This window comes from Agrobacterium sp. 22117 (genome assembly GCF_052045735.1).
Lineage (GTDB): Bacteria > Pseudomonadota > Alphaproteobacteria > Rhizobiales > Rhizobiaceae > Agrobacterium > Agrobacterium cavarae.
This window is the reverse complement of sequence record NZ_JBQEPP010000004.1, coordinates 1-57341: the sequence shown is the minus strand read 5'-3', so window position 1 is coordinate 57341 and position 57341 is coordinate 1. Positions and strand designations below refer to the sequence as shown.

The following is a 57341-nucleotide window of genomic DNA, read 5'->3' as shown; positions in this document are numbered from 1 at the left end:
CGGGTGAGCAAAAGCTTCACAAATTATGTTGAATTCGAACTATCTCCATCCCTTAAGTGACGGAACAAGGCAAGATGCTTTAATCTGGTGCTTATACTTGCCGCGACCACGCAAGAATTCGTATACAATATGCATATATACTGATATAAACTCATGCCTTGTATTGATTAATTCAATCAATACTTTTACAGCATCATCTGAAAAGCGTTAAGCCGCTGCCGAAAGCCGCTCGCCTGCGATGCGGTACGAGATTGCTTCCGCCAGATGTAGCCGCCCTACAACGGGCTTATCGTCGAGATCGGCGAGCGTGCGCGCCACTTTCAGGATGCGGTGATAGCCTCTCGCGGAGAATTTCAGCTTCTCTGCGGCGTCGCGCAAAAGTTGGAGGCCTGCAGCGTCCGGTTCGGCGCATTTTTCGATGAGTGCCGTGGTGCAGCGTGCATTGGTGCGGATGCCTTGGAAGCCGGCGGCTGCGAAGCGTTCTTCCTGCATCTGGCGGGCACGCGCAACGCGGCGGGCGACGTCGGCGCTGGCTTCCGCTGCCATCGGGCGGATAAGGTCTGCGGCCGAGACTGCAGGGACTTCGATCCGGATATCGATGCGATCCATCAGCGGGCCGGAAATACGCGCCTGGTAATCGGAAACGCATCTTGGACCGCGTGCACAGGTGAAGCCCGGTTCACCGGCCATGCCGCATTTGCAGGGGTTCATGGCGGCCACCAGCTGGATTTCGGCGGGATAGCTGACGCGATGATTGGCGCGCGCGATGATGCATTCGCCGGTCTCGAGCGGCTGGCGGAGCGCATCCAGTACCTGCGGCGAGAATTCGGGAAACTCGTCAAGAAACAACACGCCATGGTGAGCAAGTGAGGCTTCACCCGGCTTGGCGCGTAAGCCGCCGCCGACAAGCGCTGCCATGGTTGCGGAGTGGTGCGGGGTTCTGAATGGGCGTCGATCTGAGAGCTTGCCGCCGGAAAGCTGTCCCGCGATCGAATGCACCATCGACACTTCAAGCAGTTCCGAGGCGGACAGTGGCGGCAGGATGGAAGGCAGGCGGGAGGCCAGCATGGACTTGCCGGAGCCGGGCGGGCCCACCATCAAGAGATTATGTCCACCGGCCGCTGCGACTTCCAGCGCCCGCTTCGCGCTCTCCTGTCCCTTGATGTCGGCGAGATCCGGAAGATTATCAGGATTGGCGCGAATGGCCGGAACCGGCCTCGACAGAAGTTGCGTGCCGCGAAATTGGTTGGCGATAGCAATCAAGCTGCGCGGGGCGAGGATATCGATCTCAGCACCTGCCCACGCCGCCTCTGGACCGCTATCGGCTGGGCAGATCAGACCCTTGTCTTGAGCGTTGGCGGCAATGGCTGCCGGAAGAGCACCGGCTACAGCGCCGATCGTGCCATCGAGATTGAGTTCGCCCAGCACGACGAAGCGGTTCAGCGCCTCCGCTGGAATGGCGCCGAGTGCCGCCATCAGGCCGAGCGCAATGGGGAGATCGAAGTGCGAGCCTTCCTTTGGAAGATCAGCGGGAGCAAGATTGACGGTGACCTTCTTGGCGGGCATGGCGAGACCTGATGCGTGAAGGGCTGCCTGTACACGCTCGCGGCTTTCGGCCACTGCCTTATCGGGCAGGCCCACGATCTGCATGCCGACCTTGCCGGGTGCCACCATGACCTGAACTTCGACAGGCACACCCTCGATGCCCTGAAACGCAATTGTATTGACGCGCGCTACCATGAAATGGCCCCCACAGCCGTAATCGCCGTCCGCACGGCTCTACCAGATCGCGCCCACAACTTGGCACAGGCATGAGAATAAAACAAGAACATGAGGGTGAGTTTCAGTGGGCCAGAATGACAGCGGCGTTTGAAATGGTGAATGCGGCAACCTGTGCGACAACCAGCTGGCGCGCGCGGCGCTCGGCGCACCGGCATCAATCCGTCATCGAAAAGACGCGAGACCTGTCCGCAAGGCGTTATGTTTGCGCTTGACAGAAAAGACAAACCTCCTAATAGCTTTCGCACGAAAAGGAGCGCACTGTTCATGCGGCATGTCCAGCACATGATTGTCATGCAAAGCCCGGCGGGTTCAGCCGGCGATCCTGCGCGCCTTTCTGGTTCCATCCGAATTACGGCCAAAACGACGATTAAAACCGTCTGACGTCTCTGGCCCGCCGCTCTCTCCCCGGTTTGGCCGGGGAAAGGAAGCCGCAGTTTCGCGGCTCCCCCTCACCAAAAAGAGGAGAGGCAGAAAGAGAGCTTGATCATGGGTTTCAAAGTTGCAATCGCAGGCGCCACCGGCAATGTCGGGCGCGAAATGCTGAACATCCTGGCGGAACGTGGTTTCCCGGCGGATGAAGTTGTTCCTCTGGCTTCCGCACGCAGCCAGGGCACGGAAGTGTCCTATGGCGACCGCACGCTGAAGGTTTCCAATCTCGAGAACTACGATTTTTCCGATACCGATATCTGCCTGATGTCGGCCGGTGGCGATGTATCGAAGAAGTGGTCTCCGAAGATCGGTGCGCAAGGTTGCGTCGTTATCGATAACTCGTCTGCCTGGCGCTACGATCAGGACGTTCCGCTGATCGTTCCGGAAGTCAACGCCGATGCGGTCGAAGGCTTCAGGAAGAAGAACATCATTGCCAACCCGAATTGCTCCACGGCGCAGCTCGTCGTCGCGCTGAAGCCGCTTCACGATGCCGCCAGGATCAAGCGCGTTGTCGTCTCCACCTACCAGTCCGTTTCCGGTGCAGGCAAGGAAGGCATGGACGAGTTGTTCCAGCAGACCCGCGCCGTCTTCGTGGCCGATCCGGTCGAAACCAAGAAGTTCACCAAGCGCATCGCCTTCAACGTCATTCCGCATATCGATGTCTTCATGGAAGACGGTTACACCAAGGAAGAGTGGAAGGTTCTGGCAGAAACCAAGAAGATGCTGGACCCGAAGATCAAGGTGACCTGCACCGCTGTGCGCGTTCCCGTCTTCATCGGCCACTCGGAATCGGTCAATATCGAGTTCGAAAACGAAATCACCGCCGATCAGGCGCGCGACATTCTGCGCGAAGCACCCGGTTGCCTCGTCATCGACAAGCACGAAAATGGCGGCTACATCACGCCGGTCGAGTGCGCTGGTGAAGATGCAACCTATATTTCGCGCATCCGCGAGGACGCAACCGTCGAAAATGGTCTCAATATCTGGGTCGTTTCCGACAACCTGCGCAAGGGTGCGGCACTGAACGCCGTTCAGATCGCCGAACTTCTGATCAACCGTGGTCTGATCAAGCCACGCAAAGCCGCTGCGTGATACGGTTTTTTAACAACTATTAACTATAACCCGTCCGTTACTTTCGAGAATGGGCGGGTTTTCAATCTTCGTGCCTATCACAGCCAGTTCATTTGCTGGTTATGAAGACGAACGGCAATTTGTGCCTCTCAATTCTCGCTAGTGGAATGAATTTGACGTTTGATACCCATCTGCGGTGATCTTGAGGATCAAATGTCACAGTCAGACCATTAGACAGGCGAACATGGCGAGGGGCTGTCCCTCACTCTATCAAAGGCAGATACGGATGCGGGCAATAAAGGCTTTTTCCCTTGGTGCGACGGCAGTTGCGATGCTGGCGGCAACGCCGCTGCAGGCGGCGCAATGCGGCAATACCTCGGCAGGTTTCGGCAACTGGGTGCAATCCTTCAAGCAGGAAGCGGCAAGCCGCGGCGTCAGCCCGGCAGTCCTTGATCGGGCTTTCTCCAACGTCACCTACAACCAGGCGACGATCCGTGCGGACCGTGGTCAGCACAGTTTCAAGCTCTCCTTCGATCAGTTCATGCAAAAGCGCGGTGGCCAGGCCATCATTTCGCGCGGCAAGGCGATGAAGAAGAACAATGCGGCGCTGTTTGCCAATATCGAGCGCGCTTACGGCGTTCCAGCCGGCCCGCTTCTGGCGATCTGGGGCATGGAAACCGGTTTCGGCGGATTCATGGGCAACCAGCACACACTGTCTGCCGTCGCGACGCTGTCTTATGATTGTCGCCGTTCCGACTATTTCACCGAGCAGCTTTACGCAGCCTTGAAGCTGGTGGGTAATGGTTCGCTCAACATCAACGCCAAGGGCGCAGCCCATGGCGAAATCGGCCAGACCCAGTTCCTGCCGCTGAACGTCGTGCGCTATGGCGTCGATTTCGATCGCGATGGTCGCATCGATCTCGTCGGCTCGCGCGCCGATGCCCTTGCCTCGACCGCAAACTTCCTTGCTGGACATGGCTGGCAGCGCGGCGCTGGCTATCAGCCGGGTCAGCCAAGCTTTGCCGCGATCCAGGGCTGGAACGCAGCGACTGTCTATCAGCAGGCGATTGCCTACATTGGCAAGGCGATCGACGGGCAATAATCGCGGTCAAAACCGTTTGTAGAACGGCTGGCGTGACATGATCCTCTACTTAAAGCGCCGTGCGTCCTATTNTTGGACGCACGGCGCTTTACTTTTCTGAATTGACGCACGGTGTTGTAGCCGGGGATCACACTTCCGGACGACGGAAATCGCCGGTCTTGCTGTCCATCACCCACAATTCGCCAGTCGAGATATCGAACCAGGCGCCGTGCAGTTTTACTTTGCCTGCTGTCTCCTGCGCCTTGACGAAGGGGAAGCCACGCAGATTGTGGATGGAATTGCGGATGGAGACGCGCTCAAGCGCCGTCTGCCTTTCGCCAGAGGTCATCACATCATTGCTCTGGATCTGCTCGGCGGCGGATTTGACGAGGTTCATCCATTTGCCGATGAAATCGCCAGGCGAGAGCGACTCGAAATTCGGGTCGAGTGCCGCCTGGATGCCGCCGCAGCGGCCGTGGCCCATGACCACGATGTCCTTCACCTTCAGAACCTGGACAGCATATTCGATGGCAGCCGAGGTTGCGTGATACTGGCCGTCCGGCTCGAAGGGCGGCACCATGTTTGCCACATTGCGCATGACGAACAGCTCACCCGGGCCGCAATCGAAAATCGTTTCGGGCGCCGAGCGGGAGTCGCAACAGGCAATGAACAAGGTCTGCGGTTTCTGACCGCTATCGGCAAGAGTGCGGTATCGGTCGCGTTCACCGGCATAACGGCCGCTCATGAAGTTCTTGTAGCCGTTCAGAAGATAATCTGGAAAATCCTTCATTCGATCTCGCAGTGCCGTTGGTCGCTACAGGGAACGCCTAGTCATGAGGCGCATGAAACTTGACCGCTATTTGCCCTTGCTTCGGGAAGGATGCAAGAGATGGCGCATCTGAACCATCGCCATGGGTGTGGAAAGGCTTGACGCATCTGTTTCGAGCGTGAGCTCGTTGGCGCCGCGCTTCATGGTGCGGGCCAGAATTTCAAAGACGCTGGCGGTTGCCAATTGCAGCGCCTTTTCGTCATCCACGCCTTGAAGCACGCGGGCGAGAAAGACTGCCGCAAGCAGGTCGCCAAGTCCGTTCGGCACGTTTTCGATGGCGCGGTGTTCGGCAAGCAGCGCATGGCGTCCGCTGAGGAACAGATTGCCAATACCGTTTGCCATCATCGGAACAGCGGAGGTAACGAGCATCTTCGGCGGACCGAGCGCAAGGGCCGCATCCATGATCTCGGCATTGGTGTTGAGCTCAGCACCGCTCATCCAGGCCAGTTCATAGCGATTGGGCGTGGAAACCGTCGCAAGTGATACAAGCTCGTCGCGGATCGCTTCGGCGGTTTCGATCGGGACATAAAGCCCGCCCTTGTCTCCCATAACAGGGTCGCAGACATAGATCAGATCGGGGTTGTTTTCTCTCAATGTACGGATCAAACGCGCGACCGAGCGCACCTGGTCGGCGCTGCCGAAATAGCCGGTGAGAACCGCTTTGACTTCTCCACGCCATTTCGATGCGGCCAGATCTCCCATGGCCGCATCGAAGGCCTCGCCATCGAAACGAAGACGGGTGGAGGGGCCTTGGCCGGGATGCCACGGCATCACGATCGTCGGCACAGCCCAGACAGGAAAGCCGAGCGTCTCCAGGCCGAAGACGGCAGCCCGATTGCCCACCGAGCCGCGCATGACATGGCTGGAAATGACGATAACGGAGCCGCTGATATTGTCTTGCACGAATGTCATTCCTTCATTGAAGGATTGGAGAGGCACACACTCTCTCACCCTAAGCAGAGGTATCGAAGTTTTTTAGGTTTTAGAGGGAGCGACATAGGGGCGCAAGGTCAGGACGTTTGGGATGGTTTCGAAGAAACGGATGACCCCAGGCTTTGCTGGTTTAGGCGCTGTCGAGGTCTCGCTTGCTAACCTGCTTGGCAGGAAAAAGCCCCGAACGATTGATCCGGGGCTTGTTGAAGAGACTATTGGTTGGCGGTGACGGTGACGCCCAGAACGCTCGGGATCGTGTTCGGCGCCCCCATTGCCGCGCCCATGATCATCGGGAAGGGAACGGGCTTTGCTGGCGCTGCCGAGATCGTGAAGTTCTTCGGGTCGTCGACATAGGTGTTCACAGCCGCAGATACGGCGTTCTGCAGTTCCGGAATGTTGAGTTGTGCGATCATCATGGGCGCCATGCCCTTGATCATCTGCGAGAGCTGCTCGCTCGTCGTGCCCTGCTCCTTGGCGGCGTAATCGATACCGCGCTTGGTAATGCCGGCATCATCAAAGCTGATCTTGGCATTGTTGAAGGTCAGCTGCTGCATGAGACCAAGCATGGCAAGGCCGAAGGCCTGATCTGCCTGTTCCTTGTTGGGGTTGGCTTCCTGCGCCTTGACGGCATCCTGCATCGACTTGATGAAAGCCATCGTATAGCCGGAGATGCTGAAGCTCATATCCAGGCGACCGACATTCTCGACGTCGATCGAGTATTCGTCGACATTTATCGTGCCGGGTGCAACTTCCCAAGAGCCGTTGACGTTGAGGTCGCCGCTCAGAGATTTAAGCTGAAGCGCGTCGATCGCCTCTTTCGACTTCGGATCGGTGACGCCGCTCAGATCGCCCTTGAAGCCCTCTGCCGTGAGATCGAAGCTGAGCGTGCCGCCATCTTCGCTCTTGGTCATCGTGGCATTGCTCTCGGCTATGGAGAACGCTTCCTTGCCATCGATCTTGACGGAGGCCGGGCCGGTATGGGCTTCATCGTAAAACAGCATGGCATCGACTGTATTTGCCGTCGCATCTGCTGGAACAACGACGCCGGTCATGTAGAGGTCGTCGATGGTGATCGCTACCTTTTCCTTGGCGTAGTTGACGTTCTCGAAGCTCATCTTCTCAATGGTGTAGCCGCCATTGTCTTCTTCGACGCCTTCGAGCGTGACGTTGCCAATCGGAAACTGCTGTGCCGGGTCCATGCCGCTGCCAATTACGACGCCGGACAGCGTGACATTGTCGCCGTTGGTGGCGACGGACTTGGCTGTGATTTCTGCGCCCTGCACGTGGTAGGCAGCATTCATTTTCTTCAGCACATCGGCGCCATCCAGGGCGAAAGCCGGAGACGCAAATGCCAGTACGGCTGCGCTGGCAAACAGGAAATTCCGTGTGGTTTCAAGTCTCATTCTGTCTCTTCCCTTAAGGCGCGAACATCCGCAACAAGAATAGGCACATCACGCGTCCACATATGCAGCACGAGCGCGATTGACCGAAGTGGTACTGTGCAACGAATGGCTGAATTGCGGCACAAAAACAAGATTGCATAAAAATATAGGCTTAACGCTTGTCATCCACAGCGCAGAAAGCCCGGATTTCTTGCCGTAACCGCCTATTTCCGATAGGCAGTCGCCATGGGAAAAAATCTTAATCCGCCATCGGGCGGAGACGACGATCATATTGTGCCGGTCGATTTGAAGGCGGCGCTCGAAGAGCGTTACCTCGCCTATGCGCTATCGACCATCATGCATCGCGCGCTTCCGGATGTTCGTGACGGATTGAAGCCGGTTCATCGACGCATCGTGCATGCCATGAGCGAGATGGGTATTCGTCCCAATTCCGCGTTCAAGAAATGCGCCCGTATCGTCGGCGATGTCATGGGTAAATTCCACCCGCATGGCGATGCGTCGATCTACGATGCGCTCGTGCGACTTTCGCAGGATTTTGCCATTCGCTACCCGCTGGTCGATGGCCAGGGTAACTTTGGCAACATCGACGGCGATGGCGCAGCTGCCATGCGTTACACCGAAGCGCGTATGACCGATGTCGCGGCTCTGCTTCTGGAAGGCATCGAGCAGGACGCAGTCGATTTTCGCCCCACCTACAACGAGGAAGACGAAGAGCCGGTGGTCATGCCCGGCGCGTTTCCAAACCTGCTGGCCAATGGCTCCTCCGGCATTGCAGTCGGCATGGCGACATCCATCCCGCCGCACAATGCCCATGAAATCTGCGACGCGGCTCTTCATCTGATCAAGCATCCGGATGCGAGCGTCGAGAAGCTTTTGGAATTCATTCCCGGTCCCGATCTGCCGACAGGCGGCATCATCATCGAAAGCCGCGAGAATATTCTCGAGGCCTACAAGACCGGTCGTGGCGGTTTCCGCGTCCGTGCCAAATGGGAAACGGAAGATCTCGGCCGTGGCGGTTACCAGATCGTCATTACCGAAATTCCGTTCCAGGTGCAGAAGTCGCGGCTGATAGAAAAGATCGCCGAACTGCTGCTGGCCCGCAGGCTGCCGCTTCTGGAAGACGTGCGCGACGAGTCCGCTGAAGACGTTCGTATCGTTCTGGTGCCGAAAAACCGCACGGTGGACGCGACGCTGCTGATGGAATCGCTTTTCCGCCTGTCGGATTTGGAAAGCCGTATTCCGCTGAACATGAACGTGCTGTCGCTTGGCCGCGTGCCAAAGGTGATGGCGCTGAACGAGGTGCTGACCGAGTGGCTGGCGCACCGCAAGGAAGTTCTGGTTCGCCGCTCGAAATTCCGCCTGGCGGCAATTGATCGCCGCCTGGAAATCCTCGGCGGCCTGCTCATTGCCTATCTCAACATCGATGAGATCATCCGCATCATCCGTGAAGAGGATGAGCCGAAGCCAGTGATGATGGCGCGGTTCGGGCTGACCGACAATCAGGCCGAAGCCATTCTTAACATGCGTCTTCGCTCTTTGCGCAAGCTGGAAGAATTCGAAATCCGTACGGAATTCGACGAACTCAGCAAGGAAAAGGGCGAGATCGAATCCCTCTTGGCATCCGACGAGAAACAGTGGCAGGCGGTTTCCTGGGAGATCGGTGAGGTCAAGAAGAAATACGCCAAGGCAACCGAGCTTGGCCGCCGCCGCACGCAGTTTGCCGATGCGCCGAATGCCGATGTCGAAGCCATCCAGCAGGCGATGATCGAGAAGGAACCGGTGACGATCGTCATCTCGCAGAAGGGCTGGATCAGGGCGTTGAAGGGCCATATGTCCGATACGTCGAGCCTGACCTTCAAGGAAGGCGACGGGCCGAAGCTGGCCTTCCCGGCGCAGACGACAGACAAGCTGCTTCTCGTAACCACCGGCGGCAAGGTCTATACGCTCGGCGCCGACAAGCTGCCTGGCGGCCGCGGGCACGGCGAGCCGGTACGCATCATGGTGGATATGGAGAATGATCAGGACATCCTGACCGCCTTTGTCCACGATGCATCCCGCAAGCTGCTGATCGTCTCGACCGGCGGCAATGGCTTTGTCATCCCGGAAACGGAAATGGTCGCCAACACCCGCAAGGGCAAGCAGATCATGAACGTCTCCATGCCGGATGAAACCAAGCTCGTGGTACCCGTCATCGGCGATCACGTCGCTGTCGTCGGCGAAAACCGCAAGATGCTGACCTTCCCATTGTCGCAAGTGCCGGAAATGTCGCGCGGAAAGGGTGTCCGCCTGCAGCGTTACAAGGATGGCGGCGTGTCGGATGTGAAGTGCTTCGCGATCGCGACCGGTCTGTCTTGGGAGGACAGCGCTGGGCGCTCCTTCTCCAAGGTCGGTGACGAGCTGCTTGAATGGATGGGCGATCGGGCTGGTGTCGGCCGCAGCGTTCCAAAGGGCTTCCCGCGCAGTGGTAAGTTCGGCGGCTAAAGTTGATAAATGACAGCTTCCGGGGACGGAAGCTGTCATCGATTAGCGGAATGCTAAGGTGTGATCCTTGAAGAAAGCGGTAATGCCCTCTTCGTCTATTTCACCCGCCGCCACGGCCAGAACGAATTCTATGACGGTGCTTTGATCGGCGACAATTTCGTAGCCATTGATCAGTAAGAACGTATAGGCAGCGAGAAAGCCGGTGCGCTTATTTCCATCAGAAAAAGGGTGGTTGCGAGCAATACCGAAGAGATATGCCGCAGCGAGCGCCATTAAATTCTCTTCGCCATACACCGCTTTGTTGACAGGGCGCGCCAGCGCCGCTTCAAGTGCGTTGTCATCCTTTAATCCAGGCAGACCACCATGTGCTTCGATCTGCTCCTGATGAATGATGGTTATGGCTGCTTTGGAGAGCCACTTGATTGTCACTTAGCAAGCTCCCGAAGGGCAACCTTGTACTTTTCCATGCCGCGACGAGCGGCTGCCAGTTGCTCTTGAAGATCAGATTGTTCTGGGACGAGCTCCAATTTCTGCCCGTCTTCACTCAACGTTAGGACATCACCAGCCCTGACGCCAAGGCGATCCAGAACTTCTTTGGGAATAATTATTCCTTCCGAATTGCCAATCTTGCGAACCGTCACATTCATCTTAAACACTCCGTTATAACGCTGTTATAACACAGTGTGACAGATGCGGCAATTGCAGGGTCAAACGGTTTCTGGCGTGTATAATTCCCAGCCGCGCGGCGTCAGATGCTCTTGGGGATGATACCGCGTCTTGTATCCCATCTTGTCCGAGCCATCGACCCAGTAGCCCAAATAGACATGAGGCAGACCAAGCGTGCGGGTGCGGGCAATGTGATCGAGGATCATGAAGGTGCCAAGCGAGCGCTTCTCAAGATCGGGATTGAAGAAGGAATAGACCATGGAGAGGCCGTCGCTCATCATGTCTGTGAGCGCAACAGCGATCAACTCTCCGCGTTTGCTGTCGTCGATACTCGCACCCGGCTCTCGCTTTCGATACTCGATGATGCGCGTGTTGACATGGGTGTCTTCCACCATCACCGCGTAATCGAGCGCCGACATATCCGACATGCCGCCTGATGTATGACGCCGATCGAGGTAGCGTCGAAAGAGCGAGAATTGTTCGGTGGACGGTTCGGCCCGGTGAACGGTCGCCACGAGATCGTCATTCGTCGCCATTATTCGCCGCATCGATTTCGTTGGCGTGAAGCCATCGGCCAGGATTCTGACGGAGACGCAGGCACGGCAATTCTCGCAGGCAGGACGATAGGCGATGTTTTGAGAACGACGAAACCCGCCCTGCGTCAGCAGGTCGTTCATCTCGGGCGCGCGAGGCCCCACCAGATGCGTAAAAACCTTCCGTTCCAACTGGTTCGGAAGGTAGGGGCAAGTGGCCGGTGCGGTGAGATAAAATTGCGGAGAAGGCGTCGTCTGCGTGTTCATCGAACCCAATCGCTCCCTTCGCAAGCCAACCTTCTATGTCAGAATGACAAAAAGGTGGAAAACGTCAACTCTCGAAGAGACCTGTCAATAAAATTGAAGCCGCTGGAGCGGCTTCAATACGTTTCGCTCTGAATTCCTAGCGGGTTCTGATCGTCACTGTTCCCAGAAGGAAGTCGTGGACCAGTCTCGATCGCTCGGTAAACAGGCCTGCCAGTAGGATAAGCGGCGTAAGGATCGAGTTGATGATCCAGAAGAGCGCGATGTGAGCTGTCGAGATCAGGAAGTCGATTCGACGGCCGTCAAGGCGCGCCATCTGAATGCCGGCAACACGCATGCCGGGGGTGGCCTGCGCGGTGCTGCCAAGCGTCATGCCGAAATAGAGAATGGCGACGATGAAGAACAGCGCAGGAAAGAGCATGAAGCCAAAGCCGAGCGTCAGGATGCCGAGAAAGAACACGATCACGGCTGCCGGAATGCACAGCAGAAGCACCATCACATAGTCGATGATGAACGCCACGACGCGACGGCTCAGCACACCCTCATAGGCGCGCCAGTCCTCGGTCGGAACGTAGGTCGGGTTCGGGTTGAAGCTCATCGGCGGTTTCTCCTTTTCAGCAAAGATATGGTGTGGACCGCCGCAAATGCAATGAGCCCGCTCCTCAGCCCTTTGCAAGCTTTGTTGCCACGTCGACGGCGAAGTAGGTGAGGATTCCATCGCAACCGGCCCGCTTGAAGCAGAGCAGAGTTTCCATCATCACCCGGTCGCCATCGATCCAGCCATTCATCGCCGCCGCCTTGATCTGCGCATACTCGCCCGAGACCTGATAGGCGAAGGTCGGAAGGCCGAAAGCATCCTTCAGCCGCCAACAGATGTCGAGATAGGGAAGGCCTGGCTTCACCATCAGCATGTCGGCGCCTTCTTCCACGTCGAGAGCGGCATCCCGCATCGCCTCGGTGCCGTTCGCCGGGCTGATGTAATAGCTGTTCTTGTCGCCCTTCAGCAGGCCACTGGTGGAAATCGCCTCGCGATAGGGTCCGTAGAAACCCGAGGAGAATTTCGTCGCATAGGCCATGATACCGACGCCCTGGTGGCCGGCCGCATCAAGCCCACGGCGGATCGCGCCGATCCGGCCGTCCATCATTTCGGAAGGCGCGATGATATCCGCACCCGCATCCGCCTGCATCACGGCGGCTCTCACCACCTGATCGACCGTTTCGTCATTGACGATATCGTCGCCGCGCAGGATCCCGTCATGCCCGTGGCTGGTGAAGGGATCGAGCGCTACATCGGTGATCACGCCGATATTGGGAACTGCCCTCTTGATCGCCGCCGTGGCCTGGTTGATCAGGTTGTTGGCTTCCAGCACCTGCGATCCTGTCTCGTCTCGCAGTTCCATTGCAATATTGGGGAATGTCGCAAGGGCAGGGATGCCGAGATCGGCCGCTTCCTTGGCTGCTTCGACCAGCTTGTCGACGCTCATGCGATTGACGCCGGGCATTGAGGGGATGGGATCGACGATGTTCGTACCGGGAACGACGAAGACCGGCCAGATCAGATCATCAACCGTCAGCTGGTTCTCGCGCACGAGCCGGCGTGTCCAGTCGGCCTTGCGGATGCGCCGCATGCGGCGGTGGCCAGTAATGTGATCTACCAAATGGGTCTTGTCGGTCATGTCTTTTCCTTAAAAGCCTGTCCGGTGGATCTGGTTCCTCGGTCATGCTCTCTTATGATGTTTCCGTCTGAATATTAGAAGCTGCGCGTAAATGTGGCTTCGATAGAACGCCAGAGTGTAATGATGGCATAACATAAGAGAAGTGGTATGCGAATGCGACGGTCTGACCCACGGCCAGCTCGAAAATCCTGAGCGCTTTTAGATGCGGGGGATGCGCCATGTCCTGACGTTTGAGCGCCGTAAAAGAAGTACTGCGGGGCGTGCGGCTCAAGTGGGCTGTGACCTCCCGCAATTATCCATTGGCAGGAGCCACGCCAGAAACGTATCTTCGCGCCATGGAACCTGATTCTCCACCGCACCCGAAGCTGCCTTTGACGGAAATCCTCTACTTTGTCTTTCTCAGACTGGTGGCGGCTTCCTGTTTCTGGTTCGGACTGCAGTACTGGGCCATGCTGACGGGTTATACGCTGAGCGGCCACGCGCGCTTCGATATGCTCAATCTTCCCTGGCGGGTTGCGGGTACCGGGTTGGCCGTCGTCTTTCCGGTGGCTGCCCTTGGACTGTGGCTTGGCGTATCGTGGGGCGCCGTCATCTGGGTTATCGGCGCGGGTGCGCAGATCGCCATGTACAAGGTGTGGCCCAATATCTTCGGCAGCAACACGCTGGTCCCGGTCATGCACTGCATCGTGGCAACTGTTTATATACTATTCCAGGTCGCTTTCTGGCTGGATGCGCGCCAAAATGACGAGCGCGCAAGGATTGATTCACCATAATGATAAAGCTCTTGCGGCCTGTTTTTCCGGAAATTTATTGGCTAAGCTATTGATTTAATTGGCGCTGATAATTCCGTGCCGCTGCCCGCCGCTCCTCAGCCCCTGGGCGCCAACATCCGGTAACCACTCGTTAATGATGCATTTTAAGTAGAATTTTATGCGCATTGCTTAGGTTTGCTCTCAAGGCGGGAAACAAAATCAACACCGCCAAACAAAACAGTGAGGCAGTCATGATCAATAGCAAAGCAAAGCCACAGGCAGTTGTAACCGACGTACAGGAAGAAGCCATCCGTTCGCTCTACATGGAGTCCCTCCATCTCGTCGAACGCCTGCACCGCCGCCTTCTCGATGTCATCAAGGACGAGTTCGACCGTCAGGGTCGCGACGACGTCAACGCCGTCCAGGCACTCCTGCTCTTCAACATCGGCACCTCGGAACTGACCGCTGGCGAACTTCGCTCGCGTGGTTACTATCTCGGCTCAAACGTTTCCTACAACGTCAAGAAGCTGGTCGACCTCGGCTTCATCAACCACCAGCGCTCGCGCATCGACCGCCGCTCGGTCCGCATTTCTCTGACCGATAAGGGTCAGGACATCGCCGAAACGGTCGCTCGCCTCTATGAGCGTCACATCGGCTCGATCGAAAAGGTCGGCGGCATCGGCACCGGTGAATTCGCCGAAATGAACAAGCTGCTGCAGCGCCTGGATCGCTTCTGGAACGACTCGATCGCTTATCGCCTCTAAGGGCAGCGCCATCCATTTTTGCAAAGCTGGATGCCAAAACGCGTCCGGCTTGTTGCATTTTTGTGCGGGTCACGCCGAAAAGGCCCGGCGACACAGCTTCGTGAGCAGTGTCAAGGTGACACGAATTGGCCATATTGGTATGGGACCGCCAGAGCGAGGGAGCCGGCGGTCTCTTCCATCATCGCATGATGCGTCAGTTTTGATTTCGCATGAAGTATTTCCTGCCGGCAGGCGTCCGAAAACGTTTGTTAATCATGTTGTTCTAGGCATCCATAAGGTTGCCTGACGAAATGGCTGGTAGGTAGAATGACTAAGAAATCCGTGCCCGAATTGCTCTCTCGCCGCGCCATGCTGCGCTCCGCCGTTTCGCTCGGTGCTGTCGCGGTGGCAGCACCTGCGCTGGCGCAGGATGCGTTCAACGATCTGATTGGATCCTCGCGTCGCGGCAATTGGGACGATCAGTTCGACGCGAACTCCTCGCGCTCGGCCGTTGGCGTCGTTTCCAACAACCCGGTTCTTGGCCCTGAAGCCCCCACCTATATGCAGCAGGCGATCATGCAGTATCAGCAGATCGTCTCCAATGGTGGCTGGCCGGAAGTGCCGCCAAGCCAGCAGCGTCTGCAGATCGGCGTCAGCGATCCGTCCGTTCAGGCACTTCGTCAGCGTCTAATGATTTCGGGCGATCTTCCGCGTGAAGCCGGCATTTCCAGCGCTTTCGATTCCTACGTCGATGGTGCGTTGAAGCGCTTCCAGGCACGCCATGGCCTTCCAGCAGATGGCGTGATCGGCGAATATACGCTGAAAGCGCTGAACGTTTCGGCGCAGCTGCGCATGGCACAGCTGCAGACCAACCTCATCCGCATCCAGACGATGGCGGGCGATCTCGGCCAGCGCCACGTGATGGTGAACATTCCGGCAGCCTCCATCGAGGCGGTGGAAAACAACCGCGTGGTTCTGCGCAACACGGCTGTTGTCGGCCGCGCCAGCCGACCGACGCACATCATCAACTCGAAGATCTACGAAATCATTCTCAACCCATACTGGACGGCTCCGCGCTCGATCGTCGAAAAGGACATCGTTCCGCTGATGCAGAAGGACCCGACCTATCTGGAGCGCAACAACATCCGCCTGTTGGATGGCCGTGGCCAGGAAGTGTCTCCGCAGACAGTGGACTGGTTCGCGCCCAAGGCACCGAACCTGATGTTCCGTCAGGACCCCGGCAAGAACAACGCCATGTCCTCGACCAAGATCAATTTCCACAACCCGAACAACGAATACATGCATGACACGCCCCAGCAGGGCCTGTTCAACAAGCTGATGCGCTTTGAATCCTCCGGCTGCGTGCGCGTTCAGAACGTGCGCGACCTGACGACCTGGATGCTGCGTGACACGCCCGGCTGGTCGCGTCAGGAAATCGAGCGCGTCATTGCAAGCCGCGTCAACACGCCGATCAAACTCTCGACCGAAATCCCGGTCTATTTTGTCTACATCACCGCATGGTCGGCAAAGGATGGCGTCGTGCAGTTCCGTGACGATATCTACGGCAATGACGGCAATGCCGAATTGGCGCTCAATACGACGAACACGCAGGAGCAGCCATCCGGCTCCATCGGCGAGGATCTGTTGCCGCGCAACTGATTGCTGTTCAGACAGACAAGAAAAGCCGCGCCCCACCGGACGCGGCTTTTTTCTTTGTTCGTGTCGCGCATTTTGCATTTTTTACGCGCGACGTCGCAGTTTGACGGTCAAATCTCGCTGCGCTTATTGCTCTTATACGGGTGGGGCGCTAAGACGCCATCGCATTACTGTTTCAGGAGCCTTCATCATGTCGAACACAGATGCCTTCTTCTCCAAGCCGCTTGCCGAAATCGATCCGGATATCTTTGGCGCGATCGAGAAGGAGCTGGGTCGCCAGCGTCACGAGATCGAGCTGATTGCCTCGGAAAACATCGTGTCCCGCGCCGTGCTCGAAGCCCAGGGCTCGATCATGACCAACAAGTATGCTGAAGGCTATCCGGGCAAGCGCTATTATGGCGGCTGCCAGTTCGTCGATATTGCCGAGGAGCTTGCCATCGACCGCGCCAAGAAGCTGTTCGGCGTCAACTTTGCCAACGTTCAGCCAAACTCTGGTTCGCAGATGAACCAGGCCGTTTTCCTCGCGCTCTTGCAGCCGGGCGATACGTTCATGGGTCTCGACCTGAATTCGGGAGGTCACTTGACCCACGGGTCTCCGGTCAACATGTCCGGTAAATGGTTCAACGTCGTCTCCTATGGCGTTCGTGAAGGCGACAACCTGCTCGACATGGACGAAGTGGAACGCAAGGCCAAGGAAACCAAGCCGAAGCTCATTCTGGCTGGCGGCACGGCCTATTCCCGCGTTTGGGACTGGAAGCGCTTCCGCGAGATCGCCGACGAAGTCGGTGCCTACCTGATGGTCGACATGGCACACATTGCAGGCCTCGTTGCCGGTGGCCAGCATCCGTCGCCATTCCCGCATGCGCATGTGGCAACCACCACCACCCACAAGTCTCTGCGCGGCCCGCGCGGCGGCATGATCCTGACGAATGACGAAGATTTGGCGAAGAAGTTCAACTCCGCCGTCTTCCCTGGTCTCCAGGGCGGTCCGCTGATGCACGTCATCGCTGCCAAGGCTGTCGCCTTCGGCGAAGCGCTGAAGCCGGAGTTCAAGGATTACGCAGCCCAGGTCGTCAAGAACGCCAAGGTTCTGTCGGAAACGCTGATCGAAGGCGGCGTCGACGTCGTGTCCGGCGGCACGGACAACCACCTGATGCTGGTCGACCTCCGCAAGAAGAACGCCACCGGCAAACGGGCGGAAGCGGCACTCGGTCGTGCCTACATCACCTGCAACAAGAACGGCATTCCTTTCGATCCGGAAAAGCCTTTCGTTACCTCCGGTATCCGCCTCGGCACGCCGGCTGGTACGACCCGCGGCTTCAAGGAAGCCGAGTTCCGCGAAATCGGCAAGCTGATCGTGGAAGTTCTCGATGGTCTGAAGGTTGCCAATTCCGATGAAGGCAATGCCTCCGTGGAATCAGCGGTACGCGAGAAGGTCGTCTCTCTGACTGATCGCTTCCCGATGTATCCCTACATGTAAGAAGGCGATAGGATGCGCTGCCCTTTCTGCGGTTCTGAAGACACTCAGGTCAAGGACTCACGTCCGGCGGAGGATAATACCTCCATCCGCCGGCGGCGCATCTGCCCGGATTGCGGCGGCCGCTTCACCACCTATGAGCGCGTGCAACTGCGCGAACTCATGGTGATCAAGAAAAGTGGCCGCAAGCTGGCATTCGATCGAGAGAAGCTGGTGCGATCCTTCGAGATCGCGCTACGCAAGCGCCCTGTCGATCGCGATCGTATTGAGCGCGCAGTGTCTGGCATCGTGCGCCGGCTGGAAAGCTCGGGCGAAACGGAAATTGCATCGGAAGAAATCGGCCTGCAGGTGCTGGAAGCGCTGAAGAGTCTCGATGACGTGGCATTCGTCCGCTACGCCTCGGTCTATCGCGATTTTTCCCATGCGGAAGACTTCGAAAACGTCATTGCGGAAATCAACGCCAAGATCGCCCGCGATACAGACTCCGGAACCTGAGACCGTGGCTTCCCAAGCCGAGGACGAGAGATTCATGGCGCGGGCCATCGAGGTTTCGCGGCAGAATACTGGCTTTACCGACACAAATCCTTCCGTTGGATGCGTTCTCGTCAAGGATGGCGTGATCGTCGCCGAAGCCGTAACATCCATTGGCGGCAGGCCGCATGCCGAGCGCAATGCGCTGGACCTTGCCGGTGAAGCGGCGCGTGGCGCAACCGCCTACGTCACGCTCGAGCCCTGCGCCCATTGGGGAAAGACGCCGCCCTGCGCCAACGCACTGGCGCATCATGGCGTCGCCCGCGTCGTCGTCGCCGTGGACGATCCGGACGAACGCGTCTCCGGCCGTGGCTACCAGGTCTTGCGCGATGCGGGGATCGAGGTCCAGACAGGTGTGCTACGAAGGGAAGGCGAGCGAGCGCTTTCAGCCTATCTCACGCGCAAGATCAAGAAGCGCCCCCACGTGATCCTGAAACTCGCGGTCTCTGCCGATGGCATGATTGGCCGAAAGGGCGCTGGCCAGATTGCGATCACGGGATCGGAAGCGCGCCGTGCCGTGCATGAATTGCGTGCCCGCTGCGACGGCATTCTCGTGGGCATCGGTACGGCTGTCGCCGACGATCCAGAGCTCAACGTCCGCATATCGGGAATGGAACAGTATTCGCCCATTCGCTTCGTGCTGGACAGACGACTGGAATTGCCGACCCATTCCAAGCTGGTGAAGACCGCGCGCGATGTTCCGCTTGTCGTCGTGGAGATGCCGAGTTCTGCAGAGGCACGCGATCTTGCGGAGAGGCGCGCTGTGCTGGCATCGGCAGGCGCCGAAGTCCTGAGTGCGAAGAACATTGAGGATCTGCTCCTCATACTCGGTGCACGCGGGCTTTCGGAGCTTCTCGTCGAAGGTGGTGCGGTTGCCGCCAAGGCCTTCCTCGAGGCGGGCTTGGTGGATCGCATCCTGCTGTTCGAAAGCCCGACCGTCATCGGTGCTGGCGGTATTGAAACGCCGATCAAGCGCGCCGATATCCCTGACACCTATTCCCTCGTCGGTGAGACCGTCTACGGTCCCGACCGCTGTTTCGATTATGAAAGGCCGCTTTGATGTTTACGGGTATCGTCACCGATGTTGGAACCGTTTCCGAGCTTCACCCGCTGGCCGAAGGCGTACGTCTGCGCGTCGCCACCAATTACGATCCGAAGACCATCGATATGGGCGCGTCTATTTCCCATGGCGGGGTCTGCCTGACGGTAACGAAACTGCCTGAAGAGGGCAGCAACGAGCGCTGGTATGAGGTCGAAGCCTGGGAAGAAGCGCTCCGCCTCACCACCATATCCGCTTGGGAGAAGGGAACGCGCGTTAATCTCGAGCGCGCCCTGAAAATCGGCGACGAGCTCGGCGGCCATATCGTTTCAGGTCACGTTGATGGCAAGGCCGAAATTCTTGCCGTCGAGCCGGAAGGGGAGGCGGTCCGTATTCGTTTGCGCGCTCCGGAGCATCTGGCGAAGTTCGTTGCGCCCAAAGGCTCGGTGGCGCTGGACGGTACGTCACTGACAGTGAATGCGGTCGACGGTCCGGATTTCGATGTGCTGCTGATCCGCCACACGCTTTCCGTCACCACCTGGGGTGATCGCAAGCCTGGCGATTTCGTCAATTTCGAAGTCGATACCATGGCCCGTTACGCAGCACGGCTTGCGGAATTTCCGTCGAAGTAGGATGCTCCGTCAAAATGATGAAGGCGCTGAGTGAGCGCCAAACTCTGCGGAGCTCACAATGGCGTCTTATGAACTACTTGCGGCATTCCTGGTTACGACGGCTCTGTTTGCCTATGTACCGGGACCTGCGATGCTTTACACGATAGCCCAGACCATGGCGCGGGGCCGCGCTGCCGGCTTGATGGCCGTGCTCGGCATTCACCTTGGCTGTTATGTCCATATCATTGCGGCGGCCGCTGGCCTTTCGGTCCTGTTTCAGGCAGTCCCATGGCTTTATCTCGCGGTGAAGTTCGGCGGTGCTTGCTATCTCATCTGGCTTGGCTTCTCCATGCTCAGAGCCCGGCTCAACGACGAAGCAACGGGCAGCGTCACGATTTCTCAGAAGTCTGCAAAGCGGGCCTTCATCGACAGCATTGTCGTTGAGGTGTTGAACCCGAAGACGGCGTTGTTCTTCCTGGCATTCCTGCCGCAATTCGTCGATCCGGCCGCGGTGTTTCCGATCTGGCTGCAGTTCCTGATCCTCGGCGTTGCCGTCAACATCATCTTCACCTCGGCGGATTTCGTCGTCGTGCTGGTGGCGGGGCTTGCCGCTGGACGGTTGAAGCGGTCGGCTTTGGCGCAAACGGTTGCCCGGCGTGGAGCCGGTGCGATTTTGATGGGGCTCGGTCTCCATCTGGCGTGGCAGAGAAGCTGATCGTAGCCACGAAAACCGGCTCGCGGCATCGCGCACGCGGCAGCATTGCATTAAAAATGCTTGCCAAGCGGGGCCAGCCATGGTTTGACCGCCCCAAAAGCCGGTATGATCCGGCGCAAATTTTCAGGAAACCCCCATGTCCCAGCCCCATCTTCTCATCGTGGAAGCACGCTTTTATGACGATATGGCCGATGCCCTGCTCGATGGCGCAAAGTTCGCGCTCGAAGAGGCTGGCGCCACCTATGACATCATCACTGTTCCAGGCGCGCTGGAGATTCCCTCCGCGATTGCCATGGCGCTTGATGGCGCAGACAATGGCGGCACGGAATATGACGGGTTCGTCGCGCTCGGCATGGTCATCCGCGGTGAAACCTATCACTTCGATATCGTCGCCAATGAATCCTCCCGCGCTATCATGGACCTTACCGTCAGCGAGTCGCTCGCCATCGGCAATGGCATCCTGACCGTCGAAAACGACGAGCAGGCCTGGGCGCGCGTTCGTCGTTCCGACAAGGACAAGGGCGGTTTTGCCGCACGTGCCGCGCTGACGATGATCGAGTTGAAAAAGAAGCTGGGTGGTTGATCGGATGACGAGTGTCGAAAACGGCGCAGAGCCGCGTCAGCCTTCCATCAAGCCCGTCAACCAGCGTGGCGCTGCCCGCCTTGCGGCGGTACAGGCGCTCTACCAGATGGATGTCGGCGGTACCGGCGTCATGGAAGTGGTTGCCGAATATGAGGCGCACCGCCTTGGCAAGGAAGTGGATGGCGAGACCTATCTGAAGGCCGACCCGTCCTGGTTCCGCTCGATCGTTTCAGGCGTCGTGCGCGACCAGACGAAGATCGACCCGCTGGTGCGTTCCGCACTTCAGGAAGACTGGCCGCTGTCGCGTCTCGACACCACCGTTCGCGCCATCCTGCGTGCCGGCGCCTTCGAAATCCTCGAGCGTAAGGACGTTCCTGTTGCGGTGATCGTCACCGAATATGTCGAGATCGCCCGCGCGTTCTTCGAAAATGACGAGCCAAAGCTCGTCAATGCGGTGCTTGATCGTATCGCAAAGCAGGTTCGCGGCGAGACCAAGCGGTAAGTTTCACGCCCTCACTTTTTGATTTCCCGCAAGGCAGGACAGCAAGTCCCGTTATAGTCTTTGCGGGACATACTCCGATTGGGAAGGTGGGGACGATATGAGCGCGGTATCGGTTGCGGGCCTGGAAGGCCAATTGTCTGAGGCCAGGCGCAACGTTTTCCTCCTCACCCTTGCACAGGCCATTCTCGGTTCCGCCGGACCGTTGAGCTTTTCAGTGGGTGCGCTTGCGGGTTATCAACTCCTCGGAGCCGACAAATCCCTGGCGACAGCGCCGCTTACCGGCTTCAACATCGGTGTTGCCCTTGGCGCGGTGGCAGTTGCGCTTGCCGCTCGTTTTCTCGGGCGCAAAGCAGGCTTCATTCTGGGAGCGCTTCTGTGTTCGACCGGCGGCGCGCTGGCTGCCGTCGCACTCTTTCGGATGGATTTCTGGCTCTTCGCGCTCGGCTTGATGCTGATCGGTCTTGCTGGCGGCTTCACTCAGAAAATCCGTTTCGCAGCGGCCGATGCCTCACCCTCCTTCTATAAGCCGAAGGCCATTTCCTGGATTCTGGCCGGCGGGGTTGTCTCTGCTATTGTCGGCCCCCAGCTTGCGATTTTCGGTAAGGATGTTCTTTCACCGGTTACCTTCGCAGGCACATTCATTGCGCTCGTGCCGCTTGGACTTCTGGCGGCTGGGATCTTGTGTTTTCTGAAGCTGCCGGAGGTGAAGCAGACAGTGTCCAGTGCTCCGGCACGGCCGCTCTTCGAGATCGTCGCCACCCGCCGTTTCGTCACCGGCATGATCTGCGGCATCGGCTCCTATGCTCTGATGACCTTCATGATGACAGGCGCGCCGCTTGCCATGGTCATCGGCTGCGGCTTTCCGAGCGAACTGGCAACGCTTGGAATACAGTGGCACGTGCTTGCCATGTTCGGGCCAAGCTTTTTTACCGGTGTCCTGATTACCCGCTTCGGCGCGGAGAAGGTGGTGGCCGCGGGTCTCGTCATACTCATGGCTTGCGCCATCGTCGCCCATGTGGGCGTCGAACTCTGGAACTTCTGGCTGGCACTGATCCTGCTCGGGGCAGGGTGGAACTTCGGATTCATCGGCGCAACCTCGATCGTATCCTCCAGCTACCGGCCGCATGAAGCGGACAAGGTGCAGGGCTTTCACGACATTATCCTCTTCGGCACGGTTGCGGTTTCGTCCTTCTCGTCAGGGCAGGTCTTCACCGCCTGGGGCTGGTCGGTGATGAACCTCGTCATCTGGCCAGTCGCCGGTTTTTGCCTCATCCTTGTGCTGACATTGATTTTCAGCCGGACGCAAAAAGTGGTCTGAATCAGAACCATACGCACCAGCCCGTGATCTTCGGGCTTGACGCGACGCGTCATCGCAACGCAATCTTGCCACCGCAAGCCATTCTTCCCGGGGAGGGGATGAAATGGCTCATCCTGGTGTAAGGCGTTTTGCGCCTCACGCCCCGCATGTGGTTTCGCCCGCCGGGGAAATGTGACGAACCGGCACAATGGGAGGTAAGTGCGAATGACCGTCATTGCATTGGTAATTTTATGCGGTGTCCTATCGATCGCTTATGCGATTTGGGCAACGAAGAGCGTTCTGGATGCCGATCAAGGCAATGAGCGCATGCGTGAAATAGCAGGCTATATTCGCGAGGGGGCTCAGGCCTATCTCGCACGTCAATATCTGACCATCGCAATCGTCGGTATCATCGTCACGATCGCTGCGTGGATTCTTCTCTCTCCGGAAGCCGCAGTCGGTTTCGTCATTGGCGCCGTTCTTTCCGGTGCTGCCGGCTTCATCGGCATGCATGTTTCGGTACGGGCCAATCTTCGCACGGCGCAAGCCGCATCCCATAGCCTCGCAGCCGGTCTCGATATCGCCTTCAAGTCCGGCGCCATCACCGGTATGCTCGTTGCTGGCCTGGCACTGCTCGGCGTCTCCATCTATTATTTCATCCTGACCTCGGTGCTCGGCCACCCAACCGGCTCGCGCGACGTGATCGATGCGCTGGTCTCGCTCGGCTTCGGCGCATCACTGATCTCGATCTTCGCCCGTCTTGGCGGCGGTATTTTCACCAAGGGTGCGGATGTCGGCGGCGACCTCGTCGGCAAGGTCGAGGCTGGTATCCCGGAGGACGATCCGCGCAACCCGGCCACCATTGCCGACAATGTCGGCGATAATGTCGGCGACTGCGCAGGCATGGCCGCCGACCTCTTCGAAACCTACGCGGTCTCGGTCGTGGCGACGATGGTTCTGGCGGCGATCTTCTTTGCCGGAGCGCCGGTGCTGGAAAACGCCATGCTCTATCCGCTCGCCATCTGCGGCTTCTGCATCCTGACGTCGATTGCCGGAACCTTCTTCGTCAAGCTCGGCACCAACAATTCGATCATGGGTGCGCTCTATAAGGGCCTGATTGCCACCGGTATCTTCTCGATTGCTGGACTTGCGGTCGCAACCTCGCTGACCATCGGCTGGGGTTCTATTGGAACCGTTGCCGGGATGGACATCACCGGCACCAACCTGTTCTTCTGCGGCCTTCTCGGTCTCCTGGTAACGGCACTGATTGTCGTCATCACCGAATACTACACCGGCACCAACAAGCGGCCGGTCAACTCCATCGCTCAGGCGTCGGTCACCGGCCACGGCACCAACGTCATCCAGGGACTTGCGGTCTCGCTTGAATCGACAGCACTCCCCGCCATCGTCATCGTTGGGGGCATCATCTCCACATACCAGTTGGCGGGCCTGTTCGGTACGGGCATTGCGGTTACCGCCATGCTTGGTCTTGCCGGCATGATCGTTGCGCTCGATGCCTTTGGCCCGGTGACGGACAATGCCGGCGGCATTGCCGAAATGGCGGGTCTCGACCCGGATGTGCGCAAGGCCACCGACGCGCTCGACGCAGTCGGTAACACCACCAAAGCCGTGACCAAGGGCTATGCCATCGGCTCGGCCGGTCTCGGCGCCCTCGTTCTGTTTGCGGCTTATTCCAACGACCTTGCCTACTTCGCTGCGAACGGCGCAACCTATCCCTACTTCCAGGATGTCGGCGAGATTTCCTTCAGCCTCTCCAACCCTTACGTGGTGGCGGGTCTAATCTTCGGCGGTCTGATCCCCTATCTCTTCGGCGGTATTGCCATGACCGCCGTCGGCAAGGCGGCCGGCTCCATCGTGGAGGAGGTTCGCCGTCAGTTCCGCGAGAAGCCGGGCATCATGCAGGGCACCGAAAAGCCAGATTATGGGAAGGCCGTGGACCTGCTGACCAAGGCAGCCATCCGCGAAATGGTCATCCCGTCACTTCTGCCGGTGCTGGCACCGATCGTCGTCTATTTCGGCGTGCTGCTGATTTCCGGCTCAAAGGCGTCTGCCTTCGCAGCCCTCGGCGCCTCGCTGCTCGGCGTCATCATCAACGGCCTCTTCGTTGCAATTTCCATGACCTCGGGCGGTGGTGCCTGGGATAATGCCAAGAAGAGCTTCGAAGACGGCTTTGTCGACAAGGATGGCGTGCGCCATATCAAAGGCTCGGACGCCCACAAGGCATCCGTCACCGGCGATACGGTGGGTGACCCCTACAAGGACACCGCCGGTCCTGCGGTCAATCCGGCTATCAAGATCACCAATATCGTGGCGCTGCTGCTGCTGGCGGTCTTGGCGGGTTGATATGAAAGAAGCGGGCCGCTCCTCAGCTTTGAGGGGCGGCCTCAGCCAACCAGGCGGTCATCGCCGCTTCCGCTTCGGCCCGCGTCGGCGTGCCTGTTCGCCCACCGAAAACCTGACACTTCAACGCTGCCGCCACGGACGACAGCTGGATGGCGGCACGGCTCTCGATCCCTTCCACTACAGCCAAGGCAAAGGTCCCATGAAACACGTCGCCAGCCGCGAGCGTGTCCACCGCTTCGATGGCCATGGTCGATTGAAAATGGATGGTCGGGTCGCCGGCTTCCGTCCAATAGCATCCTGAAGGCCCGGCGGTGACAGCAATGAATGTCTCCGGGTAGCGCCCATGTAAAACCGGCATCATGGCCGAAACATCGGATAGACCGGTCAGCCGTTCCGCTGCGGGCTCGGAAAAGATGATGTGGCTTGCAGCGGGTGCAAGCCGCTCCAACGTTTCCACCGGCGCAACATCCCCGTCCAGGATCGCGGGCTTGCCGAGTTGTCGCGCAACGGTCAGCACATCGAGCGCGAGTTCGGGCCAGCGCACGTCCACCAAAACGGCATCGAAGGCCGCTAGATCGGCTTTCGTGCAGGAGCGTTTATTCTCGTGCAGCCTGTGATCGTAGAAGGGGACGATCAGTCGCTCGCCCCGGTCATCGATCAGGATGGTGGAGAGCGCAGAGCGCGCACCCTTGGCGACCGTCATGCCGGACGTATCGATGCCGCTCTCCGACAGGTCGCGCAGAATGCGCGCGCCCGTCTCGTCATCGCCAACGGCGCCCCATAGGCTTGCCCGTCCACCCATGCGATGGACGGTGTAGGCGGCGCTCGATGCCATGCCCTCGGCGATTTGCAGCATTTCGTAAGGTAGAACCTTACCTTGGCCCGTCGGCATGTCATGTACGCGAAACAGCGTGTCCAGCACGGCCGCCCCGACGCAGAGTACGTGGCGGCCGTGGCCCTCTTCTTTATTCTCGCTTTGCATCGATGCTCAGATTCGCTTGCCGGTTTCCTTGTCGAACAGGTGCACCGAAGCGGGATCGATGGCAACACGAACCGTATCGCCAAAACGGATATCCAGCCGCTCGCGGAAGAGGCAGGCAATTTCCTCGCCATTGCAATTCAGTTTCGCATAGATTTCCGAGCCGGTGCCTTCCACCAGCTCCACCCGTCCCTCGATGCCGGTTTCGGCAGCGCGAATGTGCTCGGGGCGGATGCCGTAGACGAGGTCGCGCCCGCCAAGCGTCGCGGGATTGGCTGTTGGCGGCAGAGGCAGCGTCAGGCCCTTGGCGGTGCGGAAAACGCCTTCTTCGACACGGCCGCGAATGAAGTTCATGGCAGGCGAACCGATGAAGCCGGCGACGAAGAGATTGGCCGGGCGGTCGTAAAGTTCAAGTGGCGCACCGATCTGCTCGATGATGCCATCGTGAAGTACGACGATCTTGTCGGCCATGGTCATGGCTTCCACCTGGTCGTGCGTCACATAGATCGTGGTCGTGCCGATGCGCTGATGCATGGACTTGATCTCGCCCCGCATCTGCACGCGCAGCTTGGCATCCAGGTTGGAGAGCGGCTCGTCGAAGAGGAAGACCTGCGGATCGCGTACCAAAGCGCGGCCCATGGCAACGCGCTGGCGCTGACCGCCGGAGAGCTGGCGCGGGTAGCGATCCAGCAGCTTCTCCAGTCCAAGAATGCCAGCGGCCTTGTCTACCTTCGCCTTTGTCACGGCGGCATCGACCTTCTTGAGCTTCAGGGCAAAGCCCATATTCTCGGCGACTGTCATATGCGGATAAAGCGCGTAGTTCTGGAAAACCATGGCGATATCGCGGTCACGTGCCGGCAGGTGGCTCACCTCGCGTGCGCCGATATGGATTTCGCCGTCGCTCAGCTCCTCGAGACCGGCGATCATGCGAAGCAGGGTGGATTTTCCGCAGCCAGACGGGCCGACCAGGACGACGAATTCTCCGTCACGAATATCGATATCGATACCGTGGATGACATTGACCGCGCCGAAGCGCTTCTGGACATTCTGGATATTGACGGGTGCCATGATGATTATCCTGTAATAAAAGCCATTGCAGCGATCGGTCGGATCAGCCGCCCTTGACGGCGCCTGCGGTGAGGCCCGCAACGATCTGCTTTTGAGCAAACATGGTGAGCAACAGCACGGGCAACGTCACGATCAGCGCTGCTGCTGCGAGCGGACCCCAGCTGACCTGCTCGAAGGACAGCATGTTGTAGACCGCGACCGGCAGCGTTCGCGTTTCGCGACTGGCCAGCACAATGCCGAAGACGAAGTTGTTCCAAGAGAAGATGACGGCGAGGATGAAGGATACCACGATGCCGGGCTTGGCGATGGGCAGCGCCACGAGCCGAAACACCTGCCAGGACGAGGCACCGTCGATGCTCGCCGCCTCTTCCAGTTCCTTCGGCGTCGTCTCGAAATAGCCGATCATGATCCAGACGACGATCGGAACCGTCACCACCAGATGGATGATGATCTGCGGCCAGAGCGTGCCAAGCAGGTTCAGCCATTGGAACAGAAGGAACAGCGGAATGAGGAAGGAAAGGCCAGGCGTCATGCGCGCGATCATGATGACGATCGCTGCTTTTTCCGCCTTCAGCCGCGCAATGCCGTAGCCTGCCGGAACGCCGATCACCAGCGCGAGAATGGTGGCGGCACCCGTGACCAGCACGGAGTTCCAGAAATAGAGGAAGAAGTTGTTTTCCTCGAACACCTTCACATAGTTCGACCAGGCGAAGCGCTCAGGGATCAGGATCGGCGGATAGGCGCCGTTATCGATTTCGAATTTCAGCGACAGCGAAATCATCCAGAGGAAAAACAGGATGACGGGGGAGATCATCACCAGCGCAATGAAGAACAGGCCGATGCGGTCTAGGTTTCTGCGGGACATCAGCGATCCTCCATCTCGTTCCATTGGGTGCGCGCACGAACCATCAGAAGAACGAAGGAGAGCGCGATGATGACGATGAAGAAGACGACGGCCATGGCCGAGGCATAGCCGATGTCGTAATAGGCAAAGGCCGTATTGTAGAGGTAAATGTTGATCGTTTCCGATGCCGTGCCAGGGCCGCCTTGCGTCATCGCATAGATGATGTCGAAGCTCTTCACCGCATCGATGGAGCGGATGATGACGGCAATCATCAGGAACGGTGCGATCATCGGCATCGTCAGGTAGCGGAACTTTTGCCAGGCATTGGCGCCGTCGATTTCAGCACTTTCGTAAGGCTCGCGCGGCACGGCTGCCAGACCACCGAGAACGATGAGCATGACCAGCGGCGTCCATTGCCACGTTTCCACCAGAACCAGCGAGGGGATGACGGTGGACTGGTTGTAGATCCATTCCAGCGGGCCGATGCCGATAAAGGACAGAAGATAGTTCAGCACGCCGAGCTGCGGGTGGAACATCATCGTCCAGACCAGCGCGATGGCGACCGGGGTCGCCATCATCGGCATGACGAAAACGCCGCGCAGGAAACCGCGCAGCGGGAACTGCGCGTCGAACACAAGGGCAGCCAAGGTGCCGAGAAAGAGCGGCGCAACAACCGATAGGACCGTATAGACCAGCGTGTGCCAGAGCGATTCCCAGAACCGCGCATCACTTGCCAAGCGGATGTAATTGTCGAAACCGATGAAACTCTGCTCTTGCCCAAGCGTCCAGCGTTGCGCGCTCATCCACAGGGTAAAGACCCAAGGGAAGACGATCACCGCGCCAATGACGACGAGAGCGGGAATGACGAAAGGCCAGTAATTTGGAGCAAGCCGCGGCGGCTTGCTCCCCTGCGCGACCTTCGTCACCGCTGCATTATGTTCGATGCTGACAGACACCATTATCCCTCGCTGCGTGCCAGAACAGGTGCGAACTGTTCGGTCGCCTTCTTGAGTTCTGCGGCGGGATCTGCGCCACCGATCATGTTGGTGAGACCGACGCCGTAAATGTCGCGGAACTCGGTCACCGGAATGATGACCGGCAGCGCAAGCTTTGACACCTTGCCGGAACCGACCACCGCATCCAGCCATTCGGCTGGCATCTTCACGCCTTCACGCACCTTCGCGTCCTCAAGGATGGACTGGCGGAACGGAACGCCGGCACCGGCCTGCAGAAGACGCGCACCCATGTCGTGAGAGATTGCCCACTGGCAGAAGAGATAGGCCGCTTCCTTCTTGGTGCTGGCTTCGACGACGCCAAGGCCATCACCGAACGTACCAGCCGCTTGCGCTGCCGGACCCTTCGGCATCACGCCATAGCCGGTCTTGCCGACGACGCGGGACTTTTCCGGGTTTTCGATCGGCGGTGCGAAGCCAACGCCATCCAGCCACATGCCGATCTTGCCCTGAAGGAAGGCAGACTGCGCTTCGGCCCAGTTGAAGCCGGAAACGCCGGGAGGCGCGGCCTTGGTCATCAGACGCTGGTAGAGCTTGGCCGCTTCCACCGCTTCCTTGGACTCGGTGTTGATCTTGCCATCGGTAATCGGCTCGCCGCCGTAACCGAGCATCAGGGTGGTCCAGACCGGGGTGTTGGCGTTTTTCAGGCCGCGGGCAACGAAACCATAAGTGTTGGTGGACGGATCGGTGATCGCTTCTGCAGCGGCGACCAGTTCCTCGAAGGTCTGAGGATATTTGAGGCCCTTGGCTTCGAAGAGATCCTTGTTCCAGTAGAGAATCCAGTAATCCACCGAGAACGGCAGCGAGCGCAGGACGCCGTCGCTATCCTTGGCAAACTGCATGCCGGCTGTGGCAAAATCGCTTTCGACCAGCGACGGATCGGTGAGCGATGGGTCCTTCATGAAGCCACTGATATCGGCGAGCCACTTGCCCTTCTCGAACTGGCGCTTCTGAACGTGGTAGCTCAGGTGCACGACGTCGAAGCTCGGCTTGCCGGAGGACAGTTCGATGACGACTTTCTGGCGCTGCTGCTGTTCCGGCGTTGCCTCGGCATTGACCTTGATGCCGGTCAGCTCTTCGAATTCCTTGATGTATTTCAGAAGCGTTTCGCTGCGCGGGCTCTTGACCAGATTGACCTCGAGCGTTGTGCCGGCATGCTTCTTCCAGTCCACTGCGGCTGACGCGGAGCGCACACCGAACATGGCGGCGCCGCCAAGGGCCGCCGTGCCGGCCAGGAAGGCGCGGCGCGTTGGGCTGATAAATGAATGTGTCATGAAGTTCCTCCTCTTGACGCCGGGATCTCCTCATCCCGGCTTTATGGTGATCTCTCAAACCGCGAGTGCTCTGTCCCTCGCGCTACGAATATGGGCAACCAGCCTCTCGACCGCTTCGTCGACATCGCGTCGTTGAATGGCCTCGATGATGGCAAGGTGCTCAGCCATGACCGATTTGACATGGCCGGCGATGCGGAAGCGCTCCTGGTTGATCAGGCGCATCTTGATCGAATTGACGCGATAGGCGTTCGAGATGATCGAGTTGCCGAGCGCGTCGATAAAGGCGTCATGCATGCCCCAGTCCACGGCCTGGGCGCGTGCATCGAGTTCGGTCGAGCCGTTGCCGCTATTGGCAAGTTCGGCAATCTCCCGATGGTCTTTCAGCAGCGCCGCAATCGCGTCGTCGGAGGCGGTGCGGGTGAAATTCGCCACCGCTTCCTTTTCCAGCAGGATGCGAAACTGAAAGGCTTCGCGGATGAGGTTGATATCGATATGGGCGACCTGGAGGCCACGCTGTGGCACGGTCTTGATCAGCCCCTCAGCCTCAAGCCGCGGGATTGCCTCACGGATTGCGCCGAGAGGCAGCCCTGTCATCTCGACGAGCCGACGCTGGGAAATGAACTGACCGGGCCGGACGTCACGCGCGAGGAGATGGTGCGTAAAGCTTTCATACGCCTTCTCTCTCAACGTCGTCTGTTCGGCCACATCGTCCATTTATGATCCCTTTCAAGCCGCCTGTTTACTGAAGAGCGACCCGAATGCGGCTTCGATCTTTTTACGATCTTCTGCAGAAATGGAAACCAGCGGCGGACGCACAGTGTGCCAGATCGTCTCGCCGGTCACGTAGGACACAAGCACCTTCACCGCAGGCGTCACCGGGAACTTCAGCAGTTCGACGACGAGGTCCTGGACACGCTCGTCATCCTTACCCTCGACTGCCATGGCGCGGATTTCAGCGGGTAAGAAGTTGGCGCAGCCGGAGATCGCACCCTGACCGCCCATACGAACGCCCTGGGCCAAATGACGCTCGTCGCCGATGAGGATGATCAGATCGCCATTTTCCTTCAGAAGCCGTTCCGTATGCGGCCAGTTGCCGGAGGAGTCTTTGACGCCAACGACGATACCGGGAAAAGCCTGCTTCAGGCGGCCGACAAGCTCGACCGACAGCGTCACCATTGTCACCGACGGAATATTGTAGACGAGGATGTCGCGCGCGGTTGATCCGATCTGCGAGAACACCGAAGCGAACCAGTCGAACAGACCGTCATCGCTGACATTCTTGAAGTAGGAAGGAGGTGCAAGGAGGATGTTGCGCACGCCGGCGTCGAGGGCGGCAAAGGCCTGGTCGGCAGCATCCTGCACCGAATCGACCAGAACGCCGACGACGATATTTTTCGGAGAGATACCGGCACTCAGGCATGAGGCGAGGATATCGGCCCGCTCGCGGGTGCCGATCGAGCTTCCTTCGCCGGTGGTGCCGAAAAGGGTGATGCTGTCACAACCCGACGACAAGGCACGCTCGGCCTGCTTGATCATTGCATCGATGGCAATCGTTCCATCTTGCATAAAGGGTGTCGTCAACGCTGCCGAGAGGCCGAATTTACCAGTCACGTCCATGCTCCTCCAAAACTGATGGAGATGTGATAAGACATTAACATGTCAGTTGTAAAGTCACCAATGTTTAGTTTGTTGTTATGAAGCGCAATGAATTGGGGAGAGGGAGGCCGGAGGGCGCCCTTACTGAGGATGGCAGAAAAAACCGTTTCAGCTTTAAGATAAAGCGGTAAGCGGGAAAGTGCTGGAATTGCGTGGCACGGTCGCCACAGCCAGCTTTAACTCTGTTGAAATTCGCGAGTTCGGCCGCTTTAGCAATAGGCGGTTAACCTTTATTTTTTATCTCAGTTGCTGTGCCAATTGTCCGTTTATGATGAGTGTACAGGCTGTCATGCGTTTTCCCCGATCCAATTTTAATAATCCAGGCAATGCGATAGAGGGGGGAGAGGCTGAATCGGCAGACAACATGGTTCAGCATCCCCAAATCCCGGCCGCGCCGGCGCAAAGCTTGACGAAGGCTGAGCGCGCCGCCGTGGGTCGTAACGCCGATCAGATCGCTGCCAATGCGATTGAAGGCCGCCCGGATATGCCCGGCTGGCAGAACGCGTTCACGCTCGGCCCGAATGTCCGCTTTTCCCGCACGCCGCAGAGCATCTTCTCCAGGAAGAACGCTGCCGGTGAAGACATCGTCGCAGAGCAATCAGCAGAACAGGGCGAGGGGGAGTCTCCCGTGGTTGAAGATGCCGCCCAGGCGTCTGCGACTTCGACTGAGAAACAGTCGGCACCGGTGGAGCGCCGCATCGCAAAGCCTGCAGTGCTGCCGCAGCCGCCAGGTGCCACGGGTGCCAGGGCTCTCAGCTATCGTCTGCGTCGCGAACTGGCATTGCGCCAGCAGCAGGAACTAATGCAGCAGGCCGAAGCCGGTACATCGGTGGAAGCCCCGGTCCAGCCAGTCGCGATCGAAGCGAGGCGCGAGACCGGTGCCGCCGAACAGATCGATGTCGCCTGCTTCCCGGCAGAGCACCAGCACAAGCCCACGCTCGACGTGCCATCCTTCGCTGCCCACCTTTCCGACGACATGTTCTGGGAAGTCATGAACCTCGACGTCGAGGGCACGATTGCACCGGACCGTCAGCCCATGCGCCTGTCTGAACTGGCAAGGCTGAAGGCGCAGCGTCTCGCCGCGACAAAACTCACCGCAGTTGAGCAGCAGCCGGCCCCCATCCGTGTTCCGCTCTTGCGCCAGGCACGCGCGGTCGAGCCTGTCGTCATTCGCCAGCAGCCCCGGCCAAGCCTGCCTGCCACGCCGGCAGCGGCCGAGTTGAACGGATCGGCCGTCTCGCTTTATCGCGAAGTCGGTGTTCGTGGCTATCAGCCGGCCCAATCCGAGCCGGCAGAGATCGTTGAGGCGACGCCGGTCGATGAGGCCGTCCCTGTAGTCGATGTTGTTGAGCCGGTTGCGATTGAGGCGCCGTCGCCGCGCCGCGAAATCCGCACGGTTGCTCGCAACAATCAGCCAATGTTCCTCGATGCACCTGTCTTCGGGGAAGGCGAATATGAGTATCCGCCAATCGACCTTCTGCAGCCACCGCAGGTACAGCAGACGACGACAATGACGCCGGAAGCGTTGGAGCAGAGCGCAGGGCTTTTGGAAAGCGTGCTTGAGGATTTCGGCATCAAGGGCGAGATCATCGATGTGCGCCCTGGCCCCGTCGTGACACTTTATGAATTCGAGCCAGCCCCGGGCGTCAAGTCGTCGCGCGTCATCGGCCTGTCGGATGACATTGCCCGCTCCATGTCGGCGCTATCGGCCCGCGTGGCGGTTATTCCTGGCCGCAACGTCATCGGCATCGAATTGCCAAACCCGGTGCGCGAGACTGTCTACTTCCGCGAACTGATCGAATCCCACGACTACGCCGATACGCGGATGAACCTGGCGCTCTGCCTTGGCAAGACCATCGGTGGCGAGCCGGTGGTGGCTGAACTCGCCAAGATGCCCCACCTTCTGGTGGCTGGTACGACGGGCTCAGGTAAGTCCGTTGCCATCAACACCATGATCCTGTCGCTGCTCTACCGGTTGAAGCCGGAAGAATGCCGCCTGATCATGGTCGATCCCAAGATGCTCGAGCTTTCCGTCTATGACGGTATTCCGCATCTCCTAACTCCCGTCGTTACCGATCCGAAGAAGGCCGTCATGGCGCTGAAATGGGCGGTGCGCGAGATGGAGGATCGCTATCGCAAGATGTCGCGCCTCGGCGTTCGCAATATCGACGGCTACAATGCGCGCGCTGCCGCTGCTCGCGCCAAGGGCGAGACGGTGATGTGCAACGTCCAGACCGGTTTCGACCGCGCAACGGGCGAGGCAGTCTACGAGCAGGAGGAAATGGACCTTACGGCCATGCCGTACATCGTCGTCATCGTCGACGAGATGGCCGACCTGATGATGGTGGCTGGCAAGGAAATCGAAGGCGCGATCCAGCGCCTGGCACAAATGGCGCGTGCCGCCGGTATCCACCTGATCATGGCAACGCAGCGTCCCTCGGTCGACGTCATCACCGGCACGATCAAGGCGAATTTCCCGACGCGCATCTCCTTCCAGGTCACCTCGAAGATCGATAGCCGCACGATCCTGGGCGAACAGGGCGCCGAACATCTTCTCGGCCAGGGCGATATGCTACACATGATGGGCGGCGGACGCATCGCCCGTGTTCACGGACCCTTCGTCTCCGACGAGGAAGTCGAAAAGGTCGTCGCACATCTGAAGACGCAAGGCCGTCCGGAATATCTGGGCACGGTGACGGAAGATGCCGATGAGGCCGAGGACGGCGAGGATGAGGACAGCGCCGTCTTCGACAAGACCGCCATGGCCGAAGACGATACGGCCGACCTTTACGAGAAGGCCGTGAAGGTGGTCCTGCGCGACAAGAAGTGCTCGACCTCCTACATCCAGCGTCGACTGTCGATCGGTTACAACCGCGCGGCATCGCTGGTGGAGCGGATGGAGCAGGAGGGCATTGTCGGTCCCGCCAACCATGTCGGCAAGCGCGCCATCATCATTGGTGAGCGGGATGCTCACGAGGTACCCGGCGCTGGCGACTGAGAGTGGGTCGCTAGCCCGATTTTAAAGCGCTCGCCGCGAAGCAGTATGCTCTCGTGGCGGCGCGTACTGCTTGCTGAAAATGGTGATCGCGGAGCAGACGCCGATGATCTGCATCGCTGCTCCGATCGCTTCGGTGGGTGTGGGAAACCGACCTTCGAAAATGAAGCCATAGGCGAGACCAAAGATCGTTTCCGCTACGATAAGTTGGGCCGCGAGAGCCAGCGGCAATCGTTGAGATGCAACGACCCAGCACCAAGTAGCGAGCCACGATCCAGCCAATCCCATGACGAGCGCCCATGAGAAAAACCTGAAGGCTTCCGCCGAAGTTGCCGTATGAGCTAAATCGAAAGAGGCCAGTGGCAACAGCAGTATGCTTCCCATGGCCGCGCCAACGCCTTGCAACCCCGTCCACTTTAGGCCGTCTGGCGCGTCTGGAGACCGCATGACGGCCGCGTTCACCAGACCATAGACGATCCAGATGGCCAACGCTGCAGAGCTGGCAGTCACTCCGAGCAGGATTGATGTCACATCATCCAAGCTGGCGGCGTTGAGCGCTGCGACATTCACAAGCGCCACACCGAGTACGATCAGCGCAAGGGGCAATGCGACAATTCTCCACGGAGCGGAAGCGTCCTGAAAATTGGCGATGATGGCTAGGATGACCGGCATGGTGCCGATGATAACCGGTGGAACCGCCGCGCCAGCAAACTTCACGGCAAAGGCTGCGCTGATGAAGTAGCCGACATATCCCGCGCTACCCAGCAGAAGTCCTATCAGAAGGCGAAAGGGCGCGATGCCTTCAGGCCGGAAACGTCGATCGATCATTAGCAACAGGCAAGCGAGCCCGAAAATTCCATAACGCGCAATTGTCAAATCCCACGTCGTAAAAGGCTCAACCGCCCGAGGGGCGATGAAGGTGAGGCCCCATAAGGCGCAAGTGACGAGGCCTATTACGATCCCAAGCAGCATAGCTTTCTCCTAGTTGAGAAATCATCCTATGCGGCTTGACGGATTTATATGGAGTTTCTGAGCCTGGCGGCGTATTGTCACCGCCATGTCGAAGGCAAAAGCGGTTCCTAACCTTCAAACTGAAAAATCCTCGCTCGATGCGATTGACGTGCAAATCGTCTCGGCACTCGATTCCGACGCTCGCCTTTCGATGAGTAAACTTGCCGGCATCGTTGGAATGTCTGCGCCAAGCGTCGCGGAGCGGGTTCGGCGCTTGGAAACATCCGGCATCATTCGGGGGTTCAATCTTGATCTGGACCCGAGGGCGATCGGCTATCAGGTGCGGGCTATGGTGAGAATTCGGCCATTGCCCGGCAAGCTTCATCTTGTCGAGCGACTGATTCAGGAGACGCCTGAGTTTGTCGAGTGCGACAAAATCACTGGCGACGACCCTTTCCTAGCTCGTCTTGTGGTGCATTCTATTGAGCAGATGGATGATGTTCTCGAAGCCCTTTCGGAACACGCTGTCACAAGTACCGCCGTCATCAAGGGAACGTCTGTAAAACGGCGCTTGCCGCCGCTGTAGACGTAAGATTAGCACTGGTGCGGCGGTTGCGGATAGCCCTCGGCAAGCCCATTCGGAAGAGGTGCTAACGGGCACCCTTCACGCCATTCGCTCCCGACACCTCGAAGGCATCGGCAGGTACCGGGCGGCCGACGAAGTAGCCCTGTACGTGGTCGATCCGGAACTGGTGCATCAGGTCCAACTGCTCGACGGTCTCCACACCCTCGACCAGGATTTTTGGTCCGCGGTTGCGGATGAGGCCGATGATGTCCTTCAACATCATCCGGCCCCGAGGCGTCGCGCCATCGTGGAGGAAGGACTTGTCGACCTTGACGGTGTCGAAATCGATCAGTCTCAGCCAGGAGAGACCGGCAAAGCCAGTGCCGAAATCGTCCAGCCACATCTTGATTCCGAGCATCCTAAGATCGCTGATGCAGCGCAGGACATCAGAATCCATGTCCATCTCGAGACCTTCGGTGATTTCGAGAGCCAGTTGCCCGCCTGAAATTCCGAGTTCTCCCAAAATGGCGGCGACTGAGGTGGCAAAACCCGGGCGCTTGAGCTGGATGGGGGAGACGTTGACGCTGACGACCTGCACCTTGCCGCTTTGCAGCATCTGCTGGCAGGCGGTTCGGATCGCCCAAAGCCCGAGATCGGTAATCTTGCCGATCCGCTCCGCTATCGGGATAAAGATGCTAGGGGGAACCTGCGTGCCGTCCAGCAGTCTGAGGCGCATCAGGGCTTCGGCTGCCTGGACACGATCGGTCACGAGGCTGCGGATCGGCTGATAGACCAATGAAACGAGATCCTGCTGAATGGCAATATCCAACAGGGCGGCGACATTTTCCGTATCGTCGCTGGTCAGTGGATCGTCGGGGTCGAAGAGCTTGATCCGGTTGCGCCCGCTTTCCTTGGCAAGATAGAGCGCCCTGTCGGCCTCGTGGATTACGCGCTCCAGTTTCGGCATCGGGATCGGGCGTGCATAGGATGCCCCAACGCTGACGGTAATGACGGAGGTGCCATCGCGTCGGCGTTCATGAGCGAGACAAAGATTTTCGACCGTGCGGCGGAGAAGCTCGGCAACCTGTTCGATCTCCTGATGCGTTTTGTAGCGCATGAGCGTGATGAACTCTTCTCCACCATAGCGTCCTACCACGGCATCGTAGTCGCTCATTGCTGCCTGGAGTGTGTGGGCAACCTGGACGAGACAACGGTCGCCCTCCTGATGGCCGTAATAATCGTTGTATTTCTTGAAGAAATCGACGTCGATGAGAAAGACCGCGAAACTCCGCTTCGACGTGATCCAGTCGCTCCACAGGCGGCGCAAATGGGCGTCGACCGCGCGCCTGTTGGCAACGCCGGTCATTGGGTCGGTATTGGAAAGCCTCAACAAGGCCTCGCCGCGATCGTCGGCCTCGCGCTGGCGAACCTTTGCCTCGACAGTGCTTAGGAAGACGCGGGTGCGCTCCCGATTGAGGCGCCAGTTCACATAGGAGGTGAAGCTGAAGCAGGCGAGATAGAAGGTGCCGAACGCGATCTGATAATAGATGTCTTTGTGCAGGAAGCTCAGCGCTACGAAAAAGATCACGAGGATGACGCCGGATGCAAACAGCGAGAGTGCAAAGTTGAAGGTGAAAAACAGGTTCGCGCCCATCATGAAGATCGCGCCGAAGACCATGTAGTAGGACATGTTGATGGTGTAGGCCGTCATCAACGCTGGCAACAGCCAGCCGAGATAACCGCAGACCAGCGCCGCAGCGCAGGTCACATCCATGAGGTCGGTTCTCGTTTCCACTCTCACCTGTGTTTCCAGGATCAGCAGGGCAGCAATGCCAACGACGAAGCGAGCAAAAGTCGTGTGAACGGAGACATCCGGAACGAGAAGCACATCCGTGACGGAAAACAGCAGATAGATCAGAACGGCAACCCAGAGACCCTTACGGATTGCCACTCGGCGTTTGACGTCGGCCTCTTCGAAGAAGTGCTGCCGCACGAGCGTCTCGGCGCCGGTGCGAGATGCATCCGCCTGCAGATCGAGCTCCACACTATGTGCCAAACTGTGCTTCATGCACGTTCCTAAAGTTGTACGAATTTTCAGCGAGCGATCATGCTCACCTGATAAATTCCAATGCTCGGTCTGCTCCACCCCCAACCGTCCGTCCTCTCCCTTTGCGGAAACGGGGAAGCTTGCGCAATATTCATACTCGCATGCCGATTAAGTTTGTTTGAATCCTACTCGTGTAATTTTAGTCATTAGTCATACCTTAATAGTTAAGTCCTAGAAAAGAATTCCTCTTCCCTGGTTTTCCAATCGTCGGTGCTGCGCTGGCATGCCGTCGATTAATCTAGTATTAACAATGGCTTATAAGGGGATTTCTTAGTGGCTCGAAACAATCGTATCGCGCTGGACGGGCAAAGCTTGGTCACGCCGGATTCAGTTTCAAAGGAACTGCTGACGCAAAATGAAAGCAACTCGCAACGCGATCTTGCTGTTGCGGAAGCAGAAGTGGCACTTATTCTCAACCTGGCACACCAACAGTTTCTTGCCGGTGGCGCGCCTGCAACCATAATACACGCGGTTGCGGGCAGGCTGCATCAAATGCGTAGAAAATACGACTATAGCGTGTGGACTGAGCTTCTGCCGCTCATCCAGCATCATCCTGTTGCCGATTATTTCCTCGAAGATCCCTTCACCCGATGGTCCTTCGAAAAGCCGCGTGGTTATTCCGGCGATGCGCAGCTTCTGGACTTCATCTACGGCCACGACAGTGTCGCCGACCCACTTGCAGCGGCCTCTCCTTTGGGTACCGCCCTCTATGACTATACCCGCGAGGCGTCATCCTCCGTCGCGGTTCGCGAACGGCGCGATATTCTGACGCGTTACGTCGATGACATTGCGCAGGAGAAAGGGTCGGAGACCGAGATCCTCACGATCGCAGCCGGTCATTTGCGCGAGGCAAACCGCTCGCAAGCGCTTGCCTCGAAGGGGATCAAGCGCTGGGTTGCTCTCGATCAGGACCCCTTAAGCATCGGCTCTATTGCGCGCGACTTTGCCGGCACGTGCGTCGAAGCTGTCGACGGTTCGGTCAAAGATCTTCTTGCCCGCTCCCACGATCTTGGACAATTCGACTTCGTCTATGCCGCAGGTCTTTATGATTATCTGACGGATAAGGTGGCAATCAAGCTGACGCAGAGATGCCTCGATATGCTGAAACCCGGCGGCACCTTCCTCTTCGCCAATTTCGCTGAAGACATTGCCGTCGATGGCTACATGGAATCCTTCATGAACTGGACGCTGCTTCTGCGCAGCAAGGCGGATATGTGGAAGATCATCAATGCCAGCATCGCTCCGTCCCTTGCCGAGAGCGAGGTCTTCCATGGGCAGAACCACAACATTGTCTACGGCGTGATCAGAAAGCTCTGAAAATCCAAATGACCTCACCGTTTCGATGAGAAGAGAGGCTGAGGCCATTTTAGCCTTCATGGTTCAGATCGACGAGCGATAGTGTTCGTCGATCTGAACCATCGACCCTGACCAATCCAACGACATTCCAAATGGTCGCGCCTTTTAGCCTTGATACCGGGGCTTGTTTGTTATCCAAGCCCAGTATTGGTGATTGTCGCGCTCACCATAATCTGTAAAATTTCATCTCGGGGCACATTATCTCCTGAGGGGACGATCATGATGGTTTGTGCGGGACGCGTCATTTCGGCGCTCGTTGTTCTTTTTTTGCTTGTCGATGCTTACACAGGGCTGTTTGCGGCACAGACGCTGAAGGCGGAGAGGGATGCCACGGGCTTTCCTCCCAACCTTGTGCCCGCCATCGGGATCATCGCGCTGATTTGCGGCGTCCTCTACGCTATCCCGGCCACGTCGGTGATCGGCGCCGTTCTGACGACAGCCTTTCTCGGTGGTGCGATCTGCACCCACTTTCGCGTCGGAGAGATTTTGAGCCCTCCTCAGATCGTTTGTCTGGTGGTGGGCGTTGCCGCCTGGGCGGGGCTTTATTTTCGCGATAGCCGCATGCGGCAGCTCATGCCTTTCAAGGTCTGAGGGAACAAGATCCCGGCTTCGAGCGAGCGAGCGCGCTATCGCATCGCACGGCGCAATCTCGGTGCTTCAAAAAATCGAAGAAGTCTGGAAATCGCGCTGGCGAGTGGAATGATTGCGGGGTAATCCTAGCTGCGAACAGGCCACGCGATGCTTGTGGCTCGATATGGAATCGTTGGAGTGCATGATGGAAAAGAAGCGTTACTACTCTGATTTTGGCGGGTTGCCAGGGCAGACGGAGCTGCTTTCCAGCAAAGCGGTGTTCACCACCGCCTATGCGGTCATTCCAAAGCGGGTCATGTCCGACATCGTCACCAGCGTGTTGCCGCACTGGACCGATACGCGCGCCTGGATCATCGCCCGGCCGATGACCGGATTCTCCGAGACTTTCGCACAGTATATCATGGAAGTGCAGCCGGGCGGTGGAAGCGACAAGCCGGAGCCGGATGCGCGCGCCCAGGCGGCGATCTTCATGGTCGATGGCGAGATGACGATCACCTTCGAAGGCCAGGAGCACGCTCTTCGCTCGGGCTCGTTCGCCTACATCCCGACGGGAAGCCAATGGTCGCTGCGAGCCAAGGGCGGCTCGGCTGCGAAATTCCACTGGGTTCGCAAGGTGTTCGACAAGGTTGAAGGACTTGAGTTGCCGCCAGCCATCTTCACGCATGAGGACGAGCATGAACTCTCCGCCATGCCGGACACCGATGGCAAGTGGGCAACCACCCGCTTCATCGATCCGGCGGATGGCCGTTACGACATGCATCTCAACATCGTCACCTTCGAACCCGGCGCGACCATTCCTTTCATGGAAACCCACGTCATGGAGCACGGCCTTTTCGTGCTCGAAGGCAAGGCGGTCTATCGCCTCAACGATGATTGGGTGGAAGTCGAAGCGGGTGACTTCATGTGGCTGCGTGCTTACTGCCCGCAGGCCTGCTACGCCGGTGGCCCAGGCCGTTTCCGCTATCTTCTCTACAAGGACGTCAACCGTCACGTGAAGCTGTGGTAGTCGTCGCAGCATCGTCCTGAAAACCGGCGACGTTTGAGATCAAGGCTCAGGAGCGCGCCCACGAAAACGGGCGCTATATCTGCTTTGAGCTAGTGCATTCTGCTTTCCCAAAATCGTCTCCGATTTTGGGCGGATGCTTTAGAGGTGTCAGCCAGGGATTTGGATGTCCATTTCGCCGATCCCTTCCCAGCGAGCAGTGATCCGCGTTGCGTCACCAATGCGGATCATCCCGCACAGGCTGCCTGTGGTGATCACCTGACCACGCTTCAACCCGCCCAAGTGATCGTTCTGCGCATTGGCGTAGGCGAGAAGAGGTCCAACCGGGTCCATTTGCGGATGCGCCGGGATGGCGCCGAAGAGCACGTCGTCCTCCGCCTCGACCATGAGCGGTGGCAGGTTCGGGTCCTGAAGGGCAAGCGCCTCCATGACGGAGGCGTCGATGGCCGGTCCGAGCACGAAGGAATGGTTGGCAAGCCTGTCGGCGAGGAACAGCGGAAACGGCACGCGATTTTCTTCCGTCAACCGATAGCTGACGAACTCTGCGCCGAGATTGATGGATTCGACCGCTTCCAGGATCGTCTCGCGCGTATAGGTCTCGCCGAGCGGCAGCGCGGGTAGATCCTCGGCAAGCACGAAGCAGACTTCGATTTCGATGCCGACGGCACCGGGCTTCGGGACTGTCAGCGTGCTGTCCTGCACCTCGTCATAAAGATCGAGAAGGGGGGCTGCGACCGGGCGACCATTGTTCAGACCAAGCTTCCAGCCGGCAACGTCCTTGCCGATCGTGCCGACAGCCAACGCTTGCACGGCCATCGCGCTATCGATCGTTGGCGGGATGAGGTCTCGGCTTTCGAGCTTCTCGGCGCTGATGGACGACTGTCGTGCTTCCGCTTCAGCCAGAATCATACCGAGTCTGATATTCGCTTCCGTGATCGTCGTCATATATTTCCCCGCAGGTCCGGCTTTCACAGCTTCATTACAGGCAAATCTCACGCTGACAAGAGAACGGCGCAAGGGCCGGGAAACAAAAGGCCGGTCGTCAACACAATATTAAGCATGTAGTTACGTCGGTCTACATGCCCGTCACGGATAAACCGTAGCCGCTAATACAGCTTCTCCTGTTGCTTGTCGCAGTAACGATCTGAATATTTTCAAGCATCTACCGCCAGGAAGTCCTTAACATAAAGAGGCTCGTCGCCAGCTTTCACACTCTGATCATCTGGCTAACTTCGGAAGATGTGGCTCTGAGGACCCGAGGCAAGACCTAGAGGATTTGATCTTGAAAAATGCCGCAGGCTTAGCGTGCCGCGCGTTCGATTGGACGCACAGCACTGTACCTCTTTGATTTGACGCATCGGCCCGAAAATTGAGTCCGATTTTCGGGCCGATGCAGTAGAGACAGCCGGCGGCTTCTTCACCTCAGATACGGCGGCCGGGCAGTTGCGGCAGAAGAACGGTCAGCAGGCCCAGAAGCGGAAGATACGAGCAGATTTGATACACAAATTCTATGCCCTGCCGATCGGCGAAGACGCCAAGGACCGCAGCACCAATCCCGCCGAAGCCGAAGGCAAAGCCAAAGAACATGCCTGCAACCAACCCCACGCGACCCGGTACCAGTTCCTGCGCGAAAACGACGATCGCGGAAAAGGCAGACGAGAAGATAAAGCCTATGACGACCACCAGAACCGCTGTCCAGAGGAGGTTGGCATAGGGCAGGATCAGGGCAAAGGGTATGACGCCGAGGATCGAGAACCAGATAACGACGCGAGAGCCAAAACGGTCGCCGATCGGGCCGCCAAAGAAGACGCCGGCAGCGGAAGCGCCGAGGAACAGAAACAGCAGGATTTGCGCATTCTGCACCGAGACACCGAACTTCTCGATGGTGAAGAAGGTGAAGTAGCTGGAAATGCTGGCAAGATAAGCGTTTTTCGTCGCGGTCAGAACCACGAGAACGGCAAGCGTCATCAACACCTTGTTGCGGGGCAGCGGCAACTCACGGCTGACAGGTCGTTTTCCTGCCGCGCTGCGCCGATGGCGGCTGTACCAGATACTGACCCATGACAGGATCGCAAAGCCGGTCAGCGCAATGATCGAAAACCAGCTGAGAACCTCCTGGCCTCTCGGAATGACGATGAAGGCCGCAAGCAGTGGTCCGATTGCCGTGCCCGTATTGCCGCCCACCTGGAAGAAGGATTGTGCCAGACCGTGGCGTCCACCGGAGGCGACGCGCGCCACACGGGAGGCTTCAGGATGAAAGATCGCCGAGCCGACGCCGATCAGGCAGGCTCCAAGCACCAGAACCGGGAAACTATGGGCATAGGCAAGGGTGATCAGGCCCGTGCAGGTGGAGAGCATCGCGGCAGGAAGCGAAAACGGCATGGGCCACTTGTCCGTCGCGACACCGACAGCCGGCTGTAACAGCGACGCCGTGACCTGGAAGGCGAAGGTCAAAAGCCCGATCTGCCCGAAGTCGAGCGCATAATTGGCTTTGAGCAGCGGATAAAGCGATGTCAACAGCGACTGCATGATGTCGTTCAGCATGTGGCAGAAGCTTGCCGCTGCGATAATGGAAAAGGTCGTTACTTCGGGGGTGAAGCCGGGATTGGTCACTCTGGCCATGAGGGGATCTCCAAACACGCGCTTGCACGCGTTTGCCTCTTCTGAGAGTTCGGGCCCTCATGTTCAAGGTCAAATTTCCGGATTTCGTGTATTTTAGGAAAATAAGATTTGCCTAAGATATTTTTTTCTTCGGCCAAACCGATCGCGAGCGCAGCTTCGGTTTTGAAAGCCGAAGCTGCGATAGATTCGATGATCAAACCGTCCCGAAAACCAGGAAAGGGTGACCTTCATCGGACGCGACCAATTTCAGAATATCGCTCGTTTCGATCTGATCTTCCGTCCACACGTTTCGGAGCCGCTTGTTTTTCAGCGCCGCCGGAAGGTCTACGGTAGCGTCGCCAAGCGTTGGCGGAAGGGCCCGACCCTCGCCATGGCCAAGCGTGAAGCGTGGGAGAACGACGAGCACGGCCTTCTCACCGTTCACTCTTGCAAAGGCGATCAGCTTCCTGCCGGACCCGGTTGTGGCTTCAAGCGGCACATAGTCTCCGTCGTTGAAGAGGTCAGGCTCCGATTGCCGCAGGCGGAGCAGCGCGGCGGTGACATATTGCTTCAGCGAACCGTCATACCAGGCGGAGATATCGGCCGCATCCGGCTTGCGTCCTTCTGCCAGTCGTTTTGACAGGGTATCATAATCCGGTTCGCGGCGATTGTCGGGGTCGACAAGGCTGAAATCGAAGCCTTCGCTTCCCTGATAGATGTCAGGAATGCCAGGCGCCATAAGCTTGATGATCGTCTGGGTAAGGCCGTTTGCAAGCCCGGCCTCGATGAAGGGTTTTATGGTCTCGGCAAAGCGCGTCAGGAAATCTTTGTTGTCTTTCGAAAAAAGGTGCGAGGCATAGCCCAGAACAGCCTCTTCATACGCCTCGTTGGAGTCACCCCAGTCGGTCCTGAGTTTTGCCTCACGCAGCGCTTTCTCCAGATAGGTAAGGAAGCGCTCTCTCAATTCCTCGACCGTCTTGTCGTCATCGGCGGCGAAGCGCGGAGGGAGAAAGCCGGCGAGCGCCTGGTAAATCATCCACACGACTTCAGGTTCAGGAGCAGGGCCATCTGTAAGCTGCTGAACAGCCTTGGCATTCGTTGCACGCCATTCCTCAACGGCTGCAATCCAGAGTTCAGGTGCTTCCGACAGCGCATAGAGGCGGGCTCTCGCATCTTCGCCACGCTTCGTGTCGTGGGTGGAGGTGCTTGAAATCCCCATGGGCTGCCGTTCCTTGCGGATCCGCATTTCCTCATGAAAATGATCGAGAGAAAAATCAGGCTGGATAGGCTCAGCGCCGACCTCATTCAGGCCAAGCAGCATGTTGTGACGGAAAAACAGCGTATCCTCGATGGACTTCGCCATGATCGGGCCGGTCAATTGCTGGAATTTGGTACGGAAAATCACCGCATCCTGCGCCGCAGAGGTTGGCACGTCGCCCTTGAGGATGCCGTTGACCAAGGCAAGCGCCTCGATCGAAACGGGATGGCCAGCGTCCCCAATGCCTTCAATGACCTGGTCCAGGAGGGCCTTGTCGTCCGCGCGCATGCCCTCAAGCGTTCCGTAGGTGCGGTAGACCGGGAAGGCGATCAGCATTTCGCTAAGCGCGTCTTTCAGTTCGTTTTCCGTCGTAGGGCGTCCTGCTTGCTCGGCAATCTTGGCTGCCAGTTTCACCAGGACGGTGACCTCACCCTCGAAGTTCCTGCTGGCCATCAAGAGCTTTGCGGCGCGCAACTGCTCCTTCGCATCGACTCGTTTTTCTCCGAGACCTGCATAGGCGGATTGCAACACCTTAAGTTTCGCGCCATCCACCAGGGCATGGCTGAGGGCGGCGACGAACTCGTAACCGGTCGTACCAGAAACCGGCCAGTCGGCTGGAAGCTGTTCGCCTTCGCCCAGGATTTTCTCGACGACGATATAGCAGTCCGGTCCTGCGGCCTGCCGCAGCCGGTCGAGATATCCCTTCGGATCCGCAAGACCATCGATGTGGTCGAGACGCAGGCCTTGAACGGCACCGCTGCGCACCAGTTCGAGGATCAGCCGATGACTATCCTCGAAGACCGCCTCGTCTTCCACCCGCACGCCAGCAAGTCCCGTGACCTCGAAAAAGCGTCGATAGGACAGGTCACGCGCCGCATCCCGCCACGACATTAGCCGGTAGGGCTGTTGCTCATGCAGTTGCGAAAGCGAAGCCTTGTCCGAAATCTTCAAAATCTCGTCTTCACGCCCGTCATATGTCGCCGGGTTCAGCGGAAAGAACGATTCGAAGTAAGCCAAACTTGGCTTGCCCGTCTTCGGATCGGGCTTGATGGTCAGATCGCCCGCCTCCAGCACGGCCTCAAAATCATCGCCGAGAACCGGCAACGTCAAGCGCCGCGACCAGTCGATATCGAAATGGCGCGCATATCGGCTTTCCGCGCCGTGTCCGATCACATCCTTCCACCAAGGGGTCTCAAGCGATGCCGCCATGTGATTGGGAACGATATCGAGAATGAGACCGAGCCCCGCATCCTTCAACGTCTCGACCATGCGGTCGAAGCCAGCTCGGCCGCCAATCGCAGGATCGATTTCGTTCGCGTCGGTGACATCGTAGCCATGTGTCGATTCCGATGTCGCCGTGAAGATCGGTGACGCATAGAGATGGCTGATCCCGAGCGTTTTCAGATAGGGCACGAGCGCGCTCGCCCGATCGAAGGTCATGCCGTTGCGGAATTGCAGGCGATAGGTGGCGATCGGAAATTTCATGCGACAATCCCAAAAGTGGCCGCTGCTTTGGCCGGTGAAAGCTGGTGAGAGAACAGTCGATGGCTTCGACGTTCTGGTCCCGAAGATCTATGAAGCGCTGCGCAAACTGCGCTTGTGGGCGAGTAGTTCCACCAGAGGAGTCGCTTTGCGCGATGTCGAACAAGCTGTGAGAAATTCAGGAAAAGCCCGTGAACTTTTTTCACGAAGTTCGGTTTGATGCAGTGCACAACAGCATGAGGGTCTTCGGTGGTTCACGCATTCGATTTTGGTCCAGCCATTTCCGATCAGGATATCGAGTTTCGCCTTTGGGCACCTTTACATGATGAGGTGCTGCTCAACATTGAAGGCGCAACGCCGGAGGCGATGAAGCGGGACGATGAGGGCTGGCATCGGCTGCGCAAGCCGAGAGCTGAGGCCCCACTATACAGCTTTACCCTGCCGGATGGCCTGGAGGTTCCAGATCCCGCCTCGCGCTTTCAACCGCGCGACGTCCATGGTCAAAGTGAGGTCGTCGATCTGTCGAGCTTCCCATGGAAGAGCGCCAACTGGCACGGACGACCTTGGGAGGAGATCATTATCTATGAACTCCACATCGGCACCTTCAGCAAAGAAGGGACGTTCCAAGGCGCGATCGCCCATCTCGATCACCTGCGTGATCTCGGCGTCACGGCGATCCAGATCATGCCTGTCGCGGATTTTCCAGGTGGCTATAATTGGGGCTATGACGGCGTCATGCCCTACGCGCCGGACAGCAGCTACGGCCGTCCGGAAGATTTGATGGCGCTTGTCGATGCCGCCCATGAGCGCGGGCTCTGTGTCTTCCTCGATGTCGTCTACAATCACTTTGGCCCGGACGGCAATTACATGCCCAATTACGCGCCGCTCTTTTCGCCGCATCACGAGAACCCATGGGGGCAGGGCCTCAATTATGATGATGAGCAATCCGAGCATGTGCGTGAGTTCATCATTCAGAATGCCCTCTATTGGGTAACGCAATTCCGGTTCGACGGCTTAAGGCTTGATGCCGTTCATGCGATCGTCGACGACAGCGACGAACACCTTTTGAGCGAACTTGCCCGCCGTGTTCGTGCCGCCATAACTGACCGCCACATTCATCTGATCGTCGAGAACGAAGAGAATGACAGCGATCTCTTGAGCCGTGATGCGGAGGGGAAGCCGGAGCGTTTCACCGCGCAATGGAATGACGACATTCACCATGTGCTCCATATCGCAGCGACCGGCGAGACCTTCGGTTATTATAAGGCCTATTCGGGCGATGACGATAAGATCGGTCGCGCCCTAGCCGAAGGCTTCGCTTTTCAAGGCGAGCATATGCCTTATCGCGATGAGGAGCGCGGCAAGCCGAGCGCTCACCTGCCGCCAACAGCCTTTATCTCCTTCATTCAAAATCACGATCAGATCGGCAATCGGGCGCTCGGCGACAGGATGCAGACCTATGCTCCGGAAGCGGCACTCAAGGCGATCACCGCGATCTATCTGCTCGCGCCGCAAATCCCCATGCTGTTCATGGGGGAGGAGTGGGGCTCGCGCGATCCCTTCCGCTATTTCTGTGACTTCAACGAAGACTTGAATCAGAAGGTGAGGGATGGGCGCCGCGAGGAGCTGTCTCGCCTCCCGGGCTTCGACGGCGAGAATGTGCCCGATCCGACCGCAAAGGAAACTTTTATAGCCAGCAAGCTCGACTGGTCGAAGGTTGGAGATGATAAAGCATCCGAGCTGCTTAGTTTCTACAAGACGCTGCTCGACCTGCGGAAACGGCACATAGTGCCGCTGCTGACGAAGATCGTCCCCGATACAACGCGCTACGATGTCAGGGATAACCTTGTTACGGTCGACTGGGGAATGGAGGACGGGGCAACGCTTCGCCTCACCGCCAATCTTTCCGAAAAGAACGGTGAAACCGAGACCGACGCGACAACCGGCGGCGAGGTTTTCAGCCTTGGAACCATCAGCGCGAAGGCCATATCGCCATGGGCTGTCCGGTGGACCTTACAACCAGCTTGATTGAGACGTCAGGCGGTTTCAACGCCTGACAATCATCCACTTTACAAAGGCCGTGAAGCAGCAGCCTCCGCTGCCTCGGACCTGCGTGGCTTGCAATCGACAATACCGATCGTCAAGCATGCAATATTTTCGGTTGATCTTTGCGTCCAGTCGGGTGAGCATCCCTCTTTCGGGCCGATTTGCCGATTGCGCGATAGGCCCATTGGCCCACGATTTATTGATCTATTTCAGCCGAGGGGAACGAGAAGACTTAAACAATCTGTCGTCGAAATAGTCGATCCGCCGGGGCTTGAGGCTGATGCCACATCTATGCCGTCCCCGGTGCTGCAAGTCACAAAGCATTATCGGTAGAGTTCGAAGAAGGACATATTTATGGAAATTGGAGTCTTTATCCCGATTGGAAACAATGGCTGGCTGTTGTCGGAGAATGCGCCGCAATACAAGCCTAGCTTCGAGCTGAATAAAGAGATCACCCTCAAGGCTGAGAAATACGGTTTCGATTTCGCCTTGTCGATGATCAAGCTTCGCGGCTTTGGGGGGAAGACCGAGTTCTGGGATCATAATCTCGAATCCTTCACGCTGATGGCAGGTCTTGCCGCCGTCACCACGCGCATCAAGCTATTTGCCACAGCTGCCTCACTCGTCATGCCGCCGGCCATCGTCGCAAGAATGGCCTCCACCATCGACAGCATTTCCAACGGCCGCTTTGGCATCAATCTCGTGACTGGCTGGCAGCGGCCGGAATATTCGCAGATGGGCATGTGGCCGGGCGACGAGTATTTCGGCAAGCGCTACGCATACCTTGCCGAATACGCTACGATCCTGCGCGAATTGTGGGAAAAAGGGCAGAGCGACTTCAAGGGCGAGTTCTTCCAGATGGACGACTGCCGGCTGTCGCCGCAGCCTCAGGCCGATATGAAGGTGATTTGCGCGGGCTCCTCCAATGCCGGCATGGAGTTTTCCGCCAAATATGCCGACTACAATTTCTGCTTCGGTGTCGGCGTCAACACCCCCACCGCGTTTGCGCCCGCCGCCGAGAGGTTGAGGGAAGCAACAGCCAAGACAGGCCGCGATGTATCGTCCTTCGTGCTCTTCATGATCATCGCCGACGAAACGGATGAGGCCGCCCGGGCGAAGTGGGAGCATTACAAGGCCGGTGCCGACGAAGAAGCAATCAAGTGGCTTGGCGTCCAGGGTGCCGCAGACACCAAATCCGGTTCGGACACCAATGTCCGGCAGATGGCCGACCCGGTCTCGGCCGTCAACATCAATATGGGAACGCTTGTCGGCTCCTACGAAACCGTAGCGCGACTGCTTGATGAGGTGCCGACCGTGCCTGGGACGGGCGGCGTGCTTCTGACGTTCGACGATTTCGTCAAGGGCGTCGAAGATTTCGGCACCAAGATCCAGCCGCTGATGGCATGCCGCAAACATGTAAAGCCCCTTCTCGAGGCGGCGGAATGAGCACCATGACAACAGGATACCAGGCGCCCGCCGTTCACAGCAAGAGCGTTACACTGCCGGCGCGTCCGGAGCCGATCATGCTAAAGCCGGAAGAGACCGCCGTCGTCGTCGTCGATATGCAGAATGCCTATTCGACGGAAGGCGGCTATGTCGATCTCGCCGGCTTCGACATTTCCGGTGCCAAGGGTACGATCGATAATATCCGTAAAACCCTGGATGCGGCGCGCGCTGCCGGCGTTCAGGTGGTCTATTTCCAGAATGGCTGGGACAAGGATTATGTCGAGGCTGGCGGTCCGGGCTCTCCCAACTGGCACAAATCCAATGCGCTGAAATATATGCGCGCCAATCCGGATGCTCAGGGCAAGCTGCTTGCCAAAGGCACCTGGGATTACGCCATCGTTGATGAACTTCAGCCGAAACCCGGCGACATCCTTGTGCCGAAGACCCGCTATAGCGGCTTCTTCAACACGCAGATGGACAGCATCTTGCGCGCCCGCGGCATCCGAAACCTCGTATTCGTTGGCATTGCCACCAATGTCTGTGTCGAAAGCTCGCTTCGCGATGCCTTTCATCTGGAATATTTCGGCATCATGCTCGAAGACGCGACCCATCATCTCGGCCCCGATTTCATTCAGCAGGCGACTGTCTACAACGTCGAAAAGTTTTTCGGATGGGTAGCGACCGTCAATGATTTCTGTGGTGTCATCAGCCAGGCTGCGCCTGCCAATTCCTGATTGTAGAAGGACAAACTCATGCCGAAGAAGATCATCGTTCCAGAAGGCACCTCGAAGCCGATTGCACCTTTTTCGCCCGGCACGCTGGCAGACGGGATCGTCTATGTCTCCGGAACGCTGCCATTCGACAAGAACAACGACGTCGTTCATGTGGGTGACGCCAGCGCCCAGACCCGTCACGTGCTGGAGACCATCAAGTCGGTGATTGAAACCGCTGGCGGTACGATGGAAGATGTGACGATGAACCATATCTTCATCACCGACTGGGCCAATTATCAGGCAGTCAATGCCGTTTATGCCGAGTACTTTCCAGGCGACAAGCCGGCGCGCTACTGCATTCAATGCGGTCTGGTGAAGCCGGATGCGCTGGTGGAAATCGCAACCGTCGCTCATATCGGCAAACCGTAAGCGCAATGCATTTCGATCTCTACGGAAGACAAGACGCCGATGCGCCGACGATTATCCTGTCGTCGGGCCTCGGCGGTTCCGCAAGCTACTGGGCGCCGCAGCTTGCGGCGCTATCGGATGACTATCGGATCGTCACCTATGATCATCGCGGTTGCGGACGCACCGGTGGCGAGGTGCCAGCCGATGGCGGCATCGCGGCCATGGCGGATGATGTGCTGGAGATTGCCGAGCAACTGGGTCTCACCCGCTTCGATTTCATGGGACATGCATTGGGCGGCCTGATCGGCCTTGATCTTGCCCTTCGCAAGCCCGGAATGATCGGAAAGCTCGTCCTCATCAATGCCTGGAGCAAGGCCGATCCGCATTCCGGACGGTGCTTTGATGTGCGCGTCGAGCTTCTGGAAAAGTCAGGCGTTCCGGCTTTCGTCAAGGCGCAGCCTTTGTTTCTCTATCCGGCAGTCTGGATGTCGGAAAATGCGGAAAGACTGGAGGCGGAGGAGCGTCACGCCATCGATCATTTTCAGGGGCGCAGCAATATCCTTCGCCGCATCGCTGCCCTGCGTGCCTTCGATGTCGATAACCGGTTACAGGATATCAAAACGGAAACGCTGGTTATCGCCACCCGCGACGATCTTCTCGTGCCTTACACGCGGTCGATCCGTTTGGCGGAGGGCTTGTCAAACAGCCAGTTGCAGCTCGTCGACTTTGGAGCCCACGCTGTCAACGTAACGGCTCCGGATGCCTTCAACGCTGCTATACTGCGCTTTTTGCAAGCCTTCTAATACTTTTTCGTTACGTGTTCAGGCACAGCAACATCACCCCTTCCAAGAAACAGAAATGTCACAAAGGAAGGGGTTGCTTTCCGCCGCCTGACGTTTCATCACCTTCTTATAGAGCGCCGTGCGTCCGTTTAGGACGCAAAGGACGCTCTAACTTTTTGGATCTACAGCATCGTGCTTTCCGAAAATCAATTCCGATTTTCGGGCCGACGCTGTAGGCGCGTGTCGCATCAAGATTGAAGGAGGAAACGATGAAGGCTCTGGTTCTGGAGGAGAAGGGAAAGCTGTCGCTTCGCGACTTCGATATTCCCGGCACGCTCGGCCCGAAAGATGTGAAGATTCGCACCCACACCGTCGGCATTTGCGGCTCGGATGTGCATTATTACACGCATGGCAAGATCGGCCATTTCGTCGTGAAGGCGCCGATGGTGCTCGGCCACGAGGCAGCCGGTACGATTGAAGAAGTCGGCGCAGAGGTCACGCATCTTAAGGTCGGAGACCGTGTCTGCATGGAGCCGGGCATTCCCGACCCGACCTCGCGTGCCGCCAAACTCGGCATCTACAATGTTGATCCGGCCGTGACCTTCTGGGCGACGCCGCCGGTTCATGGCTGCTTGACGCCAGAGGTCATTCACCCGGCCGCCTTCACCTACAAGCTGCCCGACAACGTCTCCTTCGGCGAGGGCGCCATGGTCGAGCCCTTCGCCATAGGCATGCAGGCAGCACTGAGAGCACGGATCCAGCCCGGCGATGTGGCAGTGGTCACGGGTGCCGGACCGATCGGGATGATGGTGGCGCTTGCAGCCCTTGCGGGCGGTTGCGCCAAGGTGATTGTTGCCGATCTTGCTCAGCCCAAACTTGATATCATCGGTGCCTATGACGGTATCGAGACGGTCAATATCCGCGAAACATCCCTGCCAGATGCTGTCGCCAAAGCAACCGATGGCTGGGGCTGCGATATCGTGTTCGAATGCTCAGGGGCGGCTCCTGCCATTCTCGGCATGGCAAAGCTTGCTCGTCCAGGCGGGGCAATTGTGCTTGTGGGCATGCCGGTCGATCCGGTGCCGGTCGATATCGTCGGATTGCAGGCCAAGGAGTTGCGGGTCGAGACTGTCTTCCGATACGCCAATGTCTACGACCGCGCGCTTGCGCTGATCGGTTCCGGCAAGGTTGATCTGAAGCCGCTGATCTCGGCCACCATCCCCTTCGAAGACAGCATCGCCGGTTTCGACCGCGCCGTGGAAGCGCGCGAAACCGATGTGAAGCTGCAGATTACCATGCCGCAATGACAGGCGCGGTGCCGGGTGCCAAGCTCCTTTTGGCACCCGCTGAATTATTTCGCGCCAAAGGTCTGAATCGCTATTGACCTAGAGTGCGCTCTAACTTGTAGCTTCCTCTGCGTTATGACGATGAGGTGCTGATGAAGATCGGTGAACTGGCGAAACGCTCCGGCCTTTCGGCCTTTACGATCCGCTATTACGAGCGGATCGGCTTGCTGCCCTATGCCGATCGCGACCGCTCGAGCAGGCGCGATTACGATCCCGAGATATTGATCTGGATCGAGTTTCTCGGAAGGCTGAAAACGACAGGAATGCCGATCCGGGACATGCTGCGCTATGCCGCCTTGCGAAAGCAGGGCGACACGACCGTGCCCGAACGGCAGGCGATGCTGGAAACGCATCGTGACGAGGTTCGTGATCGGGTTGCCGAACTTCAGCAGTGCCTCCTCGTCCTCGACCAGAAGATCGCCGGATATGCCGGCGAAGATCAGAGGATGACGGATGATGACGCAACTACAGGAAAATCCAAACGAAACCCGGCTGGAACGCGGCAAACGCGCGCTCGCTGAGATTGATGGTGAGGCCGGAGAAAAGGTAATTGCGGCGCTCGCCGATATCGCACCGGACTTCGCGACCTATCTGTTCGAGTTTCCCTTCGGCGACATTTACAGCCGGCCCGGGCTCGATACCAGGGCCAGGGAAATCGCAACCATCGCTGCACTGACAGCCATGGGCAATGCCGCACCGCAGTTGAAGGTGCACATCGAGGCAGGCCTCAACGTCGGACTATCGCGTGACGAGATTACCGAAATCATCATGCAGATGGCGGTCTATGCCGGATTTCCAGCAGCACTGAACGGCCTGTTTGCCGCCAAGGATGTCTTTGCTGCGATGGACGAGCGGGAAGCCGCGGCCGCGTGAGTGGCAACTCCAAGGGCTAAACCCGCGCGAACTCACGGCGGGCGCTATTTCTCCATCTCCCTGTAGCCATGGGACAGAAAGGGATATAGCGTCCCGCCGCCAAACCAGCGTTGCCCCTGAGGATGTCATGCCCCTATCCGACCAGCAGATTGCCGAGCTCAACACGCCCGCCGTTGTCGTGGACCTCGACATTGCCAAGAAGAATATCTCCCGCTTCCAGGATTATGCCAACATCCACGGGCTGAAGGTCAGGCCGCATATCAAGACGCATAAGCTCCCGGCGGTTGCGGAAATACAGCTCGCGGCAGGGGCAGTGGGGATTACCTGCCAGAAAGTATCGGAAGCCGAGGCGATGGTCGCGGGAAGCGATGCGATCAAGGACGTGCTGATCACCTACAACATTCTCGGTGCTGCGAAGTTGAAGCAACTGCGTGCCCTTGCCGGCAAGGTTCGGCTATCGGTGGTTGCCGATAGTGCCGAGGTCGTGCAGGGTCTTTCGCAGGCCTTTGCCGATGCGCCGGAACCGCTCACCGTTCTGGTGGAGTGCAATACGGGTGCGAACCGCTGCGGCGTTCCTACGCCGGAAGCTGCTGCCGAACTGGCCGTCATCATCGATCAGGCGCCGGGACTGGTATTCGGCGGATTGATGACCTATCCGGCACCTTCAGGTGAGGCTGCGGTTCAGAGCTTCATGACGCAGGCCAAGCGATTGATCGAAGAGAAGGGGATTGCAGTTGCCGTTATCACCTCCGGCGGCACACCGTCGATGATGCATGCGGCGAAGGCACCGGTCGTGACGGAATATCGCCCAGGAACATACGTCTATAACGATAGATCGCTTGTGACCCGTGGCGTCTGTGGCTGGGACGAATGCGCCTTGAACGTGATTGCCACGGTCGTTTCGGTTCCGGCAGAAAACCGCGCCATCATCGATGCCGGCTCGAAAGCGCTGACGTCGGACCTTCTTGGTCTCATAGGCTATGGGCATGTGCTCGGCCGTGAAGACATCACGATCGACCAGCTGTCGGAGGAGCACGGGCGTCTTGTGACCGAAGGACCGATCGGGCTGAAGGTAGGCGACAAGCTTCGCATTGTCCCAAACCACGCCTGCGTCGTCACCAACCTGGTCGATAGCTTGACAGTGATTGGCGAAGACATGTCCGAGCCGGAAGTCTGGCCTGTCGCGGCGCGCGGCCTGATCGTCTGAGTTTTTTGCTCGGAAGGATGAACCGTAGAGAGGCTGTCGCGTTTGTGAGTTTTATTGACCTCTGAGAATTTTGATGACTGCGACGCCTCAGCCCGAACGCTTCGTTTTACTGGATGGAATTCGGGGCGTTGCAGCTGTCGCAATCGTCCACCGCCACGCGGAATTCTTTTTTGGTAGGCCGGAAGCATCCAGCTATCTGGCCGTCGATCTGTTCTTCGCCCTGAGTGGTTTCGTTCTGGCACATGCCTATGGCGAAAGACTGCGAAGCGGCAAAATCTCAACGCTCACCTTCATGAAGGCGCGCTTTTACCGGCTCTACCCGCTCTACATCATCGCACTTGCGATCATGGCGGCCTTCTTCGTCCTCCTCTATGCGCTTGACCTGCCAACGCCGATCGACGACCTGCACCGAAAGATCAGTCTGGGCGAACTGGCTTTTGCCTTGCTCACAAGCATTCTCTTCCTGCCGGCGCCGTTTACGCTGACGCTCAATGGCGCGCTCTTCCTTGTCAGCCCGGCGTGGTCCCTGTTCAACGAGCTGGTGGCCAACGTCGTCTACGCCAAGTGGGGTGCGCGTTGGAAGAGCGGGAGGATCGCAGTCGTCATCGCAGTCGCAGCGATCGGGCTGGTGGTCGCCGCTATCGAATTTGGTAAATTGCACGCAGGTTTTCGCTGGCATGAGATGTATGCCGGTATGGCACGCGTGTTCTTTTCCTTCTTCGTCGGGGTGTTGATCTATCGCTTTCATACCAGTTTTCAGATCAGGCATCAGCTCCTTGCCCTTCTGTGCCTGACGCTTGTCTGCCTGATCCTGTTCCTGCCAATTACCAATGAGGTTCGTCCCTTCTTCGATCTCTTCGTCGTTTTCCTCGTCTGGCCAGTCTTGCTCGCTGTTGCCAGCAAGGTCGCGCCGGAAGGATGGTTGGTTGCCATCTCTTCGTTTCTGGGAACGGCGTCCTACGGCCTCTACGTTCTCCACATTCCCTTGCTCGCATGGGTCGCTTTCCTCATGCCTTGGACGGGCACGGGGTGGATCGCCTATCCTGCCGGACTGCTTTTCACCGCATTCGCCACGACCTTTGCCTGGGTTTTGACGAGATATTTCGATCAGCCGATGCAGAAACGCTTGAGGCGCAGGGTAAAGCTGGTGAACGCGACGCAGTTCTGAGAGCGCGAGCGTTTCGGAAAGCGCGAATTGGTAGCGCTCTGAACGCCCCGACTTTTGCTGGATCGAAAAAACCCAACGATGACTATCACTTACGAGAAAACGACAGATTTATGAAAAACCTCTGTTGACTTGTTTGGGGTGTGTCTCTTATAAGTCCGCTCACTGACGAGGGCGGCGGCGCTGCTGGCGAC

Annotated in this window: 51 protein-coding genes; 30 read left to right on the top strand and 21 right to left on the bottom strand. The window is 58.2% G+C overall.

The annotated features are described in order from the left end of the window. Nucleotides 1–207: 207 nt before the first annotated feature. Nucleotides 208–1740, bottom strand: coding sequence for a YifB family Mg chelatase-like AAA ATPase (locus ACTJKV_RS12330; protein ID WP_440598743.1), 1533 nt, complete (start codon nucleotides 1738–1740; stop codon nucleotides 208–210). Nucleotides 1741–2268: 528 nt separating this feature from the next. On the opposite strand from ACTJKV_RS12330, the gene ACTJKV_RS12325 reads away from it, so the two are divergent. Together ACTJKV_RS12325 and ACTJKV_RS12320 are read left to right on the top strand one after the other, a co-directional pair. Further along, nucleotides 2269–3303 (top strand): aspartate-semialdehyde dehydrogenase, encoded by a 1035-nt coding sequence (locus ACTJKV_RS12325; RefSeq protein ID WP_440598742.1) that lies wholly within the window; start codon nucleotides 2269–2271, stop codon nucleotides 3301–3303. 265 nt (nucleotides 3304–3568) lie between these two features. Then, entirely contained in the window at nucleotides 3569–4384 is an 816-nt protein-coding gene (locus ACTJKV_RS12320) for a lytic murein transglycosylase (protein WP_062423535.1), read from the top strand. Between the two features lie 127 nt (nucleotides 4385–4511). Here ACTJKV_RS12320 and ACTJKV_RS12315 read toward each other — a convergent pair whose 3' ends face one another. From ACTJKV_RS12315 to ACTJKV_RS12305, 3 genes are all read right to left on the bottom strand, one after another. Further along, nucleotides 4512–5153, bottom strand: coding sequence for a carbonic anhydrase (locus ACTJKV_RS12315; RefSeq protein ID WP_062443513.1), 642 nt, complete (start codon nucleotides 5151–5153; stop codon nucleotides 4512–4514). Between the two features lie 66 nt (nucleotides 5154–5219). Then, complete coding sequence (pdxY, locus tag ACTJKV_RS12310) at nucleotides 5220–6104, bottom strand: pyridoxal kinase PdxY (protein WP_440598741.1); 885 nt, start codon at nucleotides 6102–6104, stop codon at nucleotides 5220–5222. A 233-nt stretch (nucleotides 6105–6337) separates the two neighbouring features. Beyond that, nucleotides 6338–7528, bottom strand: a complete 1191-nt coding sequence (locus ACTJKV_RS12305) for a hypothetical protein (protein WP_440598740.1) — start codon at nucleotides 7526–7528, stop codon at nucleotides 6338–6340. Between the two features lie 225 nt (nucleotides 7529–7753). On the opposite strand from ACTJKV_RS12305, the gene parC reads away from it, so the two are divergent. Next, a complete protein-coding gene (parC, locus tag ACTJKV_RS12300; RefSeq protein ID WP_062423532.1) occupies nucleotides 7754–10009 on the top strand; it encodes a DNA topoisomerase IV subunit A in 2256 nt (751 codons plus the stop codon). Between the two features lie 42 nt (nucleotides 10010–10051). Here the strand turns inward: parC and ACTJKV_RS12295 are convergent, their stop codons facing one another. The 5 genes from ACTJKV_RS12295 to hemB all read right to left on the bottom strand — a co-directional run bounded on the left by ACTJKV_RS12295 (nucleotide 10052) and on the right by hemB (nucleotide 13148). Then, nucleotides 10052–10438, bottom strand: coding sequence for a type II toxin-antitoxin system death-on-curing family toxin (locus ACTJKV_RS12295; protein ID WP_113267601.1), 387 nt, complete (start codon nucleotides 10436–10438; stop codon nucleotides 10052–10054). Further along, nucleotides 10435–10656 (bottom strand): AbrB/MazE/SpoVT family DNA-binding domain-containing protein, encoded by a 222-nt coding sequence (locus ACTJKV_RS12290; protein WP_113273661.1) that lies wholly within the window; start codon nucleotides 10654–10656, stop codon nucleotides 10435–10437. The genes ACTJKV_RS12295 and ACTJKV_RS12290 overlap by 4 nt, the downstream gene beginning before the upstream one ends. Nucleotides 10657–10716: 60 nt before the next feature. Beyond that, on the bottom strand, nucleotides 10717–11475 hold the full coding sequence (locus ACTJKV_RS12285) for an arginyltransferase (protein WP_112359327.1): 759 nt from the start codon (nucleotides 11473–11475) through the stop codon (nucleotides 10717–10719). A 136-nt stretch (nucleotides 11476–11611) separates the two neighbouring features. Continuing rightward, nucleotides 11612–12070 carry an RDD family protein gene (locus tag ACTJKV_RS12280; RefSeq protein WP_440598739.1) on the bottom strand — a complete coding sequence of 153 codons (459 nt, stop codon included), beginning with the start codon at nucleotides 12068–12070 and terminating at the stop codon, nucleotides 11612–11614. A 64-nt stretch (nucleotides 12071–12134) separates the two neighbouring features. Beyond that, the gene (gene hemB, locus ACTJKV_RS12275; protein WP_440598738.1) at nucleotides 12135–13148 is read right to left on the bottom strand and encodes a porphobilinogen synthase; all 1014 of its coding nucleotides are present in this window, start codon (nucleotides 13146–13148) and stop codon (nucleotides 12135–12137) included. A gap of 335 nt (nucleotides 13149–13483) precedes the next feature. Here hemB and ACTJKV_RS12270 point away from each other — a divergent pair, with 335 nt between their 5' ends. From ACTJKV_RS12270 to ACTJKV_RS12215, 12 genes are all read left to right on the top strand, one after another. Next, complete coding sequence (locus ACTJKV_RS12270) at nucleotides 13484–13921, top strand: DUF6163 family protein (RefSeq protein WP_062444167.1); 438 nt, start codon at nucleotides 13484–13486, stop codon at nucleotides 13919–13921. Nucleotides 13922–14154: 233 nt separating this feature from the next. Next, nucleotides 14155–14664 carry a transcriptional regulator LdtR gene (gene ldtR, locus ACTJKV_RS12265; protein ID WP_186330162.1) on the top strand — a complete coding sequence of 170 codons (510 nt, stop codon included), beginning with the start codon at nucleotides 14155–14157 and terminating at the stop codon, nucleotides 14662–14664. A 306-nt stretch (nucleotides 14665–14970) separates the two neighbouring features. Further along, on the top strand, nucleotides 14971–16302 hold the full coding sequence (locus ACTJKV_RS12260; RefSeq protein WP_440598737.1) for a L,D-transpeptidase family protein: 1332 nt from the start codon (nucleotides 14971–14973) through the stop codon (nucleotides 16300–16302). A gap of 187 nt (nucleotides 16303–16489) precedes the next feature. Then, complete coding sequence (gene glyA / locus ACTJKV_RS12255; protein WP_440598736.1) at nucleotides 16490–17779, top strand: serine hydroxymethyltransferase; 1290 nt, start codon at nucleotides 16490–16492, stop codon at nucleotides 17777–17779. Nucleotides 17780–17791: 12 nt separating this feature from the next. Beyond that, a complete protein-coding gene (nrdR, locus tag ACTJKV_RS12250) occupies nucleotides 17792–18271 on the top strand; it encodes a transcriptional regulator NrdR (protein WP_062423522.1) in 480 nt (159 codons plus the stop codon). 4 nt (nucleotides 18272–18275) lie between these two features. Then, nucleotides 18276–19367 carry a bifunctional diaminohydroxyphosphoribosylaminopyrimidine deaminase/5-amino-6-(5-phosphoribosylamino)uracil reductase RibD gene (ribD, locus tag ACTJKV_RS12245; protein ID WP_440598735.1) on the top strand — a complete coding sequence of 364 codons (1092 nt, stop codon included), beginning with the start codon at nucleotides 18276–18278 and terminating at the stop codon, nucleotides 19365–19367. Continuing rightward, nucleotides 19367–19978, top strand: a complete 612-nt coding sequence (locus ACTJKV_RS12240; protein WP_062443486.1) for a riboflavin synthase — start codon at nucleotides 19367–19369, stop codon at nucleotides 19976–19978. Before ribD ends, ACTJKV_RS12240 begins: the two co-directional genes overlap by 1 nt. Nucleotides 19979–20036: 58 nt before the next feature. Then, nucleotides 20037–20672, top strand: a complete 636-nt coding sequence (locus ACTJKV_RS12235; RefSeq protein WP_440598734.1) for a LysE family translocator — start codon at nucleotides 20037–20039, stop codon at nucleotides 20670–20672. Nucleotides 20673–20808: 136 nt separating this feature from the next. After that, on the top strand, nucleotides 20809–21255 hold the full coding sequence (gene ribH / locus ACTJKV_RS12230) for a 6,7-dimethyl-8-ribityllumazine synthase (RefSeq protein ID WP_062443485.1): 447 nt from the start codon (nucleotides 20809–20811) through the stop codon (nucleotides 21253–21255). 4 nt (nucleotides 21256–21259) lie between these two features. Next, on the top strand, nucleotides 21260–21757 hold the full coding sequence (nusB, locus tag ACTJKV_RS12225; protein ID WP_062423518.1) for a transcription antitermination factor NusB: 498 nt from the start codon (nucleotides 21260–21262) through the stop codon (nucleotides 21755–21757). 97 nt (nucleotides 21758–21854) lie between these two features. Then, entirely contained in the window at nucleotides 21855–23075 is a 1221-nt protein-coding gene (locus tag ACTJKV_RS12220) for an MFS transporter (protein ID WP_440598733.1), read from the top strand. Between the two features lie 204 nt (nucleotides 23076–23279). Beyond that, complete coding sequence (locus tag ACTJKV_RS12215) at nucleotides 23280–25418, top strand: sodium-translocating pyrophosphatase (RefSeq protein WP_440598732.1); 2139 nt, start codon at nucleotides 23280–23282, stop codon at nucleotides 25416–25418. Between the two features lie 22 nt (nucleotides 25419–25440). On the opposite strand, the gene ACTJKV_RS12210 is transcribed toward ACTJKV_RS12215, so the two are convergent. Genes ACTJKV_RS12210 through ACTJKV_RS12180 form a run of 7 tightly spaced genes read right to left on the bottom strand, consistent with a single transcriptional unit; the run spans nucleotide 25441 to nucleotide 32207 of the window. Further along, the gene (locus tag ACTJKV_RS12210; RefSeq protein WP_440598731.1) at nucleotides 25441–26400 is read right to left on the bottom strand and encodes a sugar kinase; all 960 of its coding nucleotides are present in this window, start codon (nucleotides 26398–26400) and stop codon (nucleotides 25441–25443) included. A 6-nt stretch (nucleotides 26401–26406) separates the two neighbouring features. Continuing rightward, on the bottom strand, nucleotides 26407–27465 hold the full coding sequence (locus ACTJKV_RS12205) for an ABC transporter ATP-binding protein (protein WP_335323326.1): 1059 nt from the start codon (nucleotides 27463–27465) through the stop codon (nucleotides 26407–26409). A gap of 43 nt (nucleotides 27466–27508) precedes the next feature. Continuing rightward, nucleotides 27509–28330, bottom strand: a complete 822-nt coding sequence (locus tag ACTJKV_RS12200; protein ID WP_062423513.1) for a carbohydrate ABC transporter permease — start codon at nucleotides 28328–28330, stop codon at nucleotides 27509–27511. Further along, complete coding sequence (locus ACTJKV_RS12195) at nucleotides 28330–29268, bottom strand: carbohydrate ABC transporter permease (RefSeq protein ID WP_113179230.1); 939 nt, start codon at nucleotides 29266–29268, stop codon at nucleotides 28330–28332. The genes ACTJKV_RS12200 and ACTJKV_RS12195 overlap by 1 nt, the downstream gene beginning before the upstream one ends. Further along, nucleotides 29268–30596: an ABC transporter substrate-binding protein gene (locus ACTJKV_RS12190; protein ID WP_440598730.1), complete on the bottom strand. Its 1329-nt coding sequence runs from the start codon at nucleotides 30594–30596 to the stop codon at nucleotides 29268–29270. Before ACTJKV_RS12190 ends, ACTJKV_RS12195 begins: the two co-directional genes overlap by 1 nt. A gap of 54 nt (nucleotides 30597–30650) precedes the next feature. Then, nucleotides 30651–31310, bottom strand: a complete 660-nt coding sequence (locus ACTJKV_RS12185; RefSeq protein ID WP_062423510.1) for a GntR family transcriptional regulator — start codon at nucleotides 31308–31310, stop codon at nucleotides 30651–30653. Between the two features lie 12 nt (nucleotides 31311–31322). After that, a complete protein-coding gene (locus ACTJKV_RS12180) occupies nucleotides 31323–32207 on the bottom strand; it encodes a dihydrodipicolinate synthase family protein (protein WP_440598729.1) in 885 nt (294 codons plus the stop codon). A gap of 313 nt (nucleotides 32208–32520) precedes the next feature. Between ACTJKV_RS12180 and ACTJKV_RS12175 the strand changes: the two genes are divergently transcribed. Beyond that, nucleotides 32521–35250, top strand: coding sequence for a DNA translocase FtsK (locus ACTJKV_RS12175; RefSeq protein WP_440598728.1), 2730 nt, complete (start codon nucleotides 32521–32523; stop codon nucleotides 35248–35250). A 21-nt stretch (nucleotides 35251–35271) separates the two neighbouring features. Here ACTJKV_RS12175 and ACTJKV_RS12170 read toward each other — a convergent pair whose 3' ends face one another. After that, entirely contained in the window at nucleotides 35272–36219 is a 948-nt protein-coding gene (locus ACTJKV_RS12170; RefSeq protein WP_440598727.1) for a DMT family transporter, read from the bottom strand. A gap of 85 nt (nucleotides 36220–36304) precedes the next feature. On the opposite strand from ACTJKV_RS12170, the gene ACTJKV_RS12165 reads away from it, so the two are divergent. Next, nucleotides 36305–36784, top strand: coding sequence for an Lrp/AsnC family transcriptional regulator (locus ACTJKV_RS12165; protein WP_111849888.1), 480 nt, complete (start codon nucleotides 36305–36307; stop codon nucleotides 36782–36784). Nucleotides 36785–36848: 64 nt separating this feature from the next. Here ACTJKV_RS12165 and ACTJKV_RS12160 read toward each other — a convergent pair whose 3' ends face one another. Further along, complete coding sequence (locus ACTJKV_RS12160) at nucleotides 36849–38831, bottom strand: putative bifunctional diguanylate cyclase/phosphodiesterase (protein WP_440598726.1); 1983 nt, start codon at nucleotides 38829–38831, stop codon at nucleotides 36849–36851. A 312-nt stretch (nucleotides 38832–39143) separates the two neighbouring features. On the opposite strand from ACTJKV_RS12160, the gene ACTJKV_RS12155 reads away from it, so the two are divergent. From ACTJKV_RS12155 to ACTJKV_RS12145, 3 genes are all read left to right on the top strand, one after another. Next, on the top strand, nucleotides 39144–40187 hold the full coding sequence (locus ACTJKV_RS12155; protein ID WP_440598725.1) for a class I SAM-dependent methyltransferase: 1044 nt from the start codon (nucleotides 39144–39146) through the stop codon (nucleotides 40185–40187). Between the two features lie 258 nt (nucleotides 40188–40445). Beyond that, a complete protein-coding gene (locus ACTJKV_RS12150; RefSeq protein ID WP_440598724.1) occupies nucleotides 40446–40817 on the top strand; it encodes a DoxX family protein in 372 nt (123 codons plus the stop codon). 184 nt (nucleotides 40818–41001) lie between these two features. Continuing rightward, nucleotides 41002–41823: a bifunctional allantoicase/(S)-ureidoglycine aminohydrolase gene (locus ACTJKV_RS12145; RefSeq protein ID WP_440598723.1), complete on the top strand. Its 822-nt coding sequence runs from the start codon at nucleotides 41002–41004 to the stop codon at nucleotides 41821–41823. 147 nt (nucleotides 41824–41970) lie between these two features. Here ACTJKV_RS12145 and ACTJKV_RS12140 read toward each other — a convergent pair whose 3' ends face one another. From ACTJKV_RS12140 to treY, 3 genes are all read right to left on the bottom strand, one after another. Then, nucleotides 41971–42765 carry a 2-keto-4-pentenoate hydratase gene (locus ACTJKV_RS12140; RefSeq protein ID WP_440598722.1) on the bottom strand — a complete coding sequence of 265 codons (795 nt, stop codon included), beginning with the start codon at nucleotides 42763–42765 and terminating at the stop codon, nucleotides 41971–41973. Nucleotides 42766–43242: 477 nt separating this feature from the next. Continuing rightward, nucleotides 43243–44442, bottom strand: coding sequence for an MFS transporter (locus ACTJKV_RS12135; protein WP_440598721.1), 1200 nt, complete (start codon nucleotides 44440–44442; stop codon nucleotides 43243–43245). Between the two features lie 193 nt (nucleotides 44443–44635). Continuing rightward, nucleotides 44636–47164, bottom strand: a complete 2529-nt coding sequence (treY, locus tag ACTJKV_RS12130; protein ID WP_440598720.1) for a malto-oligosyltrehalose synthase — start codon at nucleotides 47162–47164, stop codon at nucleotides 44636–44638. Between the two features lie 246 nt (nucleotides 47165–47410). Here treY and treZ point away from each other — a divergent pair, with 246 nt between their 5' ends. The 10 genes from treZ to ACTJKV_RS12080 all read left to right on the top strand — a co-directional run bounded on the left by treZ (nucleotide 47411) and on the right by ACTJKV_RS12080 (nucleotide 57150). Then, nucleotides 47411–49189, top strand: coding sequence for a malto-oligosyltrehalose trehalohydrolase (treZ, locus tag ACTJKV_RS12125; protein ID WP_440598719.1), 1779 nt, complete (start codon nucleotides 47411–47413; stop codon nucleotides 49187–49189). Between the two features lie 372 nt (nucleotides 49190–49561). After that, nucleotides 49562–50653 carry a pyrimidine utilization protein A gene (gene rutA / locus ACTJKV_RS12120; RefSeq protein ID WP_111849902.1) on the top strand — a complete coding sequence of 364 codons (1092 nt, stop codon included), beginning with the start codon at nucleotides 49562–49564 and terminating at the stop codon, nucleotides 50651–50653. Then, nucleotides 50650–51387, top strand: a complete 738-nt coding sequence (gene rutB / locus ACTJKV_RS12115) for a pyrimidine utilization protein B (protein ID WP_062423500.1) — start codon at nucleotides 50650–50652, stop codon at nucleotides 51385–51387. Before rutA ends, rutB begins: the two co-directional genes overlap by 4 nt. Nucleotides 51388–51405: 18 nt before the next feature. Beyond that, the gene (gene rutC, locus ACTJKV_RS12110) at nucleotides 51406–51795 is read left to right on the top strand and encodes a pyrimidine utilization protein C (protein ID WP_062423499.1); all 390 of its coding nucleotides are present in this window, start codon (nucleotides 51406–51408) and stop codon (nucleotides 51793–51795) included. 5 nt (nucleotides 51796–51800) lie between these two features. Next, nucleotides 51801–52577 (top strand): pyrimidine utilization protein D, encoded by a 777-nt coding sequence (rutD, locus tag ACTJKV_RS12105; protein WP_440598718.1) that lies wholly within the window; start codon nucleotides 51801–51803, stop codon nucleotides 52575–52577. Between the two features lie 248 nt (nucleotides 52578–52825). Further along, the gene (locus ACTJKV_RS12100; protein ID WP_062600649.1) at nucleotides 52826–53863 is read left to right on the top strand and encodes an NAD(P)-dependent alcohol dehydrogenase; all 1038 of its coding nucleotides are present in this window, start codon (nucleotides 52826–52828) and stop codon (nucleotides 53861–53863) included. Nucleotides 53864–53994: 131 nt separating this feature from the next. Continuing rightward, a complete protein-coding gene (locus tag ACTJKV_RS12095) occupies nucleotides 53995–54423 on the top strand; it encodes a MerR family transcriptional regulator (protein ID WP_440598717.1) in 429 nt (142 codons plus the stop codon). Next, nucleotides 54359–54775 (top strand): carboxymuconolactone decarboxylase family protein, encoded by a 417-nt coding sequence (locus tag ACTJKV_RS12090; protein ID WP_440598716.1) that lies wholly within the window; start codon nucleotides 54359–54361, stop codon nucleotides 54773–54775. Before ACTJKV_RS12095 ends, ACTJKV_RS12090 begins: the two co-directional genes overlap by 65 nt. Nucleotides 54776–54902: 127 nt before the next feature. Further along, nucleotides 54903–55982 (top strand): D-TA family PLP-dependent enzyme, encoded by a 1080-nt coding sequence (locus tag ACTJKV_RS12085; RefSeq protein ID WP_440598715.1) that lies wholly within the window; start codon nucleotides 54903–54905, stop codon nucleotides 55980–55982. Between the two features lie 73 nt (nucleotides 55983–56055). Next, a complete protein-coding gene (locus ACTJKV_RS12080; protein ID WP_440598714.1) occupies nucleotides 56056–57150 on the top strand; it encodes an acyltransferase family protein in 1095 nt (364 codons plus the stop codon). The last annotated feature ends 191 nt before the right edge of the window (nucleotides 57151–57341 follow it).

Excerpts from the sequence above, each read along its gene's own strand:
- ACTJKV_RS12320 (WP_062423535.1), top strand. The coding sequence starts at position 3,569 with ATGCGGGCAATAAAGGCTTTTTCCCTTGGTGCGACGGCAGTTGCGATG.
- ACTJKV_RS12160 (WP_440598726.1), bottom strand. The coding sequence starts at position 38,831 with ATGAAGCACAGTTTGGCACATAGTGTGGAGCTCGATCTGCAGGCGGAT.
- ACTJKV_RS12260 (WP_440598737.1), top strand. The coding sequence starts at position 14,971 with ATGACTAAGAAATCCGTGCCCGAATTGCTCTCTCGCCGCGCCATGCTG.
- ACTJKV_RS12145 (WP_440598723.1), top strand. The coding sequence starts at position 41,002 with ATGGAAAAGAAGCGTTACTACTCTGATTTTGGCGGGTTGCCAGGGCAG.
- ACTJKV_RS12285 (WP_112359327.1), bottom strand. The coding sequence starts at position 11,475 with ATGAACACGCAGACGACGCCTTCTCCGCAATTTTATCTCACCGCACCG.
- nrdR (WP_062423522.1), top strand. The coding sequence starts at position 17,792 with ATGCGCTGCCCTTTCTGCGGTTCTGAAGACACTCAGGTCAAGGACTCA.
- ACTJKV_RS12175 (WP_440598728.1), top strand. The coding sequence starts at position 32,521 with ATGATGAGTGTACAGGCTGTCATGCGTTTTCCCCGATCCAATTTTAAT.
- ACTJKV_RS12100 (WP_062600649.1), top strand. The coding sequence starts at position 52,826 with ATGAAGGCTCTGGTTCTGGAGGAGAAGGGAAAGCTGTCGCTTCGCGAC.
- ACTJKV_RS12140 (WP_440598722.1), bottom strand. The coding sequence starts at position 42,765 with ATGACGACGATCACGGAAGCGAATATCAGACTCGGTATGATTCTGGCT.
- rutB (WP_062423500.1), top strand. The coding sequence starts at position 50,650 with ATGAGCACCATGACAACAGGATACCAGGCGCCCGCCGTTCACAGCAAG.
- ACTJKV_RS12280 (WP_440598739.1), bottom strand. The coding sequence starts at position 12,070 with ATGAGCTTCAACCCGAACCCGACCTACGTTCCGACCGAGGACTGGCGC.
- ACTJKV_RS12135 (WP_440598721.1), bottom strand. The coding sequence starts at position 44,442 with ATGGCCAGAGTGACCAATCCCGGCTTCACCCCCGAAGTAACGACCTTT.
- ACTJKV_RS12270 (WP_062444167.1), top strand. The coding sequence starts at position 13,484 with ATGGAACCTGATTCTCCACCGCACCCGAAGCTGCCTTTGACGGAAATC.
- hemB (WP_440598738.1), bottom strand. The coding sequence starts at position 13,148 with ATGACCGACAAGACCCATTTGGTAGATCACATTACTGGCCACCGCCGC.
- ACTJKV_RS12185 (WP_062423510.1), bottom strand. The coding sequence starts at position 31,310 with ATGGACGATGTGGCCGAACAGACGACGTTGAGAGAGAAGGCGTATGAA.
- ACTJKV_RS12085 (WP_440598715.1), top strand. The coding sequence starts at position 54,903 with ATGCCCCTATCCGACCAGCAGATTGCCGAGCTCAACACGCCCGCCGTT.
- ACTJKV_RS12330 (WP_440598743.1), bottom strand. The coding sequence starts at position 1,740 with ATGGTAGCGCGCGTCAATACAATTGCGTTTCAGGGCATCGAGGGTGTG.
- ACTJKV_RS12195 (WP_113179230.1), bottom strand. The coding sequence starts at position 29,268 with ATGGTGTCTGTCAGCATCGAACATAATGCAGCGGTGACGAAGGTCGCG.
- ACTJKV_RS12315 (WP_062443513.1), bottom strand. The coding sequence starts at position 5,153 with ATGAAGGATTTTCCAGATTATCTTCTGAACGGCTACAAGAACTTCATG.
- ACTJKV_RS12190 (WP_440598730.1), bottom strand. The coding sequence starts at position 30,596 with ATGACACATTCATTTATCAGCCCAACGCGCCGCGCCTTCCTGGCCGGC.
- glyA (WP_440598736.1), top strand. The coding sequence starts at position 16,490 with ATGTCGAACACAGATGCCTTCTTCTCCAAGCCGCTTGCCGAAATCGAT.
- ACTJKV_RS12220 (WP_440598733.1), top strand. The coding sequence starts at position 21,855 with ATGAGCGCGGTATCGGTTGCGGGCCTGGAAGGCCAATTGTCTGAGGCC.
- ACTJKV_RS12080 (WP_440598714.1), top strand. The coding sequence starts at position 56,056 with ATGACTGCGACGCCTCAGCCCGAACGCTTCGTTTTACTGGATGGAATT.
- ACTJKV_RS12210 (WP_440598731.1), bottom strand. The coding sequence starts at position 26,400 with ATGCAAAGCGAGAATAAAGAAGAGGGCCACGGCCGCCACGTACTCTGC.
- ACTJKV_RS12200 (WP_062423513.1), bottom strand. The coding sequence starts at position 28,330 with ATGTCCCGCAGAAACCTAGACCGCATCGGCCTGTTCTTCATTGCGCTG.
- ACTJKV_RS12290 (WP_113273661.1), bottom strand. The coding sequence starts at position 10,656 with ATGAATGTGACGGTTCGCAAGATTGGCAATTCGGAAGGAATAATTATT.
- ACTJKV_RS12165 (WP_111849888.1), top strand. The coding sequence starts at position 36,305 with ATGTCGAAGGCAAAAGCGGTTCCTAACCTTCAAACTGAAAAATCCTCG.
- pdxY (WP_440598741.1), bottom strand. The coding sequence starts at position 6,104 with ATGACATTCGTGCAAGACAATATCAGCGGCTCCGTTATCGTCATTTCC.
- rutA (WP_111849902.1), top strand. The coding sequence starts at position 49,562 with ATGGAAATTGGAGTCTTTATCCCGATTGGAAACAATGGCTGGCTGTTG.
- ribH (WP_062443485.1), top strand. The coding sequence starts at position 20,809 with ATGTCCCAGCCCCATCTTCTCATCGTGGAAGCACGCTTTTATGACGAT.
- ACTJKV_RS12240 (WP_062443486.1), top strand. The coding sequence starts at position 19,367 with ATGTTTACGGGTATCGTCACCGATGTTGGAACCGTTTCCGAGCTTCAC.
- ACTJKV_RS12235 (WP_440598734.1), top strand. The coding sequence starts at position 20,037 with ATGGCGTCTTATGAACTACTTGCGGCATTCCTGGTTACGACGGCTCTG.
- nusB (WP_062423518.1), top strand. The coding sequence starts at position 21,260 with ATGACGAGTGTCGAAAACGGCGCAGAGCCGCGTCAGCCTTCCATCAAG.
- rutC (WP_062423499.1), top strand. The coding sequence starts at position 51,406 with ATGCCGAAGAAGATCATCGTTCCAGAAGGCACCTCGAAGCCGATTGCA.
- rutD (WP_440598718.1), top strand. The coding sequence starts at position 51,801 with ATGCATTTCGATCTCTACGGAAGACAAGACGCCGATGCGCCGACGATT.
- parC (WP_062423532.1), top strand. The coding sequence starts at position 7,754 with ATGGGAAAAAATCTTAATCCGCCATCGGGCGGAGACGACGATCATATT.
- ACTJKV_RS12090 (WP_440598716.1), top strand. The coding sequence starts at position 54,359 with ATGACGCAACTACAGGAAAATCCAAACGAAACCCGGCTGGAACGCGGC.
- treY (WP_440598720.1), bottom strand. The coding sequence starts at position 47,164 with ATGAAATTTCCGATCGCCACCTATCGCCTGCAATTCCGCAACGGCATG.
- ACTJKV_RS12205 (WP_335323326.1), bottom strand. The coding sequence starts at position 27,465 with ATGGCACCCGTCAATATCCAGAATGTCCAGAAGCGCTTCGGCGCGGTC.
- ACTJKV_RS12215 (WP_440598732.1), top strand. The coding sequence starts at position 23,280 with ATGACCGTCATTGCATTGGTAATTTTATGCGGTGTCCTATCGATCGCT.
- ACTJKV_RS12325 (WP_440598742.1), top strand. The coding sequence starts at position 2,269 with ATGGGTTTCAAAGTTGCAATCGCAGGCGCCACCGGCAATGTCGGGCGC.
- ACTJKV_RS12095 (WP_440598717.1), top strand. The coding sequence starts at position 53,995 with ATGAAGATCGGTGAACTGGCGAAACGCTCCGGCCTTTCGGCCTTTACG.
- ACTJKV_RS12305 (WP_440598740.1), bottom strand. The coding sequence starts at position 7,528 with ATGAGACTTGAAACCACACGGAATTTCCTGTTTGCCAGCGCAGCCGTA.
- ACTJKV_RS12150 (WP_440598724.1), top strand. The coding sequence starts at position 40,446 with ATGATGGTTTGTGCGGGACGCGTCATTTCGGCGCTCGTTGTTCTTTTT.
- ACTJKV_RS12170 (WP_440598727.1), bottom strand. The coding sequence starts at position 36,219 with ATGCTGCTTGGGATCGTAATAGGCCTCGTCACTTGCGCCTTATGGGGC.